This window comes from Enterobacter cloacae complex sp. 2022EL-00788, from assembly GCF_026627565.1.
Lineage (GTDB): Bacteria > Pseudomonadota > Gammaproteobacteria > Enterobacterales > Enterobacteriaceae > Enterobacter > Enterobacter pasteurii.
In genome coordinates, this window is the sequence record NZ_JAPNMC010000001.1 from 227135 (window position 1) to 284805 (window position 57671).

A 57671-nucleotide genomic window follows, 5' to 3' on the forward strand; every position below is an offset into this window, starting at 1 on the left:
GCCGTGACGTCGTAGCTCGCCACGCTAAGGGCATCGCCGTCCGGGATCTGCAGATACCAGGTGTTGTGATCCGGATCGACGACGACCGCACCGCCGGTCTGCGAGGTATAGGTTTTACCGTTCACCGTCACCACCAGATATTCACCGTTTACCAGGTCTGCGGATACCGTACCGCTGACAATCGGCGTGGTATCGGAGGTGGTCTGGGCGGTAATCGCCGCCGTGGTGGTCGGTACGCTGGTATCGACGTTCAGCACAAACCCGTCCGATTCCGTGTAGTTACCGGCTTTATCGGTGACGCGCACAATGTAGGTGTGGTTGCCATCGCTCAGGCCGTTGTCCTGGAAGGACCAGCTGGCGCTGCCGTTCATGGTCACCTGACCAAGCAGGATCCCGTCACGGTAAAGCTGCACAATTTCACCGTCCTCCGGGGCGCGGTTGAGCGTACCGTTAATCAGCGGCGAGGTATCATCCGTCGCGACTGACGCGCCGTAGGTGCCCTGACGTTCGCCTTCCCCGTCGGTGTAGCTGACCACCGTTCCCACCGTGTCAGGCGGCGTGGTATCCACCGTCACGATCTGAGAAGCGGTCGAGCCAACGTTGCCCGCCTGGTCAACAATCCGCACCTGATAAGCGTAATCCCCGTCAGGCAGATCGCGGGTATCGGTGTAGCTCCAGCCCTGGTTCGTCACCGAAGCGTCAATCCACGTATTGCCGCCGTCGAGGCTGATCTGCACCCGCTCGTCGCCTGCAAGCGCGCTGCCGAGCGAGCCGTTGAGGGTCAGGGTGGTGTCCATGGTGATGAAATCACTGCCGGACTGCCCGGTGTCGTCGCTGATGCTGTCGATGGTGATGCCGTACTGCGGCGCCTGCGTGTCCACCGTTACCGCCTGCGACGTGGTAGCCCCGACGTTCCCCGCCTGGTCGACGACTCTCACCTGGTAACTGTAGCTACCGTCGGTCAGCGTGCGCGTGTCGCTATAGCGCCACTGCGTGCCGCTCACGGTGGCGTATACCCAGGTGGCGCCGCCGTCCATGCTTACCTGCACGTACTCTCCCGCCCCCAGCTCCGCCCCGAGCGTGCCGTTGAGGGTGTACGAGGTCGAGCTGGTCAGGAAATCGTTGTTATCGAAGCCGGTATCCACGGTGATGTTATCCACGGTCACCGTAATCGCGGCATCTGGCGCCACCGTATCGACGGTCACCTGCTGATGCGCGCTGGCGCCCACGTTGCCCGCCGCATCGACCACGCGCAAGTAGTAGTCATAGGCCTGGTTACCCAGCGTGCGTCCGTCCACGTAGTACCAGCTGTTGCCGGTGACGATAACGTTCTGCCAGGTTACGCCGCCGTCGATGCTGATCTGGGCATATTCGCCGTCAGCCAGCGTCGCGCCCAGCGATCCGCGCAGCGTCAGCGAGGTATCGTTGGTGATAAAGTCGCTGCTGCTCAGGCCGGTATCGTCGCTGATGCTGTCGATAGCGATCGTTTTGCTGGCGTCCGGCGCTACGGTATCAATCGTGACAACCTGGCAGGTCGTCGCGCTGACGTTCCCCGCGTCGTCAATCACCCGCAGCTGGTAGTTGTAGTCGCCGTCGGCAAGCGTGCGGCCGTCCACATACGTCCAGCTCAGCCCGCTCACGCTCACGTCGGTCCAGGTCACGCCGCCGTCGAGGCTGATCTGCGCGTGGTCGCCGCTGCCGAGCGCCGCCCCGAGCGTGCCCTTCAGGCTGATCTGGGTGTCGCTGGTGATGAAGTCGCTGCCGGACAGGCCGGTATCCTGCGAAACGGCATCCACGGTTATGGTCGTTGCCGCAGGCTTCGTCAGGTCAATCACCACGTCCTGGCTGTCCGTTGCCCCCACGTTCCCCGCGTTATCAATCACCCGCACCTGGTACGCGTAGGTACCGTCGGTCAGCGTGCGACCATCCGCGTAACGCCAGCTGGTCCCGGTGACGGTCAGGTCAGTCCAGGTCGCCCCGCCGTCGAGGCTGATCTGCGCCTTCTCGTTATTGCCGAGCGCCGCCGTCAGCGAGCCGTTGACCACCACCTGGCCGTCGTTAGTGATGAAATCACTCGCGCTCAGGCCGGTGTCGTTTTGCAGGGAATCAATGCTGATGCCCATTGACGGCGCGGTCAGATCCACGGTGACGGTGTGGCTGTCGCTGGCGGCGTTGCCGATGGCATTGCTCACCTGAGCGTTGATAACGTACGAGCCGCCGTCCGCCAGCGCGGTCACGTCCGCGCTACCGAGCGTGTAGCCCCAGCTGCCGTCCGCCTGCACGGTGGCGGTATAGGTTTTGCCGTTCAGCGTGATGGTCACCGTCTGGCCAGCAGGCGCGTCGGTGGTCCCGCTGATAACCAGCGGCGTGCCGTGCTCGGCGGCGTTAACGATGTCGTCCTGCGCAAACGTGTTGATGCCGATCGTCGGCACGTCGCCGTTCAGCGTCACGTCGCGCGATGCGCTGCCGGGGTTCCCCGCCTTATCGCTCACCGAGGCGGTAATGGTGTACTCCCCGTCGGTCAGGCCGAGGAAGTCGCGGCCCGGCACGAAGACCGACCACGCCCCGTCCGCCGCGACGGTCGCCTGATAGCTGTGCCCGTTGAAGGAGACGGTGACCGTCTGCCCCTGCTCCGCCGTGGTGGTGCCGCTGATGGTCTGGCCCGCCAGCTGCTCGGCGTTGTTCACTATATCGTCATCGGCGACGGTGCTGATGGTCACGGTCGGCGCCGTGGTGTCTACCGTTAAGGTATGCGTGGTCTGGCCGTTATTCCCGGCTTTGTCGTTAACCGAGGCGGCCACCGTCAGCGCGCCGTCGTTCAGGGCAGCCAGGTCGGCGGCCGGAACGTCGAGCGTCCAGGTGCCGTCGTTTGCCACGGTGGCGGTATAGGTTTTCCCACCCAGCGTAACGGTGACGGTCTGGCCCGCCTCCGCGCTGGAGGAGCCGCGAACGGTCAGCGGCTGCTGCGCTTCCGCCGCGTTCAGCACGTCATCCCCTGACAACGCCGCAATGCTCACCACCGGCGCGGTGGTATCCACGCTGATGCCGTGCGTGGCCGAAGCGCCGTTGCCCGCGCTGTCGTGCGCCGATACAGAAACCTGATAGCGCGCGCCGTCCGCCAGCGCGCCGACGTCCGCAGCCGGAACGGTGGTAGTCCACGAGCCGTCGCTCTGGATGGTGGCCGTATAGCTCTTGCCGTTGAGGGTCACGGTAACCTGCGTACCGCTGGCAAACTGCGCGCTCGACCCGCTAATCACCAGCGCGTTGCCCGCTTCCGCGGCGTTAATAACGTCATCGCCGCCGATAGCGTTCACCGTCAGCGCGACGGAGGCCGTGTTCACGACGACGTCGTGGGTCCGGGTGCTGCTGTTGCCCGCGCTGTCGGTGATGGTCGCGCTGAGGGTCACGGTGCCGTCGTTGAGCGCAGAAATCACGCTGGCCGGAACGCCCACGCTCCAGCTACCGCTGGCGTCAACGGTGGTGGTGTACTGGCTCGTACCTAAGGTGATGACCACCTTATCGCCGACGTTCGCGCCGGTTGCCGTGCCGCTGACGATCTGCGCCTGCGCGTGCTCCACGCTGTTAATAACGTTATCGCCCGCCACGACGTTAAAGCTGACGGTCGGCGGCGTGGTGTCCAGCGTAATCGCCTTGCTCGCGCTGCCCGGGTTCCCCGCTGCGTCGCTCACGCTGACCTGCACGGTGTAACCGTTGTCCGCCATGGCGGACAGTTCGGTGCCAGGAACATTGACGCTCCAGACGCCCCCCTGTTGCACCTGGGCGGTATAGCTCTTACCGCCGAGCGTCACGGTCACCGTTTGCCCGACTTCGGCCGTTGTCGTACCGGAAACCGTCACACCGGCTCCGGCTTCAGCGCCGTTGATCACGTTATCGCCCGCAACCGTATCAATGGTGACGGCTGGCGCGGTGGCATCCACGCTGTACTCGCGCCCCGCGGACGCACTGTTGCCGTGCGCGTTGGTCACGCTCACCTGCACGCTGGCGTCGCCGTCCTTCAGGCCCGCCAGATCCGCAGAAGGCACGGTTGCGGTCCAGTTACCGTCAGCATCCACTTTCGCGGTATATGTCTTGCCGCCGAAGGTAATGGTGACGGTCTGGTTTTCTTCCACGTTAGTCGTGGCACCAGAAAGCACCAGATCCGCCCCTTTCTCCGCCGCGTTAATCACGTCGTCAGCGGCAATGGCATCAATGCTGATAGCCACTGCTGACAGATCGACGGTCACGTCGTGGCTGATGGAGACCGGGTTGCCCGCGCTGCTCTGTCCCGCCACGGTGACGGTGACCGTACCTGCGGCCAGGGCGCCTACGTCTGCCGCCGGGATTGCCGCGCTCCAGGTACCGCCTGCCAGCACGGACGCCGCGTAGGTTTTGCCGTTCACGGTGACGGTGAGCGTGGTACCTGGGGCCAGCCCGTCGCTGGAGCCGGTGACGATCAGGTTTTGAGTATGTTCAATGCTGTTGATCACATCGTCGCCCGCCACGGTGTCCACACGCAGGCCCGGCAGGTTAGCGTCGATAGTAATCTCGCGCTCGCCGGTGCCGGTGTTGCCGTGGCCGTTGGTGACGGAGGCTGAGACGGTCAAATCGCCGTTGCCGAGCGCCGTCAGGACGGACTCCGGCACGCTTACCGACCAGCTGAGATCGCTCTGTACCGTGGCGGTATACGTGTTACCGCCCACGGATACGGTCACGGTATTACCCGCTTCGGCGTTCGCCACGGTGCCGCTGATGGTCTGGCCTGCCGCCACTTCCGCGGCGTTGATGACGTTATCCCCCGCAACGGTGTTGATGGTGACGGTCGGCAGCGCGGTGTCCACCAGCAGGTTCGCGGTGCTGCTCACGCTGTTGCCCACGCCGTTAGTCGCGGTCGCGCTCAGGGTGTAATTCGCCTGGCCCAGGCTCGCCAGATCCGCCGCCGGGACCGTCAGGCTCCATGTGCCGTCCGCCGCCGTCGTCGCCGTATAGCTTTTACCGTTCAGGGTCACGGTAACCGTGGTGCCTTGCGCCAGGTTAGCGCTGGTGCCGCTCACGCTCAGGTCCTGACCTTTCTCCATCGCGTTCAGCACGTTATCGCCGCTGATGGCGCCGAAGTTAACGGAAGGCAGGCCGGTGTCGACGGTCACGCTATGGGTGCCGGTACCGGTGTTGCCCGCCGCGTCGGTGACGGACGCCGTGACGGTCGCGGTACCGTCGCTGAGGCCGGAAATGACGCTGGCCGGAACGCCCACGCTCCAGTTACCCGCCGCGTCCAGCACGGTGGTGTAGGTCTGGCCGCCAATGGTGACGGTGACCTTATCGCCCGCCGCCGCGCCGGTGGCGGAGCCGCTGACGATCTGCGCCTGAGCGTGCTCGGTGACGTTAATGACGTCATCGCCTGCAACGGCGTTGATGGTCACCGCCGGAACGGTCACATCCACCGTCAGGGTGTGGTCAACGGAGGCCGGGTTACCGGCTTTATCGCTCACGGAGGCCGTCACGGTCACGCTGCCGTCGCTCAGACCCGCAAGGTCGGCCGCCGGAACGTTCAGCGTCCAGCTGCCGTCTGAGCCCACCGCTGCGGTGTAGTCCTTGCCGTTCAGGCTCACGGTCACCGTCTGCCCCGCTTGCGCGGTGCTGGTGCCGGAGATCGCCAGGTCAGACTGCGCTTCCGCGGCGTTCAGAATGTCGTCGGCCGCCAGGGTGTTGATGGTTACGGACGGCGCGGTTGCATCCACGCTGTACTCGCGTCCCGCCGAGGCGCTGTTGCCGTTGACGTTGGTCACGCTCGCCTGCACGCTGGCGTCGCCGTCCTTCAGTCCCGCCAGATCGGCGGACGGCACGGTATAGGTCCAGGTACCGCTGTCGTCGACGGTGGTGGTGTAGATTTTGCCGTTCAGGCTCAGGGTAACGGTCTGCCCGGCCTCCACGTTGGTGGTAGCGCCTGAGAGCACAAGATCCGCCCCTTTCTCCGCCGCGTTAATCACGTCGTCGGCGGCAATGGCGTTGATGCTGATGGCAACGGCCGCCAGATCCACGGTGACGTCGTGGCTGATGGTAATCGGATTCCCCGCCGCGCTGTCGCCGGTAACGCTGATTTTCACGGTGCCTTCCGGCCACGCGCTCACGTCCGCGGCCGGAACCGCCGCGCGCCAGGTACCGTCTGCCAGCACCGTTGCGGAATAGTCTTTGCCGTTGACGGTCACGGTGAGCGCGGTGCCCGGGGCCAGGCCGTCGCTGGATCCGCTCACGATCAGGTTCTGGTTATGCTCGATGGTGTTGATCACGTCATCGCCCGCCACGGTGTCCACGCGCAGGCCCGGCAGATTTGCGTCGATAGCGATCTCGCGCTCGCCCGCGCCGGTGTTGCCATGGCCGTTGGTGACGGCTGCGGTCACGCTCAGGCTGCCGTTGCCCAGCGCGGTCAGAACGTCAGACGGCACGCTTACCGACCAGCTGAGATCGCTCTGCACCGTGGCGGTATACGTGTTGCCGCCAATGGTCACGGTCACCGTATTGCCCGCTTCGGCGTTCGCCACGGTGCCGCTGATGGTCTGGCCTGCCGCCACTTCCGCGGCGTTGATGACGTTGTCCCCCGCAACGGTGTTGATGGTGACGGTCGGCAGCGCGGTGTCCACTAGCAGGTTCGCGGTATTGCTCACGGTGTTGCCCACGCCGTTGGTGGCGGTCGCGTTCAGGGTGTAATTAGCCTGACCGAGACCGGCCAGATCCGCTGCCGGAACCGTCAGGCTCCAGGTGCCGTCTGCCGCAGTCGTCGCCGTGTAGTTTTTGCCGTTGAGGGTCACGGTCACCACGGTGCCTTGCGCCAGGTTAGCGCTGGTGCCGCTCACGCTCAGGTCCTGACCTTTCTCCACCGCGTTCAGCACGTTATCGCTGCTGATGGCGCCAAAGTTAACGGAAGGCAGGCCGGTGTCGACGGTCACGCTATGGGTGCCGGTGCCGGTATTGCCCGCCGCGTCGGTGACGGACGCCGTGACGGTCACGGTGCCGTCGCTGAGGCCCGAAATCACGCTCGCCGGTACCCCCACGCTCCAGTTGCCCGCCGCGTCCAGCACGGTGGTGTAGGTCTGGCCGTCAATGGTGACGGTGACCTTGTCGCCCGCCGCCGCGCCGGTGGCGGAGCCGCTGACGATTTGCGCCTGGCCGTGTTCCGCCACGTTAATCACGTCATCGCCCGCAATAACGTTAATGGTTACCGCCGGAACGGTCACGTCCACCGTCAGGTTATGGTCAACCGAGGCCGGGTTACCGGCTTTATCGCTCACGGAGGCCGTCACGGTCACGCTGCCGTCCGTTAACCCTGCAAGATCTGCCGCCGGAACGTTCAGCGTCCAGCTGCCGTCTGAGCCCACCGCTGCGGTGTAATCCTTGCCGTTCAGGCTCACGGTCACCGTCTGCCCCGCTTGCGCGGTGCTGGTGCCGGAGATCGCCAGGTCAGACTGCGCTTCGGTGGCGTTCAGGATGTCGTCAGCCGCAATCGTACTGATGGTCACCGACGGCGCGGTAGCGTCCACGCTGTACTCGCGTCCTGCCGAGGCGCTGTTGCCGTTGACGTTGGTGACGCTCACCTGCACGCTGGCGTCGCCGTCCTTCAGGCCCGCCAGATCGGCCGCTGGCACCGTGGCGGTCCATTTACCGTCGGCATCGACCGTGGCGGTGTAATTCTTGCCGCCGAAGGTGATGGTGACGGTCTGATTCTCTTCCACGTTCGAAGTGGTGCCGGAGAGAACCAGATCCGCGCCCTTCTCGGCCGCGTTGATCACGTCGTCTGACGCAATCGCGTCAATGCTAATGGCGACGTTCGCCAGATCGACCGTCACATTGTGGCTGATGGAAACCGGGTTACCGGCGCTGCTCTGACCCGCAACGGTTACTGCAACCGTGCCCGCACTCAGTGCGCCAACGTCCGCCGCCGGGATCGCCGCGCGCCAGGTGCCGTCTGCCAGCACGGTGGCCGCATAGGTTTTACCGTTCAGGGTGACCGTCAGCGCGGCGCCTGCGGCCAGGCCATCGCTGGAGCCCCTCACGATCAGGTTCTGCCCGTGCTCGATGCTGTTGATCACGTCATCGCCCGCCACGGTGTCCACGCGCAGGCCCGGCAGATTTGCGTCTATAACGATTTCGCGCTCGCCGGAACCGGTGTTGCCCACGCCGTTGGTAACGCTGGCTGACACGGTCAAATCGCCGTTGCCCAGTGCGGTCAGAACGGATTCCGGCACGTTCACGGACCAGGTCAGATCGCTCTGCACCGTTGCGGTGTAGCTGTTACCGCCAATGGTCACGGTCACGGTGTTGCCCGCTTCGGCATTCACCACCTTACCGCTGATGGTCTGCCCGGCTGCCAGCTCCGCCGCGTTAATGACGTCGTCACCTGCAATGGTGTTGACGATAACCCCCGGCAGAACGGATTCCACGTTCACGGTGTGCGACGTGCTGGTGCTGTTGCCGACGCTGTCCGTTGTCGATGCGGTAACGGTGTACAACGCTTCACCCAACGCGCCGACCTGATCCGCAGGAACGGTGGTGGTCCATTTCCCGTTGCTGTCGACCATCGCGCTGTACGCTTTGCCGTTCAACATCACGGTCACTACCGCGCCTGTCGCCAGGCCGGAAGCCGTACCGGAGATCGTCAGATCCTGCGCTTTCTCGGCGCTGTTGATGACGTCATCGTCGGAAACGGTGTCGATGGTCAGCACCGGCGCGGTGAGGTTGACCTCAACGTCGCGGGTAGCGCTGCCGCTGTTCCCGGCTTTGTCGGTCAGCGCCGCGGTGATGGCGTGATCCCCGGCGGCCAGAGCGCTAACGTCTGCCGCAGGCACGCCCACGCTCCAGCTGCCGGAGGCATCCAGGGTGGCGGTGTACGATTTGCCGTTGAGGGTAACGGTGACCACGTCGCCCGCCGCCGCGCCGGTTACGGAGCCTGTCACAATCAGCGCCTGCGCATGCTCAACGCTGTTGATGACGTCATCATCCGAAACGGCATGAATGGTCAGCTGCGGAACGGTGGTATCGACCAGCACGTCACGATCCGCAGAGGCGGGGTTGCCCGCCTTATCAGACACGGCGGCGCTGATGGTGTAGTTGCCGTCGGTAATCGCGCCTACGTCTGCAGACGGCACGGTCACGCTCCAGCTGCCGTTCGCCTGTACGGTGGTGGTGTAGTCCACGCCGTTCAGCGTCACGGTGACGGTCTGGCCCGCTTCGGCGTTAGTGACGCCGTTAACGACCAGATCCTGCTGCGCTTCTGCGGCATTGATAATGTTGTTGTCGCTGACAATTTCAATAGATACCGTTGGCGCGGTGGCGTCCACGCTGTATTCACGCCCCGCCGAGGCGCTGTTGCCGTTCACGTTGGTGACGCTCACCTGCACGCTGGCATCCCCGTCCTTCAGGCTGCCGAGGTCGGCTGACGGCACGGTCGCCGTCCAGCGGCCGCTGGCGTCCACGGTGGCGGTGTATGACCTGCCGCCAAAGGTGATGTGGACGGTCTGGTTTTCTTCCACGTTGGTGGTGGTGCCGGTCAGCACCAGATCCGCGCCTTTTTCCGCGGCGTTGATCACGTCGTCCGCGGCAATCGCGTCAACGCTGATGGCCACCGCCGCCAGATCGACCTTCACGTCATGGCTGATGGAGACCGGGTTACCCGCAGTGCTCTGGCCTGTGACGGTCACGGTGACCGTGCCCGCGCCAAGCGCGCTCACGTCGGAGGCCGGAATAGCTGCTGTCCAGGTGCCGTCGGCCAGCACCGTCGCCGCATAGTTTTTACCGTTTATGTTCAACGACAGCGCGGTGCCGCTTGCCAGTCCCTCGCTGGAGCCGGTGATAATCAGGTTTTGCGCATGTTCAATGCTGTTGATGACGTCGTCACCCGCCACGGTATTTACGCGCAGGCCAGGCAGGCTGGCGTCGATGGTGATGTCGCGCGCGCCGGAGCCGGTGTTGCCCACGCCGTTGGTAACGCTGGCGGACACGGTCAAATCGCCGTTACCGAGCGCGGTAAGCACGTCGGACGGCACGTTGACCGACCAGCTTAGGTCGTCCTGAACCGTGGCGGTGAAGCGGTTGCCGCCCACATTAATCGTGACAGTGTCACCGCTCGCCGCCCCGCTGACCTTTCCGCTCAGGGTCTGTCCGGAGGCGACCTCCGCCGCGTTGATCGTATCGTCAATCGCTACCGCGTTGATGGTCACCGTCGGCAGCGCGCCGTCAACCCGCACGCTGTGGTCGGCGCTCGCGCTGTTGCCCGCGGCATCGGTCACGCTCGCCGAGACGGTATAGCCCGCTTCGCCCAGCGCCGAGACGTTGGCCGCCGGAACGGTAACGCTCCAGCTGCCGCTGGCGTCGGTGGTTGCGGCGTAGCTTATGCCGTTCAGGGTTACCGTAACGGCGGTATTGGCCGGCTGGTTGCTGGTGCCGGTGAGGAGCAGATCCTGGCCTTTCTCCGTCGCGTTAATCACGTCGTCGCTCGCGACGGTATCGATGGCGATAGTCGGCGCGGTCAGGGAGACGTCAACATTGTGCGCTGCGGTGGAGCTGTTACCCGCTTTATCCGTAATCGTGGCGGTAATGGTCTGGCCGCCGTCCGCCAGCGCGCCCACGTCCGCCGCCGGCACGCCCACGCTCCAGTTGCCGGACGCGTCCAGCATCGCGGTGTAGTCTTTGCCGTTCAGGGTAACGGTGATTACGTCGCCCGCCTGCGCGCCCGTTACCTTACCGGAAACGATCAGCGCCTGGCCGTGCTCGGCAATATTAACGATGTCGTCGCCCGCCACGATGTTGAACGTAATCTGCGGAACGGTGGTGTCGACCAGCACGGTCGCACCGGCGCTGGCCGGGTTGCCCGCCTTATCGGCAACGGAGGCCGTAACCGCGGCGTTACCGTCGGCGATACCCGCCATATCGGCCGCCGGAACGTCGAGCGTCCAGCGCCCGTCCGCCTGTACCTGCGCGGTGTACTGGTTACCGTTGAAGGATACCGTTACGGTCTGGCCCGCTTCGGCGCTGCTGGTGCCGCTCAGGGTCAGATCCTGCGCCGCTTCCGCCGCGTTCAGTATGTTGTCGCCGCTGATGGGATCGACGGCGATCGTCGGCGCAGTGGTATCCACGCTGAATTGCCGTGCGGAAGACGCCGCGTTGCCGTTCACGTTGGTCACGCTCGCCTGCACGCTGGCGTCGCCGTCCTTCAGGCCGCTCAGATCCGCCGCCGGAACGGTGGTGGTCCAGCTGCCGTTCGCCTCGACGGTGGCGGTATAGGTTTTACCCGCAACGGTGATGGTCACGGTCTGGCCCGCCTCGACGCCGGCGGTGGTGCCGGAAAGCACGAGGTCGGCGCCCTTTTCCGCCGCGTTGAGCACGTTATCAGCGGTGACGCTGTTGATGCTGATGGCGACGGGCGACAGATCAACGTCAACAAGCGTACCGATGGTCACCGGGTTGCCGGAAGCGTCCTGCGCGCTGGCGCTGATGGCGAGCGAACCGTCCGCCCACCCGGAAACGTCCGCCGCCGGCACCGCGGCCTGCCAGGTGCCGTCCGCCAGCACCGTCGCAGAATAGTCCTTGCCGTTAATCGTGACGGTCACCGCGCTGCCCGCCGCCAGGTCGGTGCTGGTGCCGGAGACGATCAGGTTCTGGCCGTGTTCGATGACGTTGATAACGTCATCGCCCGCCACGATATCGATCCGCAGCCCCGGCAGCTGGGCATCAATCGTAAACGCCAGCGACGACGTTCCGGTATTGCCGTGCCCGTTCGTGACGCTGGCAGATACGGTCAGATCGCCGTTGCCGAGCGCGTTCAGCTGGGCTGCGCTTAACGGCAGGCCCCAGCTCAGATCGTCCTGTACGGTAGCGGTATAGGTCTGTCCGCCCAGCACAATAGTGACAGTGTCACCTGAAGCGGCGTTGGTAACATGGCCGGTCAGGGTTTGCCCCGCCGCCAGCTCCGCGGCGTTCACCACGTTATCGCCCGCCAGAACGTTAATGGTGACTCCCGGCAGCGAGCTGTCCACCAGCACGTAGTGAGCGGCAGACGCGCTGTTGCCCACGCCGTCGGTGATGCTGGCGGTCACGGTGTACTGCGCTTCGCCCAGCGCGCTGACGGCGGACGCGGGAACGGTGACGCTCCAGCTGCCGCTGACGTCGGTGGTGGCCGCGTAGTGAATGCCGTTCAGGGTCACGGTGACGGTGGTCCCGGCTGGCTGGTTGCTGGTCCCGGTAATCTGCAACGCTTCGCCTTTTTCAGCGGCGTTGATCACGTCGTCTGCGGCCAGCGTGTTGATGGCGACGTCAGGAATGACGGTATTTACCACCACGTCCACCGCGCTGCTGCCCGTATTGCCGGACTGGTCAGTTACGGAGACGCTGATGGTCCAGGTGCCGTCGGCCAGCCCCTGCACCACGGATGCAGGCAGGCCGAGGCTCCAGCTGCCCGCGGCGTCAACCACGGTGGTGTATTCCACGCCGTTGAGGGTAATGGTCACCAGGTCGCCCGCCGCCGCGCCGGCCACGGAGCCGCTCAGGATCTGCGCCTGAGAATGCGCGTCGTGGTTGACGGTGTTAGTGGGGGTGACAAAGTCGTTAATCGTCACCTGCGGCACGGTGGCATCCACCAGGCCGACGCGGTCCGCGCTGCTGGTGTTGCCCGCCACGTCGTTCACGGTGGCCGTCACGGTGAGGTTACCGTCGTTCAGCGCGCCAGCGTCGGCGGCCGGAACGCTTAGCTGCCAGCTGCCGTCCGCCTGCACGGTGGTCTGGTACGATTTGCCGTTCAGCGTCACGGTGACCGTCTGGCCCGCCTGCGCGCTGCTGGTGCCGCTGACGATCAGGTCCTGCTGCGCTTCTGCCGCATTGATGATGTTATCGTCGGTCAGGTTGTTAATGGTTATGGTCGGCGGCTGCGTATCCACCGTCACCACGCGGGCCGCATCGGCGCTATTGCCGCTGGCGTTCGTCACGCTGGCGCTAATCTGCGCGCGGCCGTCGATCAGAGTTTCCATGGCGCTGGCGGGCACGGTCAGGCTCCAGGTGCCGTCCTGCTGTACCTGCGCGGTAAAGGTCTGGTCAGCAAATTTGACCACCACGGTCTGGCCTGCTTCCACGCCCTGCGTCTGGCCGGACAGGGTCAGATCGCTGCCTTTTTCCGCCGCGTTGAGCAGGTCATCGCCTGAGACAACGTCAATAGTGACCGCCACGGCGTTCAGGTCCAGCTCGACGGGATGCTCGGCAGAGACGGTGTTGCCCCAGGCATCCTGCGCGCTGGCGTGCACGACGACGTTGCCCGCCGTCCAGGCCTGGAGATCGGCCGCCGGCACGCCGATCTGCCAGCCGCCGCTGGCGTTAACCACGGCAGGATAGTCGACGTTATTAATGGTGACGGTAATCTGCGCGCCGGCGGCCAGATGGGTGCTGGAGCCGGATACGGTCAGATCCTGCTGCTGCTCTATGGCGTTAATGACGTCATCACCGGAGATGGTGTTGACGCGCAGGCCCGGCAGTTCGGCGTTGATGCTGATATCGCGCTCGCCGGTGCCGGTGTTGCCATGGGCGTTGGTGACGGAGGCGGTGAAGGTCAGGTCGCCATCGCCAAACGCCTTAAGATCCGCTGAAGGGATCGTCACGCTCCAGGTCAAATCGCTGCTGACCTCGGCGGTATAGCTCTTGCCGCCCACGGTAATGGAGACCGTATCGCCCGCCGCCGCGCCGGTTACGCGCCCGCTGAGGGTCTGATCGACAGCCGTTTCGGCATTGTTAACCAGGTTATTGCCCGCAAAGGTATTGACGATCACCTGCGGCAGCGCGGTGTCAACCAGCAGGTTCGCCTCGGCGGAGCCGCTGTTGCCCACGCTGTCGGTGCCGCTCACGCTGACGGTGTAAAGGGTGTTCGCCAGGTTCAGCACGTCGGAGACCGGCACCTGCACGGACCAGACGCCGCTCGCCACCGTAGCCGCATAGCTAACGCTGTTGAGGGTCACGGTGATGGCGCTGCCGTCCGGCAGGTTGCTGGTACCGGTCAGGCTCAGCGGCTGCATGGCCTCCTGCGCATTCAGGACGTTATCCTGGCTGATGGCGTCAATCGTGAATTCCGGCGGGTTGCCGCTCAGGGTAATATCGCGCGTGGCGCTGCCGGTATTGCCCGCCGCGTCGGTCACGGAAACGGAAATGCCGTGCTTGCCTTCCCCCAGCGCGCCGACGGCGGAGGCAGGAATGCCGACGCTCCAGCTGCCGTCCGCCTGCACCGCCCCGGTGAAGGTCTGTCCGCCGAGGGTGACGGTCACGATATCGCCAGCGGCCGCACCGTTTGCCTTACCGGAGATAATCTGCGCCTGGCCCTGCTCGCTGGTGTTCAGAATATCGTCGCCCGCGACGGTGTTGATGGTCACTACCGGGGCCGTCGTATCAACGGTAACGTCCGCGGTGGTGGATGCGCCGTTCCCCGCCTTGTCGCTGACGTTAACCGTCAGGGTGTGCTGACCGTTCGCCAGCGACTGCACCTCGCTGGCGGGCAGCGTGACGGACCAGCCGCCATCGCTGCCCACGGTCGCGGTATGGTTTTTACCGTTCAGCGTCACCGTCACGATTTGTCCGGCTTCGGCGCTGGTTTTACCAGTCAGCGTCAGCGGCTGATTATGCTCCGCCGCGTTGATGACGTTGTCCTGCGCGAAAGTATCGACGGAAAGCGTCGGCGCAGCGGTATCCACGCCAATCGTCTGGCTGCCGGTCACGGTGTTGCCCGCCGCGTCTTTGCCGCTGACGTTCACCGTCCAGGTGCCGTCCCCCAGCGCCTGCGCGTCCGCGGCCGGCACGTTCACGCGCCAGCCGCCGTCGGCGCCCACTTCAGCGGAATAGGTTTTGCCGTTCAGCGTAACGGTCAGCGCCGTGCCCTGCGCCAGGTTTTTAGCGCTGCCGGAGAGCGTAAAGCCGGCGGCTTGTTCGCTGGCGTTAATCACGTTATCCCCTGCCGTCGTCGCCAGCGTCACGCTCGCGTCGGCAGTGGTGACGGTGACGGTAATGCTGCCGGCCGCCGTGGTTTTGCTGCCGTCGATCTGCACGACCGACCAGGTATGCTCCCCATCCTTCTGGGCGGGTAAGGTTACCGACCAGGTGCCGTCTTTGGCGATCATGGCGCTGGCGATGGTGCTTCCGCTGCTGTCTTTGACCTGTATCGTCGCGCCCGGCTGGCCGGTGCCGCTAAAGGTTGGGGTGTTGTCATCCGTGATGGCGTTTGCGCTCAGCACGCCCTGCCTGTCACCCGCGTTGTCCGTAAGCAAGAACGTCGGAGTGGCGCTCTCAACCTCTTTCGTATTATCAATAACCCTGGTTTTGGTTTCACCGTCGCCCCCGCTGGCCAGCAGCGCGCCGATGGCCCCGCCGCCGAGCGCCGCGCCCGCAATCCATCCCCACGGCGCATCGCTCAGCGCGCTTCCCTGCTCCAGGAAAGGTTCAATACTGCTAATCGGTGCGGCCTGGGCGGTTAATTCGGTCGCGACAGCGCCTGATGCTTCCCCGGCATCGGCAAATGAAATATGCGTCAGTTCCTGGCTATCGTTAAATACCAGCTCGGACTGATTATGGGTTTCCGGATCTTCGACAAAATAGTTATTGCAGCGAATGACGCTGCCGTCTTTCATATAAATAAGGAGGTCTTTTCCCTGGCGGACATAACGCACCACGTCCTGCGCAGAACCCTGAATTTCAATTACGCTCGGCGATGAAATGGAGACCGACAGATTTCCTTCGCCGGTTAATCTCGTTTTTTCTGCCGTCTTGCGAACGATGACATCAACAACTTTTGCGTTACTCATATTCTTCTCCTTGCAGGTGTGCGGATTCCTGTGGATATGTCCACCAGATGGATGTAGCTATCCCTGGGAAAAAACACCCATTTTTTATCAGACCTAATTTGCGCAGGAAGGCGCGTTTTTTATTAACTCAAATCGGGTAATTTTGCGGCAGCGTTCTTCTCTATTCCGATAAGCGGCATCAGGTTATCAACGGCTGCGGCGTAATTAATTGCCGCGCTCCAGCCGTCATATTCAGCAATTATTTTGGCGGAGGTGGCCTGCCACACGTCCTGCTCCACGCTGAGCAAATCGTTAATGCTGCGCTTGCTCAGGGTATATTCGTTTTTATAGACATCCCGGGCGCGCAGCGCATTTTCCAGCTGCCGTTTTCCGGCCTCCATTCGCCCCCGAGCGCCGGTCCAGTCGGCCTGCGCAACGGAGGCTTTTTGCAGCACATCGAAACGGGCCTGATCGACCTGAGACGATGCCATCGCCCGTGCCCCTTCAGCCTGGCGCACGCGTGCCGAGACCGCGCCGCCCTGATAAAGCGGTGCGTCAATGTTGAGCTGGATCTGGTCGTCCCAGTAGGCGCGATTATCGGACTCATACCGGGTTCGGCCCCCCTTCAGGCTCAGGGTTGGCCAGTGCTGCGACTTTGCGGTTTCAACGCCGTACTGGGCTGAACGCTCCATGTTCTGCGCGGCCATCACCGCCGGAATCAGTGAATAATCAATACGATTGAGCGCGCCGGGCTCCACCGCCAGGCTTCCCGGCACCGGAGAATAGCGTTCAGCCTCAATGCCGGTTAACACCGCCAGTCTCGCGCGGGCGCTGTTCAGGGACGCGTTGTACTGCTCTACCGTCGCCTGCATCCCGGCAATGCGCGTGCGGGTCTGAAGCTCGTCAGAGGTGGAGCTTACGCCTGCGTCGGCGCGCAGCTTCGCCAGCTGTTCCACGTTTTTGAGCGCCTGCACGTTCTCTTTCGCCGCCTGCAGCAGATCGCTGTAGCGTTTGACCTCCACATAGCTGAGGGCCGTTTTTTCCGCCACCTCAGAGAGCGTGCCCATCAGCTGGTAGCGATAGCCGTCACGCTGCGCTGAAGACCGGCTGATGCTGTTGTTGGTCTTGCCAAAATCGTACACCAGCTGCGTCAGGCTCAGCCCCCAGGCGGCGGAATTGCGCAGCGAGCCGCTTGAATCGGTAGTCTGGCTATGGCCCGTGCTTCCGTTCAGGGATATTTGTGGCATCCAGCCGCTGCGCGCTTCGTCTATTTGTGCCTGACCAATTCCCAGCTGCGCGGCCTGCTGACTTACCGACGGATCGCGATCGAGCGCGAAAAGAATACTTTCCTTCAGCGTGGTTGCCGCAACGGGAGCAATACCTCCCTGAGCGCTATTTGCATTTGCCGCCGTCGCGGTCAGCGATATTACGACCAGGGAGAGGGATAATCTGAGTAACCTGTTATTGCGCATCATCGTCATAATATCTCCCCCGAATCCAGGTGGTGGCTAAATAATTACCCAAGAAGAGGTACAGATAATTCGACAAATATCTTCTCGCTCCTTCTCGAAAATTTTTAGGTAATAGAGGCCCGCACCCATTTCAAATTGAGATGAGAGCCGTTCTGCGTCTTATTACAATTAAGAATTTACTTAATTATTTATTGATTCGCAGCATAACAAAATGTGATATGAGCAACCACACCCGCAATGTTAACGCGGTGTTACAAGTAAGAAAAAAGATGGGGTTTCTGGACAAATGGCTATAAGACGCCTTTCAGATGAAACATATAAACATGCTGTAATTTAAGGAAAATTCCTAAAGTGTCGCCTGTACATTTTTGGGTTAATTTCATGCCGGTTCAGACACAAAGATTTTCAAAGAAGTGTCAGTTTAGGTAATGAGGAGGATATATTTAGATTATTTAACCACAAATACATGATTGGCTAGATAATTAGCCTACAAATCCATTTGCAATCAAATCAATACTCCATATTTACCGCCCACCCTGGTTACTTAAACCAAATTTTCAGATAAAACATGTCGATAACAACAAGCGTAAGGGTTAAAAACATGTTTTTTAAGGCTTATTAATGCATTATCAATAATAACGCCATTGAACTGCTTTGCTTAACATCAGCCTCTCGCCCATTCCTTTTCCGCCAAGATGCTGTATTATGCGATTTATTGCGACATTTTGCAGGATTCGCCGCGCTATGCATAAAACCGCCCGTCAAAAATACGTGCTTGATCTCCTTAGTGAACGAGGCCAGGCAAGCATTACCGAGCTTGCCGAAAAGTTGCAGGTTTCTGCCGACACCATCCGCCGCGACCTGACTGACCTGGAAAACCAGGGGCTGGCGCAAAAAAATCACGGCGGCGCCATCGCGCTGAATCTCTCAACGATGACCCGCCAGAGCAGAAATACCCTGCTGCCTGAAACCAAGCAGCGGCTCGGTAAACGCGTCGCGGAAAGCGTACCGGCGGGTTCAACGCTTTTTCTGGATGCGGGAAGCACGGTGCTGGCCGTTGCTTCTTTTCTTAAGGGGCCGTTGACCGTCATTACTACCTCGCTGGATATCGCCCATCACGTCAGCGACCGGGAGGATATCGAACTGATCCTCCTCGGCGGCAGGTGGGACAGGAAGCAGCGCCTGTTCGCCGGCAGCGCCACCCTCTCCCTGCTCTCGCGCTATCGGGCTGATATTGCCATTCTTGGCGCATGCGCCATTGATGCGGAGCTGGGCCTGAGCGCCAGCCAGGAAGCGGATGCGGAGGTGAAGCGCGCCATGCTGGCCGCAAGCCAGAGGCACTGGATCGTCGCCGACCATCTGAAGCTCAACCAGTGCGAACCGTATCTGGTGTCGGGGTTATCCAACATACATCAGCTGTTTTTAGATCGTCCCTGGGCCGAGCTTGGGGACCATAGCGCAGTGCAGGTCACCGTTTGCGCGCATTAACGTGGAGAAGGTCATGAGTAAAGTGAAGACAGTAAATATTGCGCTGATCGGCTATGGGTTTGTCGGTAAAACCTTTCACGCCCCGCTGATCCAGTCCGTCGACGGGCTTAAGCTGGCGGTGGTTTCTTCCCGCGATGAGGAGAAGGTAAAACGCGATCTTCCGGACGTGCAGGTGGTGGCTACGCCAGAGGAGGCGATTCAGCATCCTGATGTCGATCTGGTGGTGATTGCCTCCCCTAACGCCACCCACGCCCCGCTGGCGACGCTTGCCCTGAACGCCGGTAAACACGTGGTCGTGGATAAGCCTTTCACCCTCGACATGCAGGAAGCGCGGGACCTGATCGCGCTTGCGGACGAAAAACGGCTGCTGCTCTCCGTTTTCCATAACCGCCGCTGGGACACCGACTTTCTCGGCATTAAGCAGGTTATTGAGCAAGGCAGCATCGGCAGGGTTAAACACTTTGAGTCACACATTGACCGCTTCCGCCCGGAGGTTCGCGTCCGCTGGAGAGAGCAAAACGTTCCCGGCAGCGGCCTGTGGTTCGATTTAGGCCCGCACATGATTGACCAGGCGCTGCAGCTGTTTGGTCTGCCGCAGTCCGTACAGGGCAATATCGCCACCCTGCGCGACGGCGCGGAAATTAACGACTGGGCGCACGTGGTGCTCAATTACCCGGAACACAGGGTGGTGCTTCATTGCAGCATGCTGGTGGCCGGCGGCGTTTCGCGCTTTACCGTACACGGTGACAAAGCCAGCGTGGTGAAGGCGCGTATCGATCAGCAAGAAGCGCAGCTGCTGGCGGGCGTTATCCCGGGAAGCGAAAGCTGGGGCAAGGACAGCGACGATATGGTGCTGTTTAACGCTCAGGGTGAAGCCAGTACCCTGCGCACGCCCGACGGCGATCAGCGTCAGTACTACATTAACGTGCGCGATGCGCTGAGCGGAGAAATCGAAAATCCGGTGCGCCCGGTAGATGCGCTGGCGGTGATGGCGGTGCTGGAAGCGGCGGTTAAATCTTCTGAAACCGGCTCAACGCAGGCGCTGGAATTAACCGCGCAGGAGATTGCGCAGCTTCAGTAACTAGCAAAAAAATGCCCTGCGGTTTGCAGGGCATTTCATTTACTGGCGCTTTTTCGGCATCATGCGCAGAAGAGTATTATCCTTCCAGAAATAGTGATGCAGCAGCGCGGCAAACGCGTGCAGGCCAATCACGAAATAGCCCAGATTCGCCAGCGTGACGTGCCACGCCTTGAGCGCATCCACCAGGTCAAAATTTGACTCCGCCGCATGCGGCATCACCATGCCGAAGGCAAACCAGTCATTACCGCGGCTGTACATCATCACAAGGCCAATCAACGGCAGCGCAATAAACAGCAGATAAATCACCAGATGCCCCAGGTGAGACAGTCCCGTGACCATTGCTTTTGGCTTCGGTTGAATCGGTGGCGCGGGGAACCTGAGGCGAACCAGCAGACGCGCCACCATCAGCACCAGGATACTGATGCCGCAGGAGACATGGATCATATTGATCGTCGGACGCGCGGTGCGCGGGAAGAATCCCCTGAACTCCATGGCGCAGTAGGCGACGATGACCAGCAGAAACACCAGCCAGTGAATGCCGATTTGCAGGCTTGTATATTTTGTGCGCATGTACTTTCCCGATTAAACACAGTTACCGCGCCAACATAATCTCCTTTCCTTAAAAATTCATTAACTTTTCTGTATGTTTACCCGGTCGGTCCCCTCGCATGCGCCTCTTCAGCTGCCAGTTACATATGCATTGAAGGGTCATTGCCGTAACTAAGTGCGCTGCTGTCCGCCCAACGCGACACGCAGAAATGGCTTTTACGCTGTCATTAATTTTCTCGGCTAATATTATTCACTTAAGTTTTGTATTCACCGTTAATTATCATTAGAACTTCTAAAATCAGCTTTTAAATATAGTTGCTTTAATTTTATAAGCCATCCCAATAATATAATTGCAAGACATGCAATTACGCCTGTCACGTTAAACGCCCATCTTTATATTGTTAAGGAACAACAATGAAAAAAGTTATTTTAGCTTCATTAATCGCGCTGGCCAGCGCCTCAGCTTTCGCAGAACCAACCGCGGTATTAAAAGTACACGGCACCCTGACGAATGCTGCCTGTTCGCCTTCCATTGGCAATGGGGGGGTTATCGATTACGGTTTCATTCGTCTCGGTGATTTATCCGCAACGGAAAATAACAAAATTGGCATGAAGCAGGTTCCGGTAACCATTACCTGTACGGCGCCAACCAAAGTGGGCTTTACCATTCTTGATAACCGCGCCGACAGCAATGCGCAGCTTCCGCTGGATATTGGTGGTAACCAGAACCAGTCTGCTAAATATTATACCTACGGCGTGGGCACCACGACCGAAGGCGTTAAAATTGGTAACTACGGCATGTGGATGACGGATGTTACGGCGGATGGCAATACGGTAGATCCGGTGAGCAACAACCACGACTGGGAAGCGTCTAAGTGGCATAAAACCGGGATCCCGCGCAGCGATGCGTTTACGACCACCTCCTTTGCGGCAACCGGAACCGAGGCGCCGATTGCCATTACCACGGCTAACTTTAACTTTGTTACTAACCTGACGATCCGCGATACCGCAGCGCTGGCTATTACCGACGATACCCCTCTCGACGGTCAGGCGACGATGACGCTGGTGTACCTTTAACTACACATTGAACTATACTGGTTCAGCGCGTGGCTGAACCGGTACTTTCACCGTAATTATATTCACGCCACCAATTAAAAACGCTTCATTCATTTTCCGCATCCGCATAACTTTATTTTTTCTAAAAAGTAGATTAAATTTTAATAAATATACCAAAAAACGAATGATAAATATTATTCCCGCCGATGGGTAAGGACGCCATCGAGGCGTTCTCTTATCTGCTCCGCAAATATTACAATCACGCAAAGGAAATCAAGGATGAAAAAAGTCATTCTGGCAACAACCATCGCCCTTATTGCTTCATCAGCTTTCGCAGCAGACACTGCCATTATTAAAGTTACAGGCACGTTAACCAACGCGGCCTGCACGGCAGAACTGGGTAACGGCGGTGTTATTGATTACGGTTACATTCGCCTCGGCGAACTATCAGATACAGCCAATAATAAGCTTGGTGAAAAACAGATTCCTGTGAGCATCACCTGCACCACGCCAACCAAGGTCGGCTTCATCATGACCGATAACCGCGCCGACAGCAATGCGCAGGTCCCTGTTGATATTGCGAAAAATAAGGACGTGACTGCAAAATATTACACCTTCGGCGTAGGGTTGACGCCTGAGGGGATTAAGATTGGTAACTACGGCGTGTCGATTAGCGGCTCCACCGTAAACGGTCAAGCCGCGGATAATATTGGGCAAAACCAAGGCTGGGTTTCAACCAAGTGGGAAAAAGCCGGAATTTCTCGCAGCGATGGCATCCAGACCCTTACTTTTGCTGAAACAGGCACAACCGTTCCTATGGCCATCACGACGGCTAACTTTAACGTCGTCACCAGCCTGGCAATTCGTGATACCGCCACCCTGGCCTTAACCGACGATACCGCGCTGGATGGTCAGACCACAATGACGCTGGTGTACCTCTAATCACAGACGTTGCCTATACCGGTTCAGCGAGTGCCTGAACCGGTACTTTTACCGTAGTTATATTCACACCACCAATTAAAAAGATTTCTTAAATTTCGGGATTCTCATAACTTAATTTTTTCTACAAAGTGGATTAAATTTTAATAAATATACCAAAAAACGAATAATAAATATTATTCCCGCCGATGGGTAGGACGCCATCGCGGCGTTCTCCTATCTGCCCCGCATGTTTTAAAATCAAGCAAAGGAAATCAAGGATGAAAAAAGTCATTCTGGCCACAACCCTCGCCCTTATCACTTCATCAGCTTTCGCCGCAGACACTGCCATTATTAAAGTTGCAGGCACATTAACCAACTCGTCCTGCACGGCGGAACTGGGCAACGGCGGCGTTATTGATTACGGTTATATTCGCCTGGGTGAATTATCAGAAGGCGCGAATAACAAAATCGGTGAAAAAAAGATCCCGGTGACCATTAGCTGCACCGCGCCAACTAAAATGGGTTTCACTATCACCGACAATCGCGGCGACACTAATGCTCAACTGCCGGTTGATATCGCAGGTAATTTGAACCAGACGGCCAAATATTATACCTATGGCGTAGGTAAAACGGCTCAGGACGTGAAAATCGGTAATTACGGTATGTGGATTACGGGCGTAAGCGTAGACGGTAAGTCCGCGGACAGTATCGCGAATAACCACGACTGGCCTTCAACCAAATGGAATAAAAACGGCATTCCTCGCAGCGATGGGTATAATACCCTCGCGTTTGCCGAAACGGGCACAACTACCCCAATGGCGTTCACGACAGCGAACTTTAACTTCGTCACCAATCTGGTGATTCGGGATACCTCAACGCTGGCCATCACCGACGATACCGCACTGGATGGCCAGAACACCATGACGCTGGTTTATCTGTAAACAAATACGCGTTATTCATGCCGGGTCAGCGGGTTGCGCTGGCCCGGCTTTTTTTACGCCTGCAGGTAGACGACCTGTGTTTGCAGGTATTCATTCAGACCGTGCTTGCCGTCCGCCCCACCGATGCCGGACTTGCGCCAGCCCGCGTGGAATCCCTGCATCGCTTCAAAGTTCTCGCGGTTGATGTAGGTCTCGCCAAACTTCAGCCCCCTGATGGCCTTCATCGCCACGTTCAGATCCCGGGTATATATGGAAGACGTTAACCCATAGTCGCTGTCATTAGCCATGTTCAGCGCCTCCTCCAGCGTTTCAAATACCGCCACGGGCAGCACCGGACCGAAGGTTTCCTCGTGCATAATTGCCATCTCCTGGCGCACGTCGAGCAGCAGGGTTGGAGGATAAAAATATCCTCTTCCCTGCACAGCCTCACCGCCGAGAACGACTCTTGCTCCCTCCTGCACCGCGCGCGCCACCTTCTGCTCGACCCGCTCCAGCGCGGCGGCGTTAATCAGCGGCCCCATCGCAATATCGGTACGTTCAGCCGGATCGCCAAACTGCACGGCCTTCATCGCCTCCCCCAGGCGGTTGACAAAGCGGTCGTAAATTCCCTTCTGCACGTAAACGCGCTCTGCACAGTTACACACCTGCCCGGAGTTTATGACGCGCGAGTCTACAATGGCCTTAACGGCCAGCTCCAGATCTGCATCATCCATCACGATGGCCGGCGCTTTACCGCCGAGCTCAAGCCCCACTTTGGTGATGTTTTTCGCAGCCGCCGCCATGATTTTCTCACCCGCACCGACGCTTCCTGTCATGCTGACCAACGCCACTTTAGGATTGCCCGCCAGCTCCTGGCCGACGGTTTCGCCGCGGCCCAGCACAAGGTTAAACACGCCTTTCGGCAGGCCAATCTCATCGACGATTTTGGCGAACGCAATGGCGTTATTCGGGGTAAATTCGCTCGGCTTAATCACGATGGTGTTGCCGGTCAGCAGCGCGGGCGCAAGCTTGCGGGCAATCAGGAAGAACGGGAAGTTCCACGGCAGGATACCGGTGGTAACGCCCAGCGCGCGTTTAAAGACCAGGATGTTCTCGCCCGGGCGGTCGCTCTGGATGATTTCGCCTTCATAGCGACGCGCCCACTCGGCCATATAATCGATATAGTCAGCGGTAAAGTTAACTTCCACCGCCGCCAGCTGCTGGATTTTTCCACCTTCTGCCACAATCAGCGCCGCAATTTCATCCGCCCGTTCGCGGATCCCGGCGGAGATTTTACGCAGCCAGCCTGCCCGCTCAATGGCCGGCAGCGCCTCCCAGCCGGCCTGCGCGCGCTCAGCCGCGTCAATCGCTTTACGGGCATCTTCCGCGCCGCCGTCTGGAATGCGGGAAATGACCTCCTCGGTGGCGGGATTGATCACGTCAATCCAGGCGTCCCCCTGCCAGGCAACAAACTGTCCATCGATATACATAGGATGTTGTACGGGTACTGTCATGACCTGCTCCTGTAATTACGCTGTTTTTAACAAGTGAATGCATTGTTAAAAACTATAATTACCGGCGCAGTTGCCTACCCTGGCTGGCTGTTTTTGTGAGATATCTCATAAAAGAATCGGGTCAGCCGGTCATGAAAAGTCACAAACCAGCAACATAAGGTGCCCGTTTGCGTAAAAGATGGCGCAAACGGGCAGAACGTTACAGCAGCGAGCGGCTGACCAGCGCGTCGGTGAGGATCGCGTCATTGCGCAAAGTTTGCCACGCGTCCTCTACCTCTGCCGGGATGTCGACATGATTAATAAAGTCGCGCCCCGCCGGGCCGTAGCCGTTAACGTCGTCCCGCAGGCGCGGAAGCTCTCCCAGCACCAGCGACAGATAGCGCTCGACAGGCCACAGCCCTTCGCCCGAACCAACAAACGCCAGACCGTCGTCGCTGTTTTTCAGGACCGGCGTGAGGCCTGGGTGGCTTAACCACGCGGGCGAAACCGGTTCATCACGGAAAGCGCGGGCAAAGGTGGCCATCGTGCGCCGCTGCATGGTCGGGTCCTGTACCACCAGTATCCGCGCGTCGTTAAGGCCTCGATGCCTGATAAGCTCCCGGCTAAAGCGGGCATTCTCGCCGCAGTTGGTAGACTGATCTTCAATAACAATGTTTTCAGCCGGAATGTTCCAGAACTCACGCGCGATATCGGCCAGGATGGCAGCTTCCGGGCGGCCGGTGGTGGGCAGCCGGTTATAGCGAGGATGTTTCGCAATCGCGGCGTACAGGAAAGTGGTTGAGTGCCCGATGCCGCCGCTGACGATCAGGGGAGCACGCTGTTCAGCCGCGATTTTACAGGCAGCATCAATCGCGGGGATCACCGCGTTACCCGCCAGAATCACCAGATCAGCGGGCTGGCTGGCCTGATAGTCATCCTGCGCCAGCCACTTCCCGACGGTATTGACGGCGTTGAGCGTCGAGCCGGGCAGACAGGGAAAAAGTGCCAGTGTCATCGTTACCTCCTTACAGCATGAATAACCAGAGTACCGTATGCATCCTGGCTGAAAAGGAGATCACTCTGAAAGCCGAAACGCCCTACAGCCTGCATTTTTGTCATTATTTTGAAATAACAAGAAACATCCAAAAACATTCAGGTTGCACCTCTTCTTTATGCTTTTAATTATCGACCACACCAACGATCGTGCCACGTTATTGCACTGCAGAAGCACCCGCCGCTGCTTATTTCACCGTGATCTGACCAGCATGAACCCGCGCCCGCTTGCCAAAAGCAACATCCAACCCTAAGTTGCTTAACAATTTGACAACCTTTTACCCTTACAGGTTGCACCTGAAGCGCGCCGGGTGACACCTCCCTTATCATCTATGTGGCGGAGCGTTGAATGATGACACACCATGAGAGTACAGCTGCGGTTTTACGTAAAAATAAAAAGGTTTTAATCGCCAGTCTTACGGGAAGTTCTATTGAATGGTTTGACTATTTCCTCTACGGCACGGCTGCTGCGCTGGTATTTAACAAGATTTTCTTTCCGATGGTCGACCCGGTTATAGGACTGATCCTGTCGTATCTCTCATTCTCGTTGACCTTCTTTATCCGCCCTGTCGGGGGTGTCCTTTTTGCCCACATCGGGGATCGTATCGGGCGTAAAAAAACGCTGGTGCTCACCCTTTCACTGATGGGAGGTGCAACCGTTACGATCGGTCTGCTGCCTACCTACGACACGATCGGCATGTGGGCGCCCGCCCTGCTCATCCTGATGCGCATTATCCAGGGAATGGGTATTGGTGGTGAATGGGGCGGCGCGCTGCTGCTGGCATACGAATATGCGCCGGAGAAACGCAAAGGCTTCTTCGGCAGTATTCCACAGGCGGGCGTAACCATTGGTATGCTGATGGCGACCTTTATCGTCTCGCTGATGACGCTGTTCAGCGAAGAAGATTTTCTCTCCTGGGGCTGGCGCATTCCCTTCCTGCTCAGCTCCGTGCTGGTCTTGTTAGGGCTGTGGATCCGCAAAGATATCGACGAAACGCCAGATTTTCAGAAGGTGAAAAAATCCGGTCAGGTGGCAAAAACACCGCTGCGCGACACGGTAAAACAACACTGGCGGGAAGTGCTGATTGCCGCCGGTTTGAAGGTGGTGGAAACGGCCCCGTTTTATATTTTCTCCACCTTCGTCGTGAGCTATGCCACCACCACGCTCGCCTATCAGAAGTCGCAGGCGCTGGAAGCCGTGACGCTCGGCGCGCTGGTAGCGACCATCATGATCCCCCTGATGGGCCTGCTCTCCGATAAAATCGGACGCCAGCGCATGTACGCGGTCAGCGTTTTTGTGCTCGGCCTGTTTATCGTTCCATGGTTTATGCTGCTGAATACCGGCACCACTTTGGGCATCGTGCTCGCCACCGTTATCGCCTTCGGCGTGCTGTGGGCGCCGGTAACGGCAGTTCTCGGCACGCTCTGTTCGGAGATTTTCAGCGCTAACGTCCGCTACACCGGCATCACGCTGGGCTATCAGCTAGGTGCAGCCCTCGCGGGGGGAACCGCACCGCTGATTGCCACCGGCCTGCTGGCGAAATATGACGGCGACTGGGTGCCGGTGGCATGGTATCTGGGCGTGACGGTCGCGATTTCGCTGATCGCCATTTTCTTTGCCAGCCGCCTGAAGAGCCCCCCTTCCATTCAGGCGCAGCCTGAAAAGCAGTAAACGTTAGGCGGCTCCGTTTGCGGGCCGCTTTTCATTATCCCCGCCCGCAGAATTTGATAAATTCATCATAATCATATTCACTTGAATTATTATTTGCGTCAGCTTTAGAATCATTAGCCCGCTCACCATTCATTTTTCAAAGGTAACCCCCGTTATGCGCCTGCCCGAACGCGACCCTTATGCTCCTCGCGAGTGGCAGCCACATGAGAAACCCGCCCTGCTGGGTTCGCCTTCCACGCCGGAACACAGCACGCCCAAACGGATTGCCTATGGCGTCGTAGGCCTGCTGGTGTGCCTGACGGGAGCCCTGGGCAATGCGCTGGTCACCGCCAACCTGCAAAATTTGCAGGGTACGTTTGGCGCCTGGTCTACGGAGATAGCCTGGCTGCCGGCGGTCTACGTGATGACCAACATCTCCATTAACCTGCTGCTGGTGAAGTTCCGCCAGCAGTACGGTCTGCGCGCCTTTACGGAAGGTTTTCTGGTGCTGTACGTGCTGGTGACGTTCTTCCACCTGTTCGTGAACGACCTTAGCTCCGCGCTTATGGTCCGCGCCGCGCACGGGATGGTGGCCGCCGCGCTGAGCTCGCTCGGCATTTATTACCAAATCCAGGCCTGGCCCGCGAAGCACCGGCTAAAGGCGCTGACCATCGGCATCACCGGTTCTTCTCTCGCCATCCCTCTGGCGCGCCTTTTTTCGACCGAGCTACTACAGCTGGACGAGTGGCGCGGGCTCTATTTCTTTGAACTGGGTCTGGCGCTGATCTCCCTGGCCTGCGTGATAGCCCTGAAGCTGCCCCCCGGCGACCGCCGTAAGGTATTTGAGAAAAAAGATTTTATTACCTTCTTCTTAATGGCCCCCGGAATGGCCCTGCTCTGCGCGGTGCTCTCTTTGGGACGGCTCGACTGGTGGTTTGAAGCGCCGTGGATCGGCTGGGCGCTGGCGCTCTCGCTGGTGCTGATCGTCTCCGCCATCACGTTTGAGCATAACCGCAGTAACCCGCTGCTGAACACCCGCTGGCTGTCCAGCGGCAGCATCGTGCGCCTGGGGCTGATTATGCTGCTGATCCGCATCGTGCTGGCGGAACAGAACACCGGCGTCATCGGCTGGCTGCAGTACGTGGGCCTGCAAAACGAGCAGATGACGCATCTGGCGTGGGCTATCTTCGCCGGGATCGTCTGCGGTATCGTCACCAGTTGCCTGACGATTAAGCCCACCAGGCTGGCCTGGCCGATTATAACGTCCCTGGTGCTGATGATTGTCGCCTCGCTGCTGGACAGCCAGTCCAACAACCTGACCCGCCCGGACCAGCTGATCCTCAGCCAGTTCCTGCTGGGCTTCGGCAGCGCCTTCTTCCTCGCCCCGGCCATGCTGGCCGCCATCGGCGGTGTGATTGCCGATCCGCGTAACCTGGTCAGCTTCTCGGTAATGTTCGGCATGAGCCAGAACCTCGGGGGCCTGCTGGGTTCCGCTATTCTCGGCACCTTCCAGACCTGGCGCGAAAAGTACCACTCCAGCCTGCTGGCCGACCAGCTCACCACCCTCAACCCGCTGGTGAACGAACGTATTCAGCTTTACACCCAGATGTACAAAAGCCTGATTGGTGACAGCGCTCTGCTGGGCACCCAGGCCATTACCCAGCTTCAGACGGTGACCGCCCTTGAGGCAAATATTCTGGCTTACAACGATACTTATCTACTGACGGCGAGCATTGCTACTGCCACGCTGGTCTGGATTTTATGGCGCTTGCTGCGCCTGCGCATCACCGCCCGTATGGCCCTTAAGCACGCCACTGGCAATAAGCAATGATTATTTTTCAGGAGAAGTTATGAGTCAGCAGGACGCCGCCAAAGAGCAGGCTAACACCCGCAAAAACGTGCGCGTGGTTTCCGTTTTCACCGCCGCCGCCATCGGTATAGTCGGGGTACTGGCGATCCTGTACGCGTGGCAGCTGCCGCCGTTCACCCGCCACGTGCAGTTTACCGATAACGCCTACGTGCGCGGCCAGACGACGTTTATCAGCCCGCAGGTGAATGGCTATATCACCGAGGTACGCGTGCAGGATTTCGCGCAGGTTAAAAAAGGCGAGCTGCTGCTGCAAATTGATGACCGCATCTATCGCCAGCGCGTGCATCAGGCCGAAGCGCAGCTGGCAATGAAGGTTGCGGCGCTGAATAACAACCTGCAACAGCGTAAAAGCGCGGAAGCGGCGATCGTCAGTAACGAGGCGGCGCTGAAAAACGCCCGCGCGCAGAGCCTGAAAAACCAGGCGGATTTAAAGCGCGTTAAGGAACTGACCGCGGACGGCTCCCTCTCCATTCGCGAGCGCGATGCGGCGCTGGCGAGTGCCGCGCAGGGCAGCGCCAACATCGACCAGGCGAAAGCAACGCTTGAGATGTCGCGTCAGGATTTGCAGACGGTAATCGTGAACCGCGCTGCGCTGGAAGCGGATGTTGAAAACGCCAAAGCCGCGCTGGAGCTGGCGCAGATTGACCTGCAAAATACCCGCATCGTCGCGCCGCGGGACGGCCAGCTTGGGCAGATCGCGGTGCGCCTGGGGGCGTACGTGACCGCCGGAACCCATCTCACCACCCTGGTTCCCGCGCAGCACTGGGTTATTGCCAATATTAAGGAGACGCAGCTTGCGGAGCTGCGCGTCGGTCAGCCGGTTAAATTCACCGTCGATGCGCTCAACAACAAAGCCTATCAGGGCCGCGTGGAGAGCATTTCCCCGGCAACGGGCGTCGAGTTCAGCGCCATTACCCCGGATAACGCTACCGGGAATTTCGTCAAAATCGCCCAGCGTATTCCGGTGCGCATTGAGGTGCTCGGCGAACCGGAGGATTACCGGCTGCTGCGTCCGGGCATGTCGGTGCAGGTGACCATTGACACGCGGGAGGCGAAACCATGACGCTTCGCCCGATAGCTGGCCTGCTGATGATGGTTATGCTGGCGGGTTGCCAGTCGGTAGACGTTGAGCCAGCCACATCGTCACTGCACATTCCTGAGCAGTGGCGCGCCGCGTCGGGGCCGAACAGCCCGGCGGAGCAGCTCTGGTGGCGGAATTTCCACGACAACAATCTGAACCGCTACGTGGAGCGGGCGCTCAGGAACAACAGCGACGTGCTCATTGCCCGCGAGCGGATTAACGAATACCAGGCGCGGGTGTACGCTGCCGACGGCAGCCTGTTTCCCTCCCTGGATGCGGGCCTCTCGGGCACGCGCGCCCGGTCGCAGTCCGCCGCGACGGGGCTTCCGGTATACGGCGCGTTGTACAAAGGCAGCCTGACCGCCAGCTACGACGTTGATATCTGGGGCGTAAACCGCAGCACCGCCAGCGCCGCCGAAGCGTCGCTGGAGGCGCAAAAGGCGGCCGCCGCGGCTGCGGATCTAACCGTTGCGTCATCGGTGGCCTCCGGGTATGTCACCCTGCTGTCGCTGGATGAACAGCTGCGCGTTACCCGCTCCACCCTGAAGTCCCGGGAGGAAGCCTTTAACCTTGCCAGGCGGCAGTTCGAAACGGGCTACAGCTCGCGCCTGGAGCTGATGCAGTCCGACTCCGAGCTGCGCGCTACCCGGGCGCAGGTTCCGCTTCTCCAGCACCAGATTGCGCAGCAGGAAAACGCGCTTAGCCTGCTGCTGGGCAGCAACCCGGGCGAGGTGGCGCGTAGCGAGAGCTTCAGCACGCTCACCCCGCTCAGGCTGCCTTCACAGCTGCCGTCGGCGCTGCTTAACCGACGTCCTGATATCGTTCAGGCCGAGCGCCAGCTGGTCGCGGCCGATGCGACGCTTGCCGCGTCACGCGCCAGCCTGCTGCCGTCGATCAACCTGACGGCAACCGGATCGGTTCAGGATCGCACCCTTTCAGGGCTGCTGGACAATCCGCTCCAGCTCTGGAGCGTGGGCGGCAGCGTTCTCGCCCCGCTGCTGAACCGCCAGGCGCTGAACGCGCAGGTGGATATTTCCCAGTCGCAGCGTAACCAGGCGCTGTACGGCTACGAGAAAATCGTTCGCAACGCTTTTGCGGAGGTGAACAACAGCCTTGACGCCATTACGCGCTATCAGGAACAGCTGGCCGAACTGCTGGCCCAGCAGGAGGTGGCGCAGGAGACGCTGCGCATTGCGCAAAACCGCTATCGCAACGGGTACTCGTCCTATCTGGACGTGCTGGACGCACAGCGCACGCTGTTCTCGGTGCAAACAAACGTGGTGCAGGTGAAAAATAACCTGCTGCTGGCGCAGATTGATTTGTATAAAGCGCTGGGCGGCGGCTGGATCAATGCCTGAAGACATGCCCGGTGGCGCTACGCTTGCCGGGCCAACATTTCGCCCCCGGCGATACGGGTGCTGCACAACTCGTATCCAGGAACTGCCAGCATCGTGTATCGCGATCGGCGACATTTTATCGAGGCCCTATTATGGCAATGGGGTTAACGTTATAATATCTTTGTTATTTCAGCACGTAAATTTCCAACTAATAATCCCGCCAAATATTTCAACCTACAAAACAATTTATTAATTTTAATAAATAAATTCAGAAACCCTAAATATACACACAGGCACAATATTATTATTATGCATTAGAGATGAAATAATTCGCGAATATTCATCTCATCCTCATTATCACATTTATGTAAAGGAATTATCAGGGATGAAAAAAATCATTCTTACCACTATTTTATCATTAAGTATTACATCGGCTTTCGCAGCTGAAACCGCTGTTCTGAAAGTTACAGGTACGTTAACCAACTCTTCTTGTACGGTTGAACTGGGTAACGGCGGCGTGTTTGATTATGGCGCTATTCACCTGGGTGAGTTATCCGCAACAGAAAGCAACGTCATTGGTGAAAAACAACTTCCTGCGACCATTCACTGCTCCGCGCCAACCAAAGTGGGATTCACCCTTACCGATAACCGTAGCGACAGCAATGCCGGATTGACGGTGCCGGTGGGTACTACAGGGGGTAGCACCTCTGCTAAGTATAAAACCTATGGTGTGGGAACGACCACTAACGGTGTTAAAATTGGTTCTTACGCGATGTGGACGACGGATCCTACTGTCGATGGAAATTCCGTTGACGGAATTGCACACAATCTGGACTGGCCTGATGGCAAATGGACAGCAGCTTCCGGTCCGCGTAGTGATGCTTTCAGTATCCTCACCTTTGCGGAAAAAGGCACTACCACTCCAATGCCTATCACAACAGCTTCATTTAACTTCGTGACCAATCTGGTAATTAGCGATACCGCAACGCTGGCTATTACAGACGATACCGCTCTGGATGGTCAGACCACCATGACGCTGGTTTATCTGTAAAAATTTATTTAATCGCAAAAGGGACTCCATCGGAGTCCCTTTTGCGATTTATAGTTTTATGTGCGTGGCCCCATGCCGTTTACTTCAGGTTGCCCGTAATGGCCGACACATCTTGCAGAGGCATTCCTCTGCCTGTGGGGCTGAGGAATCTCCTGTATTTTTTTATACTGATGCAATAATAATGACGCTTTCAGAATGACTGAGGACTTTCAGCGATTCAAAGCGGCAATTTACCGCCGGAAGCCAGGTTGACGGCGACTGCGCTGAGCCACCCTGGCACGTTCGCAGATCCTGTCGTTTCAAAGTTGAAAGAAACAGATGACGAAAAAACCAGGAGTCAATCTATGCAACAACCGTGGTCGGCAGTAGATAATTACATGATTTCGTCTCTTATCCCGGAAGACGACGTGCTCCACCAGGTTCTTGAAAATAACAAGCGCGCCGGGCTACCGGAGCACGATGTTGCCGCCAATCAGGGACAACTGCTGGCGCTGTTCGTACGCATGACTCAGGCGCGGCGTATTCTTGAGATTGGCACGCTGGGTGCGTACAGCTCTATCTGGATGGCGAGAGCCCTGCCGCCGGACGGAGAGCTGATTACGCTTGAGGCCGATTCCACGCATGCCGACGTGGCGCGCCGGAATATTCAGCTTGCCGGTCTCAGCGATCGCATCAGGCTTATCGAAGGACCTGCGCTGACCTCTCTGGAAAATTTCGGCGATGTCCCGCCGTTTGACCTGATCTTTATTGATGCCGACAAGCCGAACAACCCCGGCTATCTCGAATGGGCGCTGCACTACTCTCGTCCCGGCACGGTGATTATCGGCGATAACGTTGTGCGCGAGGGTGAAGTGGTTAACGGCCAAAGCGACGACGCCCGCGTGCAGGGAGTACGTCGCTTTATTGAGATGATGGGGGATAATCCGCGCTTAACCGCCACCGCGCTGCAAACGGTCGGGGTTAAAGGATGGGATGGGTTTACCCTGGCGATGGTGAACGGGTGAAAATTGTGCGGCCTGTTGCCCTCACCCCGGCCCTCTCCCACAGGGAGAGGGAGGTTAAAGTCCCCCTTCCCACAGGGAGAGGGTGAAACTCGGTTTTAAGCGGTGATCTGCTCCATTGCCTGCAAAATACGCTTATCTGAAATCGGATACGGCGTACCGAGCTGTTGAGCAAAGAAGCTCACGCGCAGCTCCTCGATCATCCAGCGGATTTCCTGCACGTCTTCGTCATCGCGGCGCGCCGGAGGCAGTTTATTGAGCCACTGCTGCCACGCCTGCTGCACGCTTTCCACCTTCAGCATCTGCGCGCGGTCGCGGTGCGGATCCACCGCCATTTTCTCCAGACGTTTTTCAATCGCCTGTAAATAACGCAGCGTATCGGCCAGACGCTTAAAGCCGTTGCCGGTGACAAAGCCGCGATAGACCAGCCCCGCCATCTGCGCCTTCACGTCCGACAGCCCCAGCGCCATGGTCATATCCACGCGCCCCTTAAGGCGCTTGTTGATGTTGAACACGGCGGTGAGGATCTGCTCAACCTGTTTGGCTATCTCCACCACGGTATCGTTCAGCTCCGCGCGCACCTTGTCATGCAGCCGAGCAAAACCCTCCTCCGTCCAGACCGGGCCGCCCGCCTCGTGGATAAGCTTATCCACGCCGCAGGAAATACAGTCGTCGATCAGATCCAGCACCTTGCCGTACGGGTTAAAGTACAGCCCCAGCTTGGCTTTGTTCGGCAGCTTCTCGTGCAGATACTTAATCGGCGACGGGATGTTGAGCAGCAGCAGGCGACGCAGCCCGCGCCACATCATCTGCTGCTGCTCCTGCGGATTGTCAAAAAGCTTAATCGCCACGCTGTCGCGCTCGTCCACCAGCGCAGGCCAGGCCTTCACCCTGTAGTTGCCGCGCTTCTGCTCATAGCTTTCCGGCAATTGGCCGAAGCTCCAGATGTGCAGCCCGCTCTGCTCGATGCCGTCGTCCGCCACGGCGGATAGCGTTTCCTGAACCTTGCCTTTTAACGCCTCCTTCAGCTCCGTCAGAGAACGGCCTTCCAGCAGCTTTTTGTTTTTATCGTCCACCACGCGGAAGCTGATTTTCAGGTGATCGGGCACCTGATCCCAGTTCCAGTCGTCGCGGTCAATGGTGGTGCCGGTCATGCGTCGGAACTCGCGCTCGAGCGCGTCCAGCAGCGGCAGCTCCAGCGGCGTGACGCGGCCTAAAAACGCTTCAGCGTAGTTCGGAGCGGGCACAAAGTTGCGCCGCACCGGCTTGGGCAGGGATTTAATCAGGGCAATCACCAGCTCGCGGCGCAGGCCGGGGATCTGCCACTCAAACCCGCTCTCTTCCACCTGGTTAAGCAGCGGCAGCGGAATATGCACCGTGACGCCGTCCGCGTCCGCGCCCGGCTCAAACTGATAGGTCAGGCGCAGCTTGAGGTTGCCCTGATGCCAGAAGTTCGGGTAGTCGAGCTTGCTGACCGACTCCGCGCCCTCTTTAATCAGCATGCTCTTTTCAAAGTTGAGCAGGTCCGGCGTCTCTTTACTGGCCTTTTTCCACCAGCTGTCAAAATGGCGCGCCGAAATCACGTCGTGGCTGATGCGCTGGTCGTAGAACTCAAACAGCGTTTCGTCGTCCACCAGAATGTCGCGGCGGCGGGACTTGTGCTCCAGCTCTTCCACCTCGGCGCGCAGCTTCAGGTTTTCACGGAAGAACGCGTGACGCGTCTGCCAGTCCCCCTCCACCAGCGCGTGGCGGATAAACAGCTCGCGGCTCAGCGCCGGGTCAATCTGGCTGTAGTTCACCTTACGCGCGGCGACAACAGGCAGACCATAGACGGTCACTTTTTCCGTCGCCATGACCGCGCCCTGCCCGCGCTCCCAGTGCGGTTCGCTGTACGAACGCTTCAGCAGGTGCTGCGCCACCGGCTCAACCCACTCCGGATCGATACGCGCGGCAATGCGTCCCCACAGGCGGCTGGTTTCCACCAGCTCCGCGACTATGGTCCATTTCGGCGGCTTTTTGAACAGGCCGGAACCGGGGAAGATGGAGAAGCGCGCGTTGCGTGCGCCGGTATATTCCTGCTTATCCGCGTCCTTCATCCCGATATGGGACAGCAGGCCGGTCAGCAGCGCGATATGAATTTCGCGGTATTCTGCCGGCTCACTGTTAACCGGAATCCCCAGCTCCTTCACCACCTGGCGCAGCTGGGTGTAGATATCCTGCCACTCGCGCACGCGCAGGTAGTTAAGGAAATCCATCCGGCACTGGCGGCGGAACTGGTTAGACGAGAGCGCCTTCTGCTGCTCGCCGATGTAGTTCCACAGGTTGACGAAGGCGAGGAAATCAGACTCTTTATCGTGGAAGCGCCGGTGCTTTTCATCCGACGCCTGCTGCTTGTCCATAGGACGCTCGCGCGGATCCTGAATGGAGAGCGCCGACGTAACGATCATCGCCTCGCGCACGCAGCCGTGCTTCTGCGCTTCCAGCACCATGCGCGCCAGGCGCGGATCCACCGGCAGCTGGCTGAGCTGGCGGCCAAGCGGCGTCAGCTTATACACGCTCGCCTGTTCATTGGTGGTAATTGCGCCCAGCTCTTCCAGCAGGCGCACCCCGTCCTGAATGTTGCGCTTGTCCGGCGCTTCCACAAACGGGAAGGCGGCGATGTCGCCGAGGCCCAGGGCGGTCATCTGCAGGATGACGGACGCCAGGTTGGTGCGCAGGATCTCAGGGTCGGTAAATTCCGGGCGCGAGAGAAAATCGTCTTCCGAGTAGAGACGAATGCAGATCCCCTCGGACACGCGGCCGCAGCGGCCCTTACGCTGGTTGGCCGACGCCTGGGAAACCGGCTCGATCGGCAGACGCTGGACCTTGGTACGGTAGCTATAGCGGCTGATGCGCGCCGTGCCCGGATCGATAACATATTTAATGCCCGGTACGGTCAGCGAGGTTTCCGCCACGTTGGTCGCCAGCACGATGCGGCGTCCGCCGTGGGGCTGGAACACGCGGTTCTGCTCGCTGTTCGACAGGCGCGCGTAGAGCGGCAGGATCTCCGTATGGCGCAGGTCGCGCTTGCTGAGCGCGTCGGCGGTATCGCGTATCTCGCGCTCGCCGCTCATGAAGATCAGAATGTCGCCCGCGCTTTCGTTCCCAAGCTCGTCTACGGCGTCAAAAATAGCCTGCAGCTGGTCGCGTTCGGTATCGTCCGCCGCCTCCACAATCGGGCGATAGCGCACTTCCACCGGATAGGTACGGCCCGACACTTCAATAATCGGCGCATTGTTGAAGTGTTTTGAGAAACGCTCCGGGTCAATGGTCGCGGAGGTGATGATGATTTTCAGATCCGGACGACGCGGCAGCAGCTCCTTCAGGTAGCCGAGCAGGAAGTCGATGTTCAGGCTGCGCTCGTGCGCCTCATCAATGATGATGGTGTCATACTGCATCAGCAGGCGATCCTGCTGGATTTCTGCCAGCAGGATACCGTCGGTCATCAGCTTGACCATGGTGTTATCGCTCACATGGTCGCTGAAGCGCACCTTATAACCGATACAGCCGCCCGGCTCCGATTGCAGCTCTTCAGCAATACGGTTGGCCACGGTACGCGCCGCCAGACGACGCGGCTGGGTGTGGCCAATCAGCCCCTTCACCCCGCGGCCCAGCTCCATGCAGATTTTCGGCAGCTGGGTCGTTTTCCCCGACCCGGTTTCGCCCGCGACAATCACCACCTGGTGGTCGCGCACGGCGTTGAGAATGTCCTGCTTTTTCTGGCTGACGGGCAGATTTTCCGGATAGGTAATCTCCGGGCGCGCGGCTTCACGCAGCACAACTTTCCCTGCCGCCTGTTCAATCTCTTTCGCCATCTCCTGGTAAATGGCCTGTTGTGCATCAGGATTTTTAACCTTCTTAACGCCGTGCAGGCGGCGCGCAAACCGCTGTTTATCGCGCAGCATCAGCGAATCAAGCTGCTGCATCAGCATCGGGAAGGTTAACTTTTGTTGTTCTGTCATAGCGTTAATGGGCAGTGCTCTGCCGGGTAAAATCTCTTTTTAATGATTGCTATAGCGTACCACATCAGCGCTTTTCGCGCCTTATTCAAAAAATTCGAACATAGGCTTCGATATATTGCGCTATCCCTGTGGCAGGATTGTGAATAAAGTGTCAACAAGCAACGGGGCAACCCCCTTCAGTCAAATACAAAACAGGAATCACCCATGAGCAAAGTATTAGTGTTGAAATCCAGTATTCTGGCAGGGTACTCACAGTCTGGTCAGCTGTCCGACTATTTCGTTGAACAATGGCGTGAACAGCACACCGGTGATGAAATCACCGTCCGCGACCTGGCGGCAAACCCGATTCCCGTGCTGGATGGCGAACTGGTTGGTGCGCTGCGTCCGAGCGATGCGCCGCTCTCCCCGCGTCAGCAGGAAGCCCTGGCCCTGTCTGACGAGCTGATTGCCGAGCTGAAGGCGCACGACGTTATCGTGTTCAACGCTCCAATGTACAACTTCAACATTCCTACCCAGCTGAAGAACTACTTCGACCTGGTGGCGCGCGCTGGCGTAACCTTCCGTTACACCGAGAACGGCCCGGAAGGCCTGGTGAAAGGTAAACGTGCCATCGTGCTGACCAGCCGCGGCGGTATTCATAAAGATACCCCAACTGACCTGGTCACGCCGTACATGACGCTGTTCCTGGGCTTCATCGGCATTACCGACGTGAACTTCGTGTTCGCGGAAGGTATCGCTTACGGCCCGGAAGTGGCAACCAAAGCGCAGACCGACGCGAAAGCCGCTATCGACAGCCTGGTCGCAGCGTAAGATCCTCCCCTCTCACCGCCCGGTGGGAGGGTTTTTCTTTCCCTGAAAGTTCGTTATCATCCGCTCCCCCTTTCCAGCCGGACAGCCTGATGTCTGTCATTATCGATACTTTTATTGCTCCGCCGTGTCACGACGAGGTTGAGATCCTCTGGCAGGACGACCATCTTTTACTGATTAACAAACCTTCCGGGCTGCTTAGCCTGTCGGGTAAAAATCCGCAGAACCGCGACTCCGTGCACTATCGTCTGGTACAGAACTTCCCCGGCTGCACGCTGGTGCACCGTCTCGATTTCGGCACGTCGGGCCTGATGGTGATTGCCCTGAATAAAGCGATTAACGCCGCCCTGTGCCACCAGTTCAGCCAGCGCGCCGTGACCAAGGTTTACAGCGCCCTGCTTTGCGGACACGTGGAGCAGGATGACGGGATCGTCGATGCGCCCATCGCCAGAGATCCGGCGCTGTTTCCGCTGATGTCGATCTGTGCCGTCAACGGCAAACCCGCCCGCTCGCGCTATCGGGTGATGGAACGTCTGTATCAGAATAGGGAGGTGCCGGTAACGCGGGTCGAACTGACGCCTGAAACCGGGCGAACCCACCAGCTGCGCCTTCACTGCCAGCAGCTGGGCCATCCGATTTTAGGCTGCGACCTGTACGGGGGAATGACGCTGCCGGGCTCCGGAGCGACGCCACGGCTGATGCTGCACGCCAGCGAGCTGAATTTTATTCATCCGGCGAGCGGCGAGACGATCCGCGCCCGTCACGCCGCGCCGTTCTGAGCGGGGTTTACCACATTAAATCGTCAGGGACTTTGAAATCCGCATACGGATCGTCTTCGTCCTGCTCTTCCTGACTCAGCGCGCTGTTTAACACGATGCTGTCGGCATCGCGCTGGGCAATTTTATCCGCCACCACGGCCGGAATAATCGCGTATTCGCAGTCGCCGTTGGCGTTAATCACCAGTCGGGCAATCGCCAGACGGCCGTTAATCAGCTGAGCCTGCGTCTGCTTATCAACGTCAATTTTTTTGATCAGGTTGCCGTCGGTAAAGTTAAAGGTGATGTTGCCTTTCGCCACGGTGATGCGGTTCATCTCAATCAGCTGCTTCACCTGCGCTTTAAACTCTTTCGCCAGCACGGCCTGCTTCTGCTGCTCGCTCAGCTGCCTGTCGCGCTCGAGCTGCGCTTTCTTGTTCTCTTCTACGGCCTCTCTCGCCTCGCGAGCCTGGACGCGGGATTTTTTCGCCGTGCGCTGAACTTTCGCCATCTTTTTGCTGCTGACTAAGCCCGCTTTCAGCATCTGCTCTTGCAGGGTGAGTTTTGTCATGATCGTTTAAACCGGTTGAAAATGTCGGAGGATTATACCTGAATTGAGCCGTTCATGAAGAACCCTCATGTTGCGGTGAAATTAAGTCACTTCCCCTGCGCCAGCGGCTCAGGCATAAATTATGCATTGATAACGTTCCGGCAACATGAACTTAGGATGCATAACCAAATGAGCCAGGCTTTCACATTTACCCTTAAGCGCAGTTGCTTCGATGAAAATTATAACCCGTCTGAAAATACGCGTACCACCACCAACTTTGCCAACCTGGCCCGCGGCGAGAAGCGTCAGGAAAACCTGCGCAATACGCTGGTGATGATCAACAATCGCTTCAACGCGCTGGCGCGCTGGGATAACCCAAAAGCCGACCGCTACGCCGTCGAGCTGGAGATTATTTCTGTCGATATGAATATCGGCGGCGATTTTACCTTCCCGGCCATCGAAATTCTGCAAACGACGATCGTGGATAAAAAAACCAGCGAGCGCATCGAAGGCATCGTGGGAAATAACTTCTCCTCCTACGTCCGCGACTATGACTTCAGCGTCCTGCTGCTGGAGCATAATAAAGATCGATCCCGGTTTAGCCTCCCCGACAATTTTGGCGAGCTGCACGGCAATATCTTTAAAAGCTTTATCCACTCTGCGGCGTATCGGACGAACTTTAAAAAAGCGCCGGTAATCTGCCTGAGCGTTTCCAGCAAAGACACCTACCGTCGTACCGGCAACCACCACCCGGTGCTGGGCTTTGAGTACCAGCCGGACGGCGAATCGCTGACGGAGCAGTATTTCGCCAGAATGGGCCTCAGCGTTCGCTACTTCATGCCTGAAAACAGCGTCGCGCCCTTTGCCTTCTTCTTCACCGGCGATTTGCTGCGCGATTACACCAACCTCGAGCTGATCGGCACCATCAGCACCATGGAGACGTTCCAGAAGATCTATCGCCCGGAAATTTATAATGCCAATTCCGCCGCGGGACAGTGTTACCAGCCTGATTTGAACCAGCAGGATCACTCGTTAACGAAAATCGTTTATGACCGCGAAGAGCGCAGCCGGCTGGCCATTGAGCAGGGAAAATATACCGAAGAGCGGTTTATCAAACCCTATAAAACCCTTCTTGAGCAGTGGTCTCATAACTTCACGCTTTAATATTACGGATAAAAGGTTACTTATTATGAAAACATTGCTCCCGACTTCAACGGCTGGCAGCCTGCCGAAACCTACCTGGCTCGCGCAGCCGGAAACGCTCTGGTCGCCGTGGAAACTGCAGGACGAGGAATTGCTGGCAGGCAAACAGGACGCGCTGCGCCTGTCCCTGGATGAACAGCTTCGCGCGGGAATCGATATCGTCAGCGACGGCGAGCAAACCCGCCAGCACTTCGTTACCACCTTTATTGAGCACCTGAGCGGCGTGGATTTTGAAAACCGCCAGACGGTGCGGATCCGCAACCGCTACGATGCGAGCGTGCCGACGGTGGTCGATGCGGTCGAGCGGCAGAAGCCGGTGTTCGTTGACGACGCGAAATACCTGCGCCAGCTCACGGACAGGCCGATCAAATGGGCGCTGCCCGGCCCGATGACCATGATAGACACCCTCTACGACGCCCACTACAAAAGCCGCGAAAAGCTGGCCTGGGAGTTCGCTAAAATTCTCAATCAGGAAGCCCGCGAGCTGGAAGCGGCCGGCGTCGACATTATTCAGTTCGATGAGCCTGCCTTTAACGTCTTTTTCGACGAGGTGAACGACTGGGGTATCGCCGCGCTGGAACGCGCCGTGGAAGGGCTGAAATGCGAAACCGCGGTGCATATCTGCTACGGGTACGGCATCAAGGCCAATACCGACTGGAAAAAGACGCTCGGCTCCGAGTGGCGCCAGTATGAAGAAGCGTTTCCTAAGTTGCAGACCTCGAAAATCGACATCATCTCGCTGGAGTGCCACAACTCCCGCGTGCCGATGGATCTGCTGGAGCTGATCCGCGGTAAAAAAGTGATGGTGGGGGCAATCGATGTGGCAACGACTACCGTCGAAACGCCGGAAGAGGTCGCCGATACGCTGCGCAAGGCGCTGCAGTTTGTCGATGCGGACAAGCTTTATCCGTCAACCAACTGCGGCATGGCTCCCCTTTCCCGCCAGGTCGCTAACGGTAAGCTCAACGCGCTGAGCGCCGGGGCAGAGATCGTCCGCCGCGAGCTTGCCCGCTAGGCCTGCCAGTAAAGCGGCGTGCCGAACCGTTCAATATAGTGATCGATAACCGCCCTGATGTTCAGGGGCGGGTGCCGCGCGTTCGGGTAAATCGCCGCAATCGTCAGTGGCTCCGCGTTAATGGAACACTCCATCTCCGGCAGCAGCGCCACCAGCTCGCCGCTTTTCAGCCTTTCGCTCACCATCCAGTCCGGAAAAAGCACAATCCCCATGCCGCCCAGTGCGGCAATAAGCAGCGTTTCCGCATTATTCGAGGCCATCAGCGGTGCGATGGGATAGTGAACCCACGCCTCGCCCGGCCTGCGGATCAGCCAGCGGTTTGGCCCGGACGAGCCGCGGTAGACCAGGCAGCGGTGGCGGCTGAGATCGTCCGGCCCTTCAGGCGCGCCGTGCTTTCGCAGGTAGTCCGGCGAGGCCGCGAGGTGATAGAACTGCTGCCCGAATATCCGCGCGTGAAACGAGGAGTCCGTGAGCGCGCCGATGCGGAAGATAACGTCTGCGGCGTCGCGGTGAGGATCGATAAAATCGTCGGTGAGGGTCAGCTCGACGGACAGACGGGGATAACGCGCTGAAAGCGCGGGCAGCCCTGGCGCGATGTGCCTTTGCCCGAAAAAGACCGGTCCATTGATGCGCAGCGTGCCCGACGGCTCTCGCGCGCGTTCATCCAGCTCGCGTCGCGCGTCCTCCAGATTCCCCGCCATCGCCCGCGCATAGCGAACAAAAAGATGCCCGCTCTCGGTGGGGATAATCGCCCGCGTGTTGCGGTAGAAAAGCTGCTGCCCGAGGGCATCCTCAAGCTGGTGGATCACGCGCGAAACCTGCGACGCGGAGATCCCCTCCCGCCTCGCGACCACGGAAAAATTCTGCGCGTCATACACGTCGATAAAAATCAGCAGCGCGCGAATGCTGATATTTCCGGCATCAATCATTAATGCATATCCTGCACAGGTGTTTCCTGCATTATGGCATTTTTCTCAATGATTATCAGACGTACTCTTCTCCGCCTGAAAAAAGGAGAAGAGGCGTTATGCACGTTATTTTGATTTTACTGGTGATTGCCGGCGGTATGGGGCTGTCCGTGGAGGCCGGGCTGCTGGGGCCGCTGGGTGCCGAAGTCGGCGATCTGTGGGCCACATTCAGCATATTCAGCGTGGGGGCCGGGCTGACGTTTTTGCTGATGCTGTTTTTCAGCCCGCGAAACAGCCCGTCGTTTTTTGCGCAGCCGTCCTGGCATCTGCTCGGCGGGGTGCTCGGCCCGGTTTACGTCGTCATTCTGACCATTGCCACGCCGGCAATCGGCATTGCCATGACGATGATAGGCATTCTGGCCGGTCAGGTGTTTAAGAGCCTGATAATCGACCACTTTGGCCTGCTGGGCACGCCGCACCGCAGGATCGATACGAAACGCATTATCGCGCTGGCGTTTATTATCGCCGCGCTTATTCTCGTGGCGCAGGGGTAAGGTTATGATGGTAATTATGATTATTCTGGCCGTTATCGGCGGCGCGACGCTGAGCGTTCAGGCCGCCATCAACGGGCAATTAGGCAGCAGCGTGGGGGTTTTCAAAAGCGCGTTTCTGACGTTTTCCGTCGGGGCACTGGTGACCGCCCTGCTCATCTTCTTCTTTGAGCCGAAACAGGCGGTCGGCCTGATGGATGTGCCCAAATGGCAGCTTCTGGGCGCGCTGTGCGGCGTGCCCTATATCGTGATTATGGTCCTCGCCGTGCAGCGTATCGGCACCGCCGTCGCGACGGTGGCGGTGATTCTGGGCCAGCTGACCATGAGTATGCTGATCGATAACTTCGGCTGGCTCAACAATGCGGCCATTCCGTTTTCCATGAGCCGCCTGGGGGCCGTCGTCTGCCTGGGTATTGCGCTGTGCTTTATTTACTCCAGCAGCAAGCCGCGGCCCGAAGGCGATTAACCTTACTCCTTGCGGGTAAAGAACAGCGTCACCGTGGCGACGGTGACGCCAAATTTCTTCATCTCGGTTTTATTAAACAGATGCGTGCCGTCCTGCAGGTACATCCAGTCGTCAAAGTGCAGCAGCCAGGTTTTGCCGTCCGCCTTCACGTTCATGCTGTAGCGCCAGTTCAGGGCGTTGCCCGCCGTCTGGCCGGTAGCGACGCCCTCAATATCCCCAGCCGTACCCTCGTAGCGATCGCTGCCGACCCGGCGGATGTGCCATACGCGCTGCTGCTTTTCCCCGTCGTCGTAGACAAAATGCTCGTTCAGCGTCAGCGTATCGCCGATAACATCCCCGGCGATCTCGACGTGAAAACGGCGGATCTGCTTCCCGCTGCGGTCCTGAACCATCCCCCACGCCTCGGTTTTCCCCTGGAAGTAGGTAAAAATATCCAGCGTCGGCTGCTGCTGACGATACTCTTTCACCTCCGTGCTGCATCCGCCCACCAGCATCGTCAGGGCAAGCGCCATTAACAGAATACGTTTCATTTTGGACCTCCGATTAACCGCTGACGCAGTTCAGGATATTCGGTGCGGGGATCGAGCCAGATCGCCAGAAAACGCGAGCTGAACGCTGCCGACTGTCGCGGCCCCAGCGGCGTAAAACCCGTCTGCGACGTCGGGCTGCGATACCAGAACTGTCCCTGGCCGCCGCTCACCACAAACGCGAGCTGCGCGCCGGTAGTGACGTCCGGCCAGAGCGTGGACAGCATGCGCAGCCAGGCTTCACCCTGCGGCTCCCGCTGCAGGATGCCCTGCGCCTGCCACTGGTCGCGGGTCGCGTCGACCAGTTCGTCGCGATCGATATCCCGGGCATAGGTGATAATCAGCGCGTTATCGCTGTCTATCCCCGCGTAGCGCCCGTCGGGCGTCAGCAGCCGGGAGGTATACACGGTAAACGGCCCCCAGGTGAGCGTGGCGTCGCCCACCTTGCGCCAGCTCAGCCAGTCAGCCGCCTGCGCGTTACCGGCCATAACGGTTAGCGCGAGCGCGAGTAACAGATGTCTCATTGTTGCCTCCCCATCAGCAGGTGGAAAAACAGCATCAGTACCAGCCAGCCCGGGATCGTCCAGCTGACGACGATAAAGGTCGGCTCCAGGAACGTAATGGCCCCCAGCCGCTCGCCGATCAGGTAAGCCACCGGCCCGCCCACGGTCGCCAGCGCCGTCAGCAGCCAGCCCGGCAGCGTGGTCGTGCGGGTCAGCTGCGTCCAGACGCAGGCAAACATTAGCCACAGCGCCACCATCCATAGCGGCATTATCGACGCGCCGGTAAAGGCAATCAGCCCGGTCAGCGCCCAGACGGCGTCCAGCAGCGCCCCCGCCGCCGCCAGCCCGAGGGCATAAATCCGGTGCGAAGGGGGTAGCATCAGCCAGGCAATCGCCGCCAGCGCGATCCAGATAACCTGCCCCTGCTCGCGAAACAGCACCACCAGGGTCCAGTAGAGATCAAACGCGATGGCCAGCAGAAAGACCTGCCCGTAGCGTTTCATACGCGTTCCGCGGTCAGCTGCACCACGCTGATGGTGCGGGCATTAAACCCGGCCTCACAGTAGCCAAAGTAGTACAGCCACATCCGGCGGAAACGGTCATCAAATCCGAGCTTCTCTATCTCGTGCCAGGCGTGAACGAAGCGCTGACGCCAGTGGGCCAGCGTGCGGGCGTAGTCCGGCCCCATGTCGAAGAGATTACGCACCACAAAATCGGTATGGCGGGTCATCAGGTCATTCATGGCGGTAATGCTGGGCAAAAAGCCGCCGGGGAAGATGTAGCGCTGGATAAAATCGACGCTTTTGCTGTAGTCGCGATAGCGCTGATCCTGAATGGTGATGGCCTGAATCGCCATACGCCCGCCCGGACGCAGGCGCGCCTGGCAGGTGCGGAAAAACGTCGGCAGGTAGCGTTGCCCGACGGCTTCGATCATCTCAATCGACACCAGCTTGTCGTAGACGCCGGTCAGATCGCGGTAGTCGCAGAGCAGCACCTCAACGCGATCCTGCAGGCCGGCCCGGGCGATCCGCGCCGTGGCCCAGCGGTACTGCTCCTGAGACAGCGTGGTGGTGGTGACCCGACAGCCGTAATGGCGGGCGGCGTATTCCGCCATCGCCCCCCAGCCGGTACCAATCTCCAGCAGACGATCGTTCGGACCGAGCGCCAGCTGGTCGCACAGCCTCGCCATTTTCGCCTGCTGGGCCGCGGTCAGATCCTGATCCTCAGCGGTAAATAGCGCGCTGGAGTACAGGAGCTGTTCATCGAGGAAATGGGCGTAAAAGCTATTGCCGAGATCGTAATGGGCGGCAATATTGTCGCGCGCCTGAGCGCGGGAGTTGCGCCGCGTCCAGTGGCGCAGCCGCTCTACCGGCTTTCCGAACAGGCGGAACCCTTTTTCAAGCTGCCCGAGGATCTGGCCGTTGAGCGCAATCAGCTCCAGCAGGGGCGTGAGGTGAGCCGTCTCCCAGTCGCCGTCCATCCACGCTTCCGCCGCGGCGAGGCTGCCGCCCGTTAAGATGCGCCAGTACAGGCCCGGAGAGAGCACCTGAACATCAGCGTGGAGCGCGGCGGAGGTGTCGCCGAAGCGGAAGGTCTGCGCGCCCTCACGGAGGGTCAGCGAGCCCCCGCGCAGGCCGCTCAGCAGGCGAAAAAGCAACCAGCGCGCGACGCGAGCGTTGCGCGGGATATCGGGTTCAAGCGCAAAGACGGGATCGGTCATGATCGTTCACTCCTGCTGAGGGGATGGTTATGCAGCGGCACGCGCTTCAGCCACAGCCTTAGCGCCTGCCAGTAAATAGCGAAAACGGTTTTGAGGGTCATCAGCGGGATGCGCACCAGCATCGCGCGCAGCGCCGGGCGCGTGAGCGGCTCGCGGCGAAGCGTCAGCGTGGCGTCAAACACCTTCGCCTCCTGATGATTTTCAATATGCATGCGCAGCGCGTGGTCCGGGCTGTTAAAGCGCCAGTGGTAGACCATCTCCATTGGGTTAAAGGGCGAGACGTGAAACGCTTTCGCCGTCGGCCGGGCGTCCTGCCCCTCCACCGCGTAGTAATGCCGTTCATTCCACGGCGTGTTACGCACTTCGGCGAGCACCCAGCGCAGGGTGCCTTCGCCGTCATAGCAGTAGTAGAAATTGACCGGGTTAAAATGAAGGCCGAAATAGCGCAGCTGCGTCAGGAGCATGACCCGCCCCGCCGGGCGCTCGCCGGTCAGGTTTTCCAGACGCTCGAGGACGCGCTCTTTCAGCGGCATGCCCAGCGGGTAATCCGCATCACAGAACGCCGCCGGGGCAAAGCGGTTTCGCCGCACGCCGACGGAGGGCAGCATCTCAAGCTCATCGAGATCGAGCCAGGCCATAAACACGCTGTAGGTAAAATGGTGCGCTTTCGGCGTAAGGCGGCGATGGCGCAGGGCGCCGTGGTACAGGCAACTATTCATCTCACCCGCCCTCCCCGGCCGCGATGGCGTTCACCACGTCCAGCGCGCTGCGCACGCCGTCTTCGTGGAAGCCGTTGTACCAGTAGGCGCCGCAGAACCAGCTCCGCTGGCGGCCGTTTATCTCGCCGCGCCGGGCCTGGGCATGCCAGCTTTTGGGGTTAAAAAGCGGATGTTCGTAGACGAAGCGGCGCAGCACAAAGCGCTCTTCCACCGGCGTTTCCGGGTTAAGGGTGACGCAAAACAGCGGGCTACCGGCGGGCAACCCCTGCAAAATATTCATGTTGTAGGTGACGCAGGCGCTGGCCCGATCCTGTTCGCTCAGGCGATAGTTCCAGCTGGCCCACGCGCGCTCGCGCACCGGCAGCCAGCGCGGATCGCTGTGAAGCACCACCTCGTTGCGCTGCCAGCCGATATCCCCCAGCACCTCGCGTTCAGCCTGGGTTGGGCTGGCAAGCATCGCCAGCGCCTGGGCGGAGTGGCAGGCAAAAATCACCTGGTCAAAGGCGCATGTTTCCCCCTCCAGCTCAACGTCGACGCCCCGATCGTGGCGAACAACCCGCTGGACCGGGGCGTTGAGGCGCAGCGTCAGGCGGTTGCCGAGCCTGTCCATCATCGCGCGGATATACTCTCTGGATCCGCCCGGCACCACGTACCACTGCGGACGATGGGTAATGTCCAGCAGACCGTGGTTTTCGAAAAAGCGCAAAAAGAGCGGCAGCGGGAAGCGCTTCATCTCCTGTAATGACGAGGACCAGATAGCCGCCCCCATCGGCAGAATGTAGTGGCGCGCGAAAAACGGCGTAAAGCGGTGCTGGCTCAGGAACGTCTCCAGGGTGGCGGACGCATCCACGTCGGCCTGGAGCGCCCGTTTCGCCAGCCGGTTGAAGCGCACAATCTCCCTCAGCAGCATCCAGAAGCCGGGGTTCACCAGGTTACGGCGCTGGGCGAACAGCGACGTCAGGGTGTGGCCGTTATACTCCAGCCCGCTCTGCGGATTGTGCACCGAAAAGCTCATCTGCGTTTTTTGCCCGTTGATGCCCAGCTCGCTGAGCAGGCCCATAAAGCGCGGATAGGTGCGGTCGTTGTAGACAATAAATCCGGTGTCGATGGCGTACGTGCCCTGCGGGGTGTCGACGTCCACCGTCGCGGTATGGCCGCCCGGGGTGGCCTGCGCTTCAAACAGCGTGACCTGATGATGCCCGGCGAGGCGCCAGGCGCAGGTTAAGCCGGCGATGCCGCTGCCGATAATCGCAATCTTCATGATCTCACCATCCTGCGCAGCAGCGCGCGCTGAACAACGTCAGGCAGCCCGGCGAGCAGCCGCAGCGCCAGGCCAAACCCGGCGGGAAACGCGATACTCTCTTTTCCCTTTGCCAGCCCGCGGCGGATGGCGACGACGGCCTCCTCCACGCTTACCCGGCCCGGCATCGGAAAATCGTTTTTACGGGTCAGCGGCGTGTCAACGAAACCGGGTGAAACGACCGTGACGGCAATCCCTTTTGGCTCCCAGTCGAGACGCAGCGTGTCGGCAAACCAGGTTAGCGCCGCCTTGGAAGCGCCATAGGCTTCGGCTCGCGGGAAGTGCAGCCAGTGCGCCATCGAACTGACCAGCACCACGCGGTTTCCGGCCACCAGCTGCGGCTGCAGCGCGGCGAGGCAGTTTACCGGCCCCATGAAATTGGTGGTCATCACCCGCTCCACCAGCTCCGCGTCCACCACGCCACGATCGAGATATTCGCAGGTGCCGGCGCACAGAATCACCACGTCGGCGGCACAGTCCGCCAGCGCCTGGCGACAGGCGTCCCTGTCCGTCATATCGAACTGGCGCACCGTGACGTTGGGGCTGTGCTGGTGCAGGGAGGCCAGACGTTGCGCATCGCGCCCGCAGGCAATCACCCGGTAGCCGTCGCTGGCGAAGGAGGCGGCCAGCCCCGCCCCAATGCCCGAGCTTGCGCCGGTAATCAGCACCGTTTTCACGATCTCACCCTCCGCTTAACGCCGCGCACGGCCCAGCCAAGCACCGGAAGATGCTCATAGATCATCTCTCCGGCATCGTAATAATCCCGCTGGCGAATAATGCGATCGTCCAGCATGTCCACCACGGAGCAGCCCGGCAGCTGCAGCACGGCTCCCCGGGCGATACGCGGATGCGACCAGTGCATAACCCAGGTCACAACAAAGCGATCCCCCTGCTGCAGCGGCGCATCGACGGTAAAGCGGCACTGCTGGACGTTAGCCAGCAGATGAGTGAAGTAACGCTCAAGCGCGAACAGCCCGCTGTGTTCACCAAAGGGATCGATAAGGGTGGCATCGGAACGGTAAATTTCCGCCAGCGCGGAAGGTGGCTGGGTGTCCAGCGCGGCGTAGTAATCAACAAACCGACTGATGACGGACGGTAACGTGCTCATGGGTCACATCCTGGCTGTAAACAACGTAGCGATATCGCATAAATTAAACTTACACAATTAACGTTATTTGTCCAAGTTTGTGCAGATATATTTTTTATATCTGTTTTATTTCATAAACTTATAGAGGCGCTCCGCATTGCGCTTTTGACTCAAAAGTCGACTGGCGCCGCCGCGCCGTTATTTTTTAGGGATAACCTTAAGGCAAATGTTGCTTTTATCTTCCAGACTTATCCTTTTAATTCATAAGGATGTCACGCGATGAAAAATTTACTGATGGCGCTCTTTTCCAGCCCGGAATCTTTATTGCAGGTCATGAGTCACCAGGAAATTATCGAAGCCGTCGAGGATGGCGACCGCATCATTATCGATCAGGATGGAAACGCCTCGGTTAACTACAAAAGCAACGAGGTACGGCAGGACTTTCTGCGCCATGTCAACGCGCTAAAGAGGGCCTGAAATGGGAACGGCAATATTTATGGTTCTGATGGTGTGCGGCTACTGGTACACCAGCCGCGATCTCTCTACACGGTTCAAAATTAAGCGTTCATTCGGCTGGGATGTCTATTTTCTGGTTGCGCTGTATGGCTGCATTTTCGTCCTGCAGGGGGTGATCGCCACCGGCCTTCTCTGGCTGCTGCTGTTCGCCCTCTCCGCCGCCGACAACACGTTCCATTTTACGTCCGCAAAATACGCCGACTGGCAAATTGACTTCATGAACTGGAGCTTTTTAGGTATACAGGCGCCCGTGGTGGTGATGCTTACCTTTGCGATCCTGTTTTGCCTCTACCGCTCGAACTGGGCAGGCAGCGCGCGGCTGGACGGCGAAGGCCGGAAAAAGCTCTACAAGCGGCTCGCGCAGTCGAGCGGGATCGAACAGCTGCTCTACCAGTGCATGGAAGAAGGTGAACTGGCGCACGTCACGCTGAAATCGCGGCGGATTTATATCGGCATGATCCACACCGCAACCCTGGAATATGAAAAAACGGCCAACATCGTGCTTATTCCCATGCTGAGCGGCTATCGTGACGGGAAAAATATGCAGCTGTGCATTGAGCACAACTACAGCAGGTGGTACGCCGAGCATGACGTTACGCTGGATTCAGACCCAAAAAGCGCAATGGATTTTCGGAAGGTGATCATGCTGGACCAGATTGAGAGTATTTCGTTATTCGATCCGGCGAGCGCCAGCGCGCTGGCGATGCGTGAATAAAAAAATGGCGCCTTATTGCAGATAAGGCGCCATCGTCAGGACGGGAGAAATGCCGGGTTACGGCGTTACAATATTGAACCAGAAGTCAAACTTGTCCATGTAGCTCAGCATCTCTTCTAGCTTCGCGCCGTTCCCGCTCACCTTCACCTCACCGCTGTCCATCGCCTGCTTCAGCGACGCTTCTTTCAGGATGATCTTGTTCAGCGTGGCGCGATCGAGCGTGATGGTGGCATCGGCATCCTTCGCCTGGGCATTGGCGGTATGGTTCAGCACGCCATTTTCCAGCTCCAGCTTGTATTTGCCGCCATCTTTGCCGAGATCGACATTAAAGACCGCTTTCGCGTTACCGGCCCGCACGCCGTTGATGTGCACGCCCAGATAGTCGAAGAACATCTCCGGCGTCATCGCGCGCACGGTATCCGGGCTGGCGGTGTTTGGCGTTGGCAGCTTTTTAACGCCGTTACGCAGCTCCTGCGCGCCGGTCAGATAGAAGTTACGCCAGGTGCCCGCTTCGGCCTGGTAGCCCAGCTGCTCCAGCGCGTCGGCTTCGAGGTTGCGCGCGGCCTGGTTGTTTGGGTCGGCAAATACCACTTTGCTGACCACCTGCGCCACCCAGCGGTAATTGCCCTGCTGATAATCAGCTTTGGCCTTCTGCAGGATGGCATCAGCGCCGCCCATGTACTGCACGAACTTCTTCGCAGCCTGTTCAGGCGGCAGCTCGTCGAGGGTAGCCGGGTTGCCGTCGAACCAGCCGAGATAAAACACGTAGGTGGCCTTAACGTCGTGGCTGACAGAGCCGTAATAGCCCCGGCTGGCCCACTGTTTCTCCAGCGATTCCGGCAGCTTAAATTCAGCGGCAATCTCATCGCGGGTCAGGCCCTTATTGGCCATACGCAGGGTCTGGTCGTTGATGTAGCGGTACATATCGCGCTGGCCTTTCATCAGCCTGACGATATTCTCGTTGCCCCAGGTCGGCCAGTGGTGCTGGGCAATAATCACTTCCGCGTCCGCGCCCCAGCGCTCAATGGCGGCGTTAATGTACTTAGACCAGGCCAGCGGATCGCGGATTTTCGCCCCGCGCAGGGAGTAGGTATTGTGCAGGGTGTGGGTCACATCCTCTGCCGCTTCGATCATTTTCTTCTCTTTGACGTACCACAGCATCTCCGACGGCGCCTCAGAGCCCGGGGCCATCATAAAGTCATAGGTCAGGCCGTCGATCGTTTCCTGCTGCCCGGTATGGGTAATGTAGTTGGTTGGTGGGATCAGGGTTACCGTACCTGCGGAGGTGGTCGTCCCAAGCCCCGCCCCAACCTGACCCTTCGCGTCCGGCTTAAGCAGGTTGCCGTACATGTAGCTCGCGCGGCGGCTCATCGCGTTCCCGGCCATGATGTTCTCGGAAACGGCTTCTTTCATAAAGCCATCCGGCGCGTAAATCTTCACCTTACCGGACTTCACGTCAGCTTCGTCAACCACGCCGCGCAGGCCGCCGTAATGGTCAACGTGGCTGTGGGTGATCACCACCGCCACCACCGGCTTTTTGCCACGGTTAGCGTAGTAGAGATCGAGCGCTTCCTTCGCCGGCTCGGCGCTTAGCAGCGGGTCGATAACGGTGATCCCCTTCTCGCCTTCGATGATGGTCATGTTGGAGAGATCGAGGTTGCGGATCTGATACACGCCGTCGGTCACCTTAAACAGGCCGCCGATGTTAATCAGCTGCGACTGGCGCCACAGGCTCGGGTTTACCGTGTCCGGGGCTTTTTCACCCTCCTTCACAAAATCATATTTCGCGGGATCCCAGATAACGTTTCCTTTCTCCCCTTTGATCATGTTCTGCGGTAACGGGGCGATAAATCCTTTATGCGCGTTTTCAAAATCAGTCTTATCGGCAAACGGCAGCTTGTTATACAGGGCGTTATTCGCCTCGCGGGTAACGGGCGTGGCATTCTGCGGCTGCGCTTCAGCCCAGGCAGAAAGCGAAAGCGATGTGAATATACCGGCCAGCGCCAGCTGCTTCGCGATTATCGTTAATTTCATTAAATGGCCTCATAGATTATTAACACCGCCTGCGATATTTACTGCTGGCGGATAATTTTAATGCGAACTCATTGCAGACCATTCTAATCAGAATACTTTCCCATGATAGTCCCATATGGGACTGGTATAAGGTTATCTCGTCATCCGGACGCTACTGCTGCTATACTCGCTACGAAGACAGACGTTGCGGAACGAGGCCTGGCGTGAATTTTCAGGATATACATACCTATTATCAGCAGCTCAATATTGGGGGCTTTTTTCCCCAAATCCTTTCTACAGGAGAAGCGTTAACCGTTGGCGCAAATAAAAAGCTAACCGTCGAACCCGGCTATATTTATTTCTGTACCGAAGGTTCACTGACGATATTAATGCCGGAAGATGGTTTGAATATTGGCAATACTATTGAATATATGCCGATAGGGCTTATGGAACGGTATTGCCCGTTAGCGAAGTTTGAATATCGCAGCAGCGCGAAGGTTAAGCTGGTAAAAATTCCCTGTGGCGATTTCGATCGGCTATTTTTGCACGGCGGGCCAGAGCGCGTGCAGGAGCTGGCCACCATTCTGACCTTCATGTCGATTTTTACTATCGATTTGCATAACGAACGCAGGCAGGTCACCAGCTACCAGACCATCAAACCGATGCTGTATCGCTATCTCTACCGGCAGAATACCCACACGGGCGAGAATGAGGGCCTGGCGCTGTTTATCATCAAGCGCACTAACCTGTCGAGAACGCACGTGTTTCGCGTGCTGGCGGATCTTAAAGCCGGGGGCTATATCACCATGAAGCGCGGAAAGCTGGTGTCGATCGACAGGCCGCTGCCGGAAGACTATTAGCCTACCCTGAAGCAGATGCCTCAGGGCATGCTCATGCTGGCCGATTAACGCACCAGGTGCAGGAAGTGCAGATGTTTTTCGTACTGGTCCAGGATATCGTTAATTAACTGCTCCTGGTTCCAGCCCATCACATCGTAATTTTGCCCGCCTTCCTTGAGGTAGATTTCTGCCCGGTAGTACCGGTGCTGCTCCGCCTGGTTTTCATCGTTGTCCATCGCCGCCAGCGCGAAGGTTGGGGAGTTATAGCCGCGCAGCCTGACTTCATAAATAAAGTTCAGCTCGTTGCCTAAATCCACCTCAAGACGAATACGCTCGTCAGACGCGTCGCTGATATGGCTTTGCGTTCCCTGCTTATTCAGCTCCTCCTGAACCAGCACCATGGCCGGCCTGATCACCTCTTCCATAAAGCGCTTCACCAGAGAGCGCTTAGGCAGGTAGGCGATGTTGCGCAGACGTCGCTGCCACGGAATGGGGTTGCGGGCCGCCGTCGGCGCGATAGTGGCCATGCTCAGGCTCTCTCGCTTGGTCAAATCGCGTCGGAGCGCCTTCAGCAGGCCATAGATCGACACCAGCAGGATCATCGAGAACGGTAGCGCGCTGGCGATGGTCACGGTTTGCAGCGCGCTCAGTCCGCCCGCGAGCAGCAGCGCGATTGCCACAACGCCCATCAGCGCGGCCCAGAAGATGCGCTGCCAGACGGGGGTATTGGCCTCGCCGCCGGACGCGAGGGTATCCACCACCATCGCCCCGGAGTCAGCGGAGGTCACAAAGAAGACGATGACCATCGCCATGGCGATAAATGACAGCACCGACGAGAACGGGAAATGCTCAAGGAAAGTAAACAGCGCCAGCGCCACGTCCTGCTGGACGGTATTTGCCAGATCGGACGCGCCCTTGTCCATGATGAGATAAATGGCGCTGTTGCCGAACACCGTCATCCACATCAGGGTAAAGCCTGCCGGGACGAACAGCACGCCGGTGACAAACTCGCGGATGGTTCTGCCGCGGGACACGCGGGCGATGAACATCCCGACAAACGGCGACCACGACAGCCACCAGCCCCAGTACAGCAGCGTCCAGCCCCCCAGCCAGTTGCTGGACTTCGGTTCATAGGCGTACAGGTTAAACGTTTTGCTCACCAGCTCGGACAGGTAGCCACCGGTATTTTCCACAAACGATTTCAGCAGCAGCACGGTTGGCCCGAGGCACAGCACCAGCACCAGCAGCAGCACCGCCAGCCCCAGGTTTAGCTCAGATAAAATACGAATGCCTTTATCCAGGCCGGATACCACGGAAACGGTCGCCAGCCCGGTAATCAGGACGATCAGGATCACCTGCACGGTATCGTTGATGGGTACGCCAAAAAGGTGATTCAGCCCGGCATTGACCTGCAAAACGCCGTAGCCTAACGAGGTCGCCACGCCGAATACGGTGCCGATCACCGCGAAGATATCCACCGCATGGCCTATCGGGCCGTAAATACGGTCGCCGATAATCGGATACAGCGCCGAACGAAGCGTCAAGGGCAGGCCGTGGCGGTAGCTGAAGAACGCCAGAATCAACGCAACGATGGCGTAGATAGCCCAGGCGTGCAGCCCCCAGTGGAAGAATGTCAGCCGCATGGCCTCTTTGGCCGCAGCAACCGTTTCAGGCGTCCCCACCGGTGGAGAAAGATAGTGCATCACCGGTTCCGCCACGCCGAAGAACATCAGGCCGATCCCCATCCCCGCCGAGAACAGCATCGCGAACCAGGAGTGGTAGCTGAAGTCAGGCTGGGAGTGGTCGGGCCCGAGTTTAATATCGCCGTAGCGGGACAGGCCGAGGAACGTCACGCTCATCAAAATCAGCGCGACGGCAAGAATGTAAAACCAGCTGGCGTTAGTGAATATTTGCTGTTGCAGTAACTTAAAGTTTTTATCGGCAACGTCGGGGAAAATCGCGGCAAAGGCGACAAGAAGGAAAATTAACAAAGCAGATGTGTAAAATACCGCTTTGTTAATCTGGCTTTTGGACTGCTTTGGGATAGTGTCGTTTTCACTCATATAGTGTCTTCCATAAACGCATTGACCGCTCTGAATGAGGGGCATGATCTGCGTCAGGGTAACAAAATACCTGTGTGAATGCAGGTCAGATTCGTTCAAATATACACTATCCCGCAGCGGGATTATTTATCGCGCGTTAGCTCTTCCTCATGCCGGTGTATTATCACGTACGCGAGAAAGGGTTAATTATCCCGGCCTGACGACTTTGGCCGTAAATTCTCATCGAAAACCAGCCGCTGGCGTCCGGGCTCCTCTTCGCGCAGCGGCTCAACCTGATGCAGGGTTCGCTTGCAGCGTTCCACCAGCACCTGATACTCCCGCGTGCCCTGCTTTTTCCACTCCATCTCCTGGGCGCTCAGCTCACGGATGGCCTTCGCCGGACTGCCGATAATCAGATGATTAGCGGGCATCTCCGCCCTGGCCTTCACAAACGCCGCTGCGCCGACGATGCTGTTTTCTCCAATCGTCGCCCCGTCCATGACCACCGCATTCATCCCCACCAGCGCGTTGCGGCGGATGATACAGCCGTGAAGAATGGCGCTATGGCCGATATGCCCGTCCTCTTCCACCACGGTGTCCTGCTCCGGGAACCCGTGCATCACGCAGTTATCCTGAATGTTGGCGCCATCCTTCACCACGATACGGCCAAAATCACCGCGCAGGCTGGCGTTGGGACCAACGTAAACGCCTTTACCGAGGATCACGTCGCCGATCAGCACCGCCGTCGGATGAACGTAGCTCTCTTCAGGCACCACCGGCGTCAGGCCATCAATTTGATAAACGGGCATAGCATCTCCTTACGTGATATTCAGACCACCAAAGCGCTGGTGATAAAGCGTGCCGGGTGCGGGCAGTTCGCCCACCGAGGTTTCCCCCTTCTCGCTGACGAACGCCAGAGCGCCCGCCGCCACGCGCTGGTAAATATTGATGCACAGCTGCCGCGCGCTTTGCCCCGCCCAGTGCGCGGGCAGTAGCTCCTCGGGCAACAGCGGATCCTTTAGCACCACGCGACGATAAAAATGAATCAGCAGCAGCTGGATCTGGAAGCAGCGCTCCGGGGTCAGATCCTCCGGCGATGCGTCCTTCAGCAGCGGCAGCAGCGGACGAAACGAGTCGATAAACGTCTCGTACATCGCGTTTTGTTCGGTAAGCTGCCAGCACTCCTCCACGCGGGATCGCAATGCCGCGCGCGACAGGGCCAGCGGCGAATGGGCCTCAAAGAAGATGACGTTTTCCGCCACGCCCGCGTCGTGCAGCAGGGACTGCACGTCCGCCAGGTTCTGCGACGGCGAGGCCATCAGGCTCGGCGCCAGCGTGCCGAATCCCTGCCAGATGAGCTGTTTTTTCACGTCCGCGAGGGTGGTTTTATCCAGCCCCTCGGAGAGCAGCAGCAGCCATTTGCCGTCCCACGCCGGCAGCTCCGCGCGATAAATTTTGTTCTCCGCGCGCCGCGTCAGGCGTAACCCCTTGTCGCTGAGGCGGTAAAAGCTGCGTCGTCCAATGCGCGACACGTCCAGCCAGCCCTCTTTATTGAGGCGGAACAGCGCGGTGCGCACAAAGCGTTCGCCGAACCCCATCCCCTCCAGCAGGGCCGC

General features: G+C 59.0%; 40 protein-coding genes (2 of these 40 running past the window's edge). 20 read left to right on the forward strand and 20 right to left on the reverse strand.

Annotated elements, in window-relative coordinates; genetic code table 11:
• Positions 1 to 15815 carry the 5' portion of an Ig-like domain-containing protein gene (locus OWK27_RS01105; protein ID WP_267589609.1) on the reverse strand. The gene continues 2191 nt to the left of window position 1, outside the view, so only the first 15815 of its 18006 coding nucleotides appear in the window; the start codon lies at positions 15813 to 15815; its stop codon lies off the left edge, out of view.
• 122 nt (positions 15816 to 15937) lie between these two features.
• Positions 15938 to 17275: a TolC family outer membrane protein gene (locus OWK27_RS01110; protein ID WP_193356473.1), complete on the reverse strand. Its 1338-nt coding sequence runs from the start codon at positions 17273 to 17275 to the stop codon at positions 15938 to 15940.
• Between the two features lie 735 nt (positions 17276 to 18010).
• Between OWK27_RS01110 and OWK27_RS01115 the strand changes: the two genes are divergently transcribed.
• Positions 18011 to 18754 carry a DeoR/GlpR family DNA-binding transcription regulator gene (locus OWK27_RS01115; protein ID WP_176610377.1) on the forward strand — a complete coding sequence of 248 codons (744 nt, stop codon included), beginning with the start codon at positions 18011 to 18013 and terminating at the stop codon, positions 18752 to 18754.
• A 13-nt stretch (positions 18755 to 18767) separates the two neighbouring features.
• Positions 18768 to 19835 (forward strand): oxidoreductase, encoded by a 1068-nt coding sequence (locus OWK27_RS01120; RefSeq protein ID WP_267589610.1) that lies wholly within the window; start codon positions 18768 to 18770, stop codon positions 19833 to 19835.
• 39 nt (positions 19836 to 19874) lie between these two features.
• Here the strand turns inward: OWK27_RS01120 and cybB are convergent, their stop codons facing one another.
• On the reverse strand, positions 19875 to 20405 hold the full coding sequence (gene cybB, locus OWK27_RS01125; RefSeq protein WP_267589611.1) for a cytochrome b561: 531 nt from the start codon (positions 20403 to 20405) through the stop codon (positions 19875 to 19877).
• Between the two features lie 393 nt (positions 20406 to 20798).
• Here cybB and OWK27_RS01130 point away from each other — a divergent pair, with 393 nt between their 5' ends.
• The 3 genes from OWK27_RS01130 (at position 20799) to OWK27_RS01140 (ending at position 23302) form a co-directional block, all read left to right on the forward strand.
• Entirely contained in the window at positions 20799 to 21461 is a 663-nt protein-coding gene (locus OWK27_RS01130; protein ID WP_176610380.1) for a DUF1120 domain-containing protein, read from the forward strand.
• Between the two features lie 258 nt (positions 21462 to 21719).
• A complete protein-coding gene (locus OWK27_RS01135; protein WP_267589612.1) occupies positions 21720 to 22382 on the forward strand; it encodes a DUF1120 domain-containing protein in 663 nt (220 codons plus the stop codon).
• Between the two features lie 257 nt (positions 22383 to 22639).
• Positions 22640 to 23302: a DUF1120 domain-containing protein gene (locus OWK27_RS01140; RefSeq protein WP_252003669.1), complete on the forward strand. Its 663-nt coding sequence runs from the start codon at positions 22640 to 22642 to the stop codon at positions 23300 to 23302.
• Positions 23303 to 23355: 53 nt separating this feature from the next.
• Here OWK27_RS01140 and aldA read toward each other — a convergent pair whose 3' ends face one another.
• Together aldA and OWK27_RS01150 are read right to left on the reverse strand one after the other, a co-directional pair.
• Positions 23356 to 24795: an aldehyde dehydrogenase gene (aldA, locus tag OWK27_RS01145; RefSeq protein WP_242172879.1), complete on the reverse strand. Its 1440-nt coding sequence runs from the start codon at positions 24793 to 24795 to the stop codon at positions 23356 to 23358.
• 199 nt (positions 24796 to 24994) lie between these two features.
• On the reverse strand, positions 24995 to 25789 hold the full coding sequence (locus tag OWK27_RS01150) for a YdcF family protein (RefSeq protein WP_267589613.1): 795 nt from the start codon (positions 25787 to 25789) through the stop codon (positions 24995 to 24997).
• Between the two features lie 387 nt (positions 25790 to 26176).
• On the opposite strand from OWK27_RS01150, the gene OWK27_RS01155 reads away from it, so the two are divergent.
• The 6 genes from OWK27_RS01155 to OWK27_RS01180 all read left to right on the forward strand — a co-directional run bounded on the left by OWK27_RS01155 (position 26177) and on the right by OWK27_RS01180 (position 33821).
• Positions 26177 to 27499 carry an MFS transporter gene (locus tag OWK27_RS01155; RefSeq protein WP_420712924.1) on the forward strand — a complete coding sequence of 441 codons (1323 nt, stop codon included), beginning with the start codon at positions 26177 to 26179 and terminating at the stop codon, positions 27497 to 27499.
• A gap of 154 nt (positions 27500 to 27653) precedes the next feature.
• Positions 27654 to 29309 carry an MFS transporter gene (locus OWK27_RS01160; protein WP_148419470.1) on the forward strand — a complete coding sequence of 552 codons (1656 nt, stop codon included), beginning with the start codon at positions 27654 to 27656 and terminating at the stop codon, positions 29307 to 29309.
• Positions 29310 to 29328: 19 nt separating this feature from the next.
• A complete protein-coding gene (locus OWK27_RS01165) occupies positions 29329 to 30411 on the forward strand; it encodes an HlyD family secretion protein (protein ID WP_267589614.1) in 1083 nt (360 codons plus the stop codon).
• Positions 30408 to 31787 carry an efflux transporter outer membrane subunit gene (locus OWK27_RS01170; protein WP_267589615.1) on the forward strand — a complete coding sequence of 460 codons (1380 nt, stop codon included), beginning with the start codon at positions 30408 to 30410 and terminating at the stop codon, positions 31785 to 31787. The genes OWK27_RS01165 and OWK27_RS01170 overlap by 4 nt, the downstream gene beginning before the upstream one ends.
• Before the next feature lie 364 nt (positions 31788 to 32151).
• Positions 32152 to 32817: a DUF1120 domain-containing protein gene (locus OWK27_RS01175; protein ID WP_267589616.1), complete on the forward strand. Its 666-nt coding sequence runs from the start codon at positions 32152 to 32154 to the stop codon at positions 32815 to 32817.
• 344 nt (positions 32818 to 33161) lie between these two features.
• On the forward strand, positions 33162 to 33821 hold the full coding sequence (locus OWK27_RS01180; protein ID WP_148419467.1) for an O-methyltransferase: 660 nt from the start codon (positions 33162 to 33164) through the stop codon (positions 33819 to 33821).
• Positions 33822 to 33916: 95 nt separating this feature from the next.
• Here OWK27_RS01180 and hrpA read toward each other — a convergent pair whose 3' ends face one another.
• The gene (hrpA, locus tag OWK27_RS01185) at positions 33917 to 37819 is read right to left on the reverse strand and encodes an ATP-dependent RNA helicase HrpA (RefSeq protein WP_267589617.1); all 3903 of its coding nucleotides are present in this window, start codon (positions 37817 to 37819) and stop codon (positions 33917 to 33919) included.
• A 204-nt stretch (positions 37820 to 38023) separates the two neighbouring features.
• Between hrpA and azoR the strand changes: the two genes are divergently transcribed.
• Together azoR and OWK27_RS01195 are read left to right on the forward strand one after the other, a co-directional pair.
• Positions 38024 to 38629 carry an FMN-dependent NADH-azoreductase gene (azoR, locus tag OWK27_RS01190; RefSeq protein WP_148419465.1) on the forward strand — a complete coding sequence of 202 codons (606 nt, stop codon included), beginning with the start codon at positions 38024 to 38026 and terminating at the stop codon, positions 38627 to 38629.
• 89 nt (positions 38630 to 38718) lie between these two features.
• On the forward strand, positions 38719 to 39405 hold the full coding sequence (locus OWK27_RS01195) for an RluA family pseudouridine synthase (RefSeq protein WP_267589618.1): 687 nt from the start codon (positions 38719 to 38721) through the stop codon (positions 39403 to 39405).
• A 7-nt stretch (positions 39406 to 39412) separates the two neighbouring features.
• Here the strand turns inward: OWK27_RS01195 and OWK27_RS01200 are convergent, their stop codons facing one another.
• Positions 39413 to 39952: a DUF2058 domain-containing protein gene (locus OWK27_RS01200; protein WP_148419463.1), complete on the reverse strand. Its 540-nt coding sequence runs from the start codon at positions 39950 to 39952 to the stop codon at positions 39413 to 39415.
• Between the two features lie 168 nt (positions 39953 to 40120).
• Between OWK27_RS01200 and OWK27_RS01205 the strand changes: the two genes are divergently transcribed.
• Both OWK27_RS01205 and OWK27_RS01210 read left to right on the forward strand, forming a co-directional pair.
• The gene (locus OWK27_RS01205) at positions 40121 to 41095 is read left to right on the forward strand and encodes a DUF1852 domain-containing protein (RefSeq protein ID WP_252004058.1); all 975 of its coding nucleotides are present in this window, start codon (positions 40121 to 40123) and stop codon (positions 41093 to 41095) included.
• A gap of 25 nt (positions 41096 to 41120) precedes the next feature.
• Positions 41121 to 42149, forward strand: coding sequence for a methionine synthase (locus OWK27_RS01210; RefSeq protein WP_242172888.1), 1029 nt, complete (start codon positions 41121 to 41123; stop codon positions 42147 to 42149).
• Here OWK27_RS01210 and OWK27_RS01215 read toward each other — a convergent pair.
• Entirely contained in the window at positions 42146 to 43078 is a 933-nt protein-coding gene (locus OWK27_RS01215; protein WP_267589619.1) for a LysR family transcriptional regulator, read from the reverse strand. The two genes, OWK27_RS01210 and OWK27_RS01215, sit on opposite strands and share 4 nt — an antisense overlap.
• A 98-nt stretch (positions 43079 to 43176) precedes the next feature.
• Between OWK27_RS01215 and OWK27_RS01220 the strand changes: the two genes are divergently transcribed.
• Both OWK27_RS01220 and OWK27_RS01225 read left to right on the forward strand, forming a co-directional pair.
• Positions 43177 to 43611 (forward strand): DMT family transporter, encoded by a 435-nt coding sequence (locus tag OWK27_RS01220; protein WP_148419459.1) that lies wholly within the window; start codon positions 43177 to 43179, stop codon positions 43609 to 43611.
• A 4-nt stretch (positions 43612 to 43615) separates the two neighbouring features.
• Positions 43616 to 44074 carry a DMT family transporter gene (locus tag OWK27_RS01225; RefSeq protein WP_267589620.1) on the forward strand — a complete coding sequence of 153 codons (459 nt, stop codon included), beginning with the start codon at positions 43616 to 43618 and terminating at the stop codon, positions 44072 to 44074.
• Positions 44075 to 44076: 2 nt separating this feature from the next.
• Here OWK27_RS01225 and OWK27_RS01230 read toward each other — a convergent pair whose 3' ends face one another.
• From OWK27_RS01230 to OWK27_RS01265, 8 genes are read right to left on the reverse strand one after another with little or no spacing between them, the layout of a single operon-like run.
• The gene (locus OWK27_RS01230) at positions 44077 to 44604 is read right to left on the reverse strand and encodes a DUF3833 domain-containing protein (protein WP_267589621.1); all 528 of its coding nucleotides are present in this window, start codon (positions 44602 to 44604) and stop codon (positions 44077 to 44079) included.
• Complete coding sequence (locus tag OWK27_RS01235; RefSeq protein WP_267589622.1) at positions 44601 to 45125, reverse strand: hypothetical protein; 525 nt, start codon at positions 45123 to 45125, stop codon at positions 44601 to 44603. The genes OWK27_RS01230 and OWK27_RS01235 overlap by 4 nt, the downstream gene beginning before the upstream one ends.
• Positions 45122 to 45607: a DUF2878 domain-containing protein gene (locus OWK27_RS01240; RefSeq protein ID WP_267589623.1), complete on the reverse strand. Its 486-nt coding sequence runs from the start codon at positions 45605 to 45607 to the stop codon at positions 45122 to 45124. Before OWK27_RS01240 ends, OWK27_RS01235 begins: the two co-directional genes overlap by 4 nt.
• A complete protein-coding gene (locus OWK27_RS01245; RefSeq protein ID WP_267589624.1) occupies positions 45604 to 46824 on the reverse strand; it encodes an SAM-dependent methyltransferase in 1221 nt (406 codons plus the stop codon). Before OWK27_RS01245 ends, OWK27_RS01240 begins: the two co-directional genes overlap by 4 nt.
• Complete coding sequence (locus tag OWK27_RS01250; RefSeq protein ID WP_267589625.1) at positions 46821 to 47543, reverse strand: DUF1365 domain-containing protein; 723 nt, start codon at positions 47541 to 47543, stop codon at positions 46821 to 46823. The genes OWK27_RS01245 and OWK27_RS01250 overlap by 4 nt, the downstream gene beginning before the upstream one ends.
• Before the next feature lies 1 nt (position 47544).
• Positions 47545 to 48804 carry an NAD(P)/FAD-dependent oxidoreductase gene (locus OWK27_RS01255; RefSeq protein WP_267589626.1) on the reverse strand — a complete coding sequence of 420 codons (1260 nt, stop codon included), beginning with the start codon at positions 48802 to 48804 and terminating at the stop codon, positions 47545 to 47547.
• Positions 48801 to 49520: an SDR family NAD(P)-dependent oxidoreductase gene (locus tag OWK27_RS01260; RefSeq protein ID WP_242172905.1), complete on the reverse strand. Its 720-nt coding sequence runs from the start codon at positions 49518 to 49520 to the stop codon at positions 48801 to 48803. Before OWK27_RS01260 ends, OWK27_RS01255 begins: the two co-directional genes overlap by 4 nt.
• Positions 49517 to 49951 carry a nuclear transport factor 2 family protein gene (locus OWK27_RS01265; protein WP_267589627.1) on the reverse strand — a complete coding sequence of 145 codons (435 nt, stop codon included), beginning with the start codon at positions 49949 to 49951 and terminating at the stop codon, positions 49517 to 49519. Before OWK27_RS01265 ends, OWK27_RS01260 begins: the two co-directional genes overlap by 4 nt.
• Positions 49952 to 50209: 258 nt before the next feature.
• Here OWK27_RS01265 and OWK27_RS01270 point away from each other — a divergent pair, with 258 nt between their 5' ends.
• Together OWK27_RS01270 and OWK27_RS01275 are read left to right on the forward strand one after the other, a co-directional pair.
• Positions 50210 to 50407, forward strand: coding sequence for a hypothetical protein (locus OWK27_RS01270; RefSeq protein ID WP_022648035.1), 198 nt, complete (start codon positions 50210 to 50212; stop codon positions 50405 to 50407).
• Position 50408: 1 nt separating this feature from the next.
• Positions 50409 to 51161 (forward strand): hypothetical protein, encoded by a 753-nt coding sequence (locus tag OWK27_RS01275; RefSeq protein ID WP_148419449.1) that lies wholly within the window; start codon positions 50409 to 50411, stop codon positions 51159 to 51161.
• Between the two features lie 57 nt (positions 51162 to 51218).
• Here OWK27_RS01275 and OWK27_RS01280 read toward each other — a convergent pair whose 3' ends face one another.
• Positions 51219 to 53195, reverse strand: coding sequence for an alkyl/aryl-sulfatase (locus OWK27_RS01280; RefSeq protein WP_267589628.1), 1977 nt, complete (start codon positions 53193 to 53195; stop codon positions 51219 to 51221).
• A 203-nt stretch (positions 53196 to 53398) separates the two neighbouring features.
• Here OWK27_RS01280 and OWK27_RS01285 point away from each other — a divergent pair, with 203 nt between their 5' ends.
• The gene (locus OWK27_RS01285; protein ID WP_267589629.1) at positions 53399 to 54034 is read left to right on the forward strand and encodes a helix-turn-helix domain-containing protein; all 636 of its coding nucleotides are present in this window, start codon (positions 53399 to 53401) and stop codon (positions 54032 to 54034) included.
• Positions 54035 to 54078: 44 nt separating this feature from the next.
• Here the strand turns inward: OWK27_RS01285 and OWK27_RS01290 are convergent, their stop codons facing one another.
• The 3 genes from OWK27_RS01290 to paaX form a co-directional block, all read right to left on the reverse strand.
• A complete protein-coding gene (locus OWK27_RS01290) occupies positions 54079 to 56076 on the reverse strand; it encodes a BCCT family transporter (RefSeq protein WP_267589630.1) in 1998 nt (665 codons plus the stop codon).
• A 182-nt stretch (positions 56077 to 56258) separates the two neighbouring features.
• Entirely contained in the window at positions 56259 to 56864 is a 606-nt protein-coding gene (paaY, locus tag OWK27_RS01295) for a phenylacetic acid degradation protein PaaY (protein ID WP_242172918.1), read from the reverse strand.
• A gap of 9 nt (positions 56865 to 56873) precedes the next feature.
• On the reverse strand, positions 56874 to 57671 hold the 3' portion of the coding sequence (gene paaX, locus OWK27_RS01300) for a phenylacetic acid degradation operon negative regulatory protein PaaX (RefSeq protein WP_252003647.1). Its footprint extends 138 nt past the window's final position; only the last 798 of its 936 coding nucleotides appear in the window; the start codon falls outside the window, past its right edge; its stop codon occupies positions 56874 to 56876.

What these genes read in the sequence shown, in the direction of transcription:
- azoR (WP_148419465.1), top strand. Translation starts at nt 38,024, where the DNA reads ATGAGCAAAGTATTAGTGTTGAAATCCAGTATTCTGGCAGGGTACTCA.
- hrpA (WP_267589617.1), bottom strand. Translation starts at nt 37,819, where the DNA reads ATGACAGAACAACAAAAGTTAACCTTCCCGATGCTGATGCAGCAGCTT.
- OWK27_RS01255 (WP_267589626.1), bottom strand. Translation starts at nt 48,804, where the DNA reads ATGAAGATTGCGATTATCGGCAGCGGCATCGCCGGCTTAACCTGCGCC.
- OWK27_RS01230 (WP_267589621.1), bottom strand. Translation starts at nt 44,604, where the DNA reads ATGAAACGTATTCTGTTAATGGCGCTTGCCCTGACGATGCTGGTGGGC.
- aldA (WP_242172879.1), bottom strand. Translation starts at nt 24,795, where the DNA reads ATGACAGTACCCGTACAACATCCTATGTATATCGATGGACAGTTTGTT.
- OWK27_RS01140 (WP_252003669.1), top strand. Translation starts at nt 22,640, where the DNA reads ATGAAAAAAGTCATTCTGGCCACAACCCTCGCCCTTATCACTTCATCA.
- OWK27_RS01205 (WP_252004058.1), top strand. Translation starts at nt 40,121, where the DNA reads ATGAGCCAGGCTTTCACATTTACCCTTAAGCGCAGTTGCTTCGATGAA.
- cybB (WP_267589611.1), bottom strand. Translation starts at nt 20,405, where the DNA reads ATGCGCACAAAATATACAAGCCTGCAAATCGGCATTCACTGGCTGGTG.
- OWK27_RS01240 (WP_267589623.1), bottom strand. Translation starts at nt 45,607, where the DNA reads ATGAAACGCTACGGGCAGGTCTTTCTGCTGGCCATCGCGTTTGATCTC.
- OWK27_RS01120 (WP_267589610.1), top strand. Translation starts at nt 18,768, where the DNA reads ATGAGTAAAGTGAAGACAGTAAATATTGCGCTGATCGGCTATGGGTTT.
- OWK27_RS01170 (WP_267589615.1), top strand. Translation starts at nt 30,408, where the DNA reads ATGACGCTTCGCCCGATAGCTGGCCTGCTGATGATGGTTATGCTGGCG.
- OWK27_RS01160 (WP_148419470.1), top strand. Translation starts at nt 27,654, where the DNA reads ATGCGCCTGCCCGAACGCGACCCTTATGCTCCTCGCGAGTGGCAGCCA.
- OWK27_RS01110 (WP_193356473.1), bottom strand. Translation starts at nt 17,275, where the DNA reads ATGACGATGATGCGCAATAACAGGTTACTCAGATTATCCCTCTCCCTG.
- OWK27_RS01275 (WP_148419449.1), top strand. Translation starts at nt 50,409, where the DNA reads ATGGGAACGGCAATATTTATGGTTCTGATGGTGTGCGGCTACTGGTAC.
- OWK27_RS01165 (WP_267589614.1), top strand. Translation starts at nt 29,329, where the DNA reads ATGAGTCAGCAGGACGCCGCCAAAGAGCAGGCTAACACCCGCAAAAAC.
- OWK27_RS01115 (WP_176610377.1), top strand. Translation starts at nt 18,011, where the DNA reads ATGCATAAAACCGCCCGTCAAAAATACGTGCTTGATCTCCTTAGTGAA.
- OWK27_RS01265 (WP_267589627.1), bottom strand. Translation starts at nt 49,951, where the DNA reads ATGAGCACGTTACCGTCCGTCATCAGTCGGTTTGTTGATTACTACGCC.
- OWK27_RS01150 (WP_267589613.1), bottom strand. Translation starts at nt 25,789, where the DNA reads ATGACACTGGCACTTTTTCCCTGTCTGCCCGGCTCGACGCTCAACGCC.
- OWK27_RS01200 (WP_148419463.1), bottom strand. Translation starts at nt 39,952, where the DNA reads ATGACAAAACTCACCCTGCAAGAGCAGATGCTGAAAGCGGGCTTAGTC.
- OWK27_RS01250 (WP_267589625.1), bottom strand. Translation starts at nt 47,543, where the DNA reads ATGAATAGTTGCCTGTACCACGGCGCCCTGCGCCATCGCCGCCTTACG.
- OWK27_RS01215 (WP_267589619.1), bottom strand. Translation starts at nt 43,078, where the DNA reads ATGATTGATGCCGGAAATATCAGCATTCGCGCGCTGCTGATTTTTATC.
- OWK27_RS01225 (WP_267589620.1), top strand. Translation starts at nt 43,616, where the DNA reads ATGATGGTAATTATGATTATTCTGGCCGTTATCGGCGGCGCGACGCTG.
- OWK27_RS01130 (WP_176610380.1), top strand. Translation starts at nt 20,799, where the DNA reads ATGAAAAAAGTTATTTTAGCTTCATTAATCGCGCTGGCCAGCGCCTCA.
- OWK27_RS01245 (WP_267589624.1), bottom strand. Translation starts at nt 46,824, where the DNA reads ATGACCGATCCCGTCTTTGCGCTTGAACCCGATATCCCGCGCAACGCT.
- OWK27_RS01235 (WP_267589622.1), bottom strand. Translation starts at nt 45,125, where the DNA reads ATGAGACATCTGTTACTCGCGCTCGCGCTAACCGTTATGGCCGGTAAC.
- OWK27_RS01155 (WP_420712924.1), top strand. Translation starts at nt 26,177, where the DNA reads ATGATGACACACCATGAGAGTACAGCTGCGGTTTTACGTAAAAATAAA.
- paaY (WP_242172918.1), bottom strand. Translation starts at nt 56,864, where the DNA reads ATGCCCGTTTATCAAATTGATGGCCTGACGCCGGTGGTGCCTGAAGAG.
- OWK27_RS01220 (WP_148419459.1), top strand. Translation starts at nt 43,177, where the DNA reads ATGCACGTTATTTTGATTTTACTGGTGATTGCCGGCGGTATGGGGCTG.
- OWK27_RS01210 (WP_242172888.1), top strand. Translation starts at nt 41,121, where the DNA reads ATGAAAACATTGCTCCCGACTTCAACGGCTGGCAGCCTGCCGAAACCT.
- OWK27_RS01280 (WP_267589628.1), bottom strand. Translation starts at nt 53,195, where the DNA reads ATGAAATTAACGATAATCGCGAAGCAGCTGGCGCTGGCCGGTATATTC.
- OWK27_RS01180 (WP_148419467.1), top strand. Translation starts at nt 33,162, where the DNA reads ATGCAACAACCGTGGTCGGCAGTAGATAATTACATGATTTCGTCTCTT.
- OWK27_RS01270 (WP_022648035.1), top strand. Translation starts at nt 50,210, where the DNA reads ATGAAAAATTTACTGATGGCGCTCTTTTCCAGCCCGGAATCTTTATTG.
- OWK27_RS01135 (WP_267589612.1), top strand. Translation starts at nt 21,720, where the DNA reads ATGAAAAAAGTCATTCTGGCAACAACCATCGCCCTTATTGCTTCATCA.
- OWK27_RS01175 (WP_267589616.1), top strand. Translation starts at nt 32,152, where the DNA reads ATGAAAAAAATCATTCTTACCACTATTTTATCATTAAGTATTACATCG.
- OWK27_RS01290 (WP_267589630.1), bottom strand. Translation starts at nt 56,076, where the DNA reads ATGAGTGAAAACGACACTATCCCAAAGCAGTCCAAAAGCCAGATTAAC.
- OWK27_RS01195 (WP_267589618.1), top strand. Translation starts at nt 38,719, where the DNA reads ATGTCTGTCATTATCGATACTTTTATTGCTCCGCCGTGTCACGACGAG.